We start from the raw sequence: 57,671 nt of genomic DNA on the forward strand, positions 1-57,671 counted from the left end.
GACAACGATAAATGATTAAATTGACTAAAGAAATAAACGAGCAGCAACATTATTGGGAAGTCTGGAATGATGGAAAGACTATCACTGAACACTGGGGAGTAGTTGGTGATGCTGGTGAAAGTAAAGAAATTAAAGTTTCTCTCTTTCAACGTACGGATAAGGTAATGGGCAGCTTAGCTGATGAAAAAATGAATGAAGGATATATTTTATTAAATGAGGACCAACTTCCGGAGATCATCATTCAGCATACTAACGAAAAATTGGATATGGAAGAAGCTTTTGAGAAGCGAAATCTTGTTGAAGAGCTGATGAACGAATGTCTTGGTTGGACCGGAAATGGCTTTGTCGATGGCGGAGAAATTGAAGTAGAATCTTTTTTAACTAACGTTTTCTGCCCAGTAGTTAATGTAGAAGCAGCTTTTAAAACCATTTTAAAAGAATTGAAAGAAAACGATTTAATGGAAGGTGTAACAATCGCTTACTGCCAGCCAGAACTAGATGAAGATGAACAGGATGAGGATTATGATAACCCATATATTGTCCTTTACCCTGAGGGCGGGGAAATCGAATTTTAGACATTGCCAAACGGACAATAACGTTATTACACGAACCCGAGGAATTTGAAGATGAATAAATTAAAAAACCATCTCAGCAGATGGTTTTTTTCTTATCAATAATCGTCTATTCAACTTTAATATTACCAACAAACTCTATATCTCCCTAATCAGAGTCAAAGTCTATTTCTAGTACATAATTACCCTTTTATTTAGGAAAAAAGAAAGTCTTATCAGCTTCATTTAACAAAAGTCATGATGACCCTTTTTAGGCGTTTAAATGTGGATATCTTCTTTTAAGATTGAGTACATCAATAAGTCATCAAATTTCCCGCATGTATATTCGTAATGCCTTAACAAACCTTCTTTTTGGAAACCTGACCTCTCTACTAATTTCTGTGAGGGAAGATTAGCGGGTTCAATTAAAGCCTCGATGCGTTCAAGTTCCAAATACTTAAACCCAAACTTCACGACCGCTTCCAATGCCTCACGGGCGATACCTTGTCCCCAATACTCTTTGCTCAACTCGAAGCCTACTTCTGTACGGTAATGCTTCGGGACTCTGTTCAGGAAACCGCAGCTGCCAATCACTTGATTATCATCTTTCAGAGTAATTCCCCACCTAATCCCTGTACCATTTTTCACAATAGATTCGTACCAGGCAATTTCATCACACGCATCTTCAATAGATTGGAATGGTTCTAACCCCATATGCTTTACAACTTCTGGGTCAGACAAATAGGCAAGCATGTCTTTTGCATCTGCTTTAGTTGCTTCTCTTAAAATCAATCGCTCCGTCTCAATTAGAGGAAATTTGTTGTTCATTTGTGATGTCTCCTTTTTAACTTTCTTGTCAGTCTTTTATGTAATTCCCATAGTGCTGTACGATTGCTGTCCCACTTTAGTTCGTTCATTGGTTCTTCATAACTCACCCATTTATATGCAGCATGTTCCCTCGACAGCAGTATCTCTTTTTCAAAAACTTCTATGCCAAAAGAAAATTCTTTAATAACCAAAACATCCTCGCCCCAAAAAAATTCTCCTACGACATGGTCAACGGGGATAGCGTTTATCGAATCTAATGGCATGATCATGCAGGATTCAATGAGTCCAGCCTCTTCAAACACTTCTCGTCTTGCAGCTTCGATCGGCTTTTCATCATCTTCTCCACCGCCTGCAATCCATTGCCAATAATGCAGGTCTGCTCGTTTAAGGACCGCATATTCAATGTTACTTCCAGTAATTCTATAGGGCAGAACCAGAACTTGGAACGGTGCACGCATAAGTTTGCCTCCATGTGCTTTTTTTGTAACAGTTTAACGCAGTAAACACGGTAAAACTCGGCTATTATAATAATAACTTATTTTTAGCCGGGGGCTTTAATTTGAAAATCGATCTAGTACAAGAAGCAAAAGAATTTATCACTTCCTGTTACCAGGAATTAAATAAAACACAAGATGAAATCAATGAACGAATCCATGCAATCACGAAACAGATCCAAACATCAGGAAGCTATGAGCACACTCCGTTTGAAATTGACCATGGCGCAAAAATGGCCTGGCGGAACAACAACCGCTGTATCGGAAGACTCTTCTGGGATCAACTGCACACATATGACAGAAGGCACCTGAAAACGGAAGATGAGATCTTTGAAGCGATCTTAGAGCACATGGAATATGCGACTAATGGCGGTCGCATTCGTCCTGCGATCACCATTTTCGCACCTCATAGAGAGCATCAGGAAATCCGCATCTGGAACCATCAGTTGATCCGGTATGCCGGATATCAACTAGAAGATGGAGTGATTGGTGATCCCGCTTCAATACCATTTACAGATCAATGCATTGAGCTTGGCTGGGAACCTAAGTATGGAAAGTTTGATATCCTGCCGATTATGATCCAGATCAACAACCAGCCTCCAAAAATCTTTGACATGCCTGAAGAGGCGGCTCTAGAAGTTAACATCCGCCACCCTGAATATGAGTGGTTTGATGATTTGCAGCTCAAATGGCATGGTGTACCTTTTATATCGGACATGGCGCTTGAAATTGGAGGTATCCGTTACATGGCAGCCCCTTTTAACGGCTGGTATATGGGGACAGAGATCGGGGCACGTAATTTAGCGGATGAAGGCCGGTATAACATGCTGCCGCAGATTGCGTCACACATGGGGCTTGATACAAAAAGCTCCATTTCATTATGGAAAGACAAATCAATCGTTGAGCTTAATATCGCCGTTTTGCATTCGTTTAGAGAAGATGGCGTAAGCATTGTTGACCATCATACGGCCGCACAGCAATTTAAGAAGTTTGAAGAAAAAGAGGCAGAGAGCGGCAGAGCCGTAACAGGCAACTGGGCATGGCTTATTCCTCCCATGTCACCTGCCACGACACATATTTTTCATAAGCCTTATAAAAACGAGATTGTAAAACCGAATTATTTTTATCAGTCTAAACTTATTTAACAAACGTCTAGGTATTTTTATCCCTGACGTTTTTTATTTTTTTTCGAAAAAATACGCAGGTATATCCACATCCGTCTTTTGAACCTTCTTTTGTTAAAGAAAGCATAGTGATTTAGCCTTGGATAATATATTCAAAACAACAAGGGAGGTTTAGAGAATGGCAACTAACAAAAAGCAAAGAATCACGGGTTCTCGGAGTTTTCGCACACCGAAAATGTTTCCTATTATCCTGATGCTTTTCATACTCTTGATTTCTGCAATCAGTTTATTTCTATCCAATGCGGTTTTTAACGATCACTTCGTCTTATCTCAATGTTTTTTCTGGCTCTCTATGTCGCTATTATTTTTTTTCATAGCGTTTGTCTCCTTTTATGCCAGGATGGATAAGTGGATTGAAAAGATATTAATACCGATCGTCATCATAGGATCATTAGCATTTTCCGCAGCATTTGCGCTCACGACCATCCAGCTTTTTTTAGATAAACCCGTCTTTGATTCAAGTCATTTTGAAGAACTTGAGGGATTACCCTCCTCCATATCATTTGATGGATCAAAGAATGGATCTGACTACGTTTCTGCTATTACGATTAACGGAACAAAAATTAAGGTTTCTCACTTGAACATTACGGAGAAAGAATTTACTAAAACACTAAAAAGTAAACATTTGAAACTGAAATATCTCCCGAACAGCAAGTTCGCAATCAGTTTGGTGGTTGAAGAAAAGATTGAAAAACAATAATACACAGCTTCCAAAGCTGCACTTTTTTATATTCTTTAAGAACTCTAATCTCGGGTACTGATGTTCTGGAATAGAAAGATTATAGAAATGTGTAAAAATCAGCAATAAAACCAACATAAGAACGCTAAACCAAACGACCTCTCTCATCTCTGCTGTCTCCTTTTGTTTATGTTGGCATGCTTATTGTTTAAGAATTTTAAAAGGATTAATGGGATTTAAGATCGTCAGACATAATGGAATTGATAAGGGGTAGATATATGATTTCTTGTGATAATGATCACGAGTCGGTTGGAATTCCATTTTGTGATTTCCTTACTTTTTGTTGGGTATTTGTTGGATCATTGAACGACGCAGAGGATAATTCAAACACATCGTTTTGAGGTGGCGATGATACGTTTATCATATAGTAGTTTGGAAAAAGAGATGTGCCAAAAAATATATACAAAGAGTACATAAGTCCTTAAATGATCCAAATCTTAAAGGTTTTTCAAGTGAAAAATAAATGGTAGCGCTATCAAAATACTGCGTTTAGAAATAATTAAATTTGACAAGTATTTATTTTACTATATAAAATGTTCTTCATGTGGACAACTAGAATACAACAACATGAAGAAGGTGATTCATTATGAAGAATGTAAAAATTAGTTTAGCTTGGCAAATCCTGATTGGACTTGCATTCGGGATCCTGATCGGTGCTTTGTTTTATGGAAATGAAACAGTCCAAGGATACTTGCAGCCTGTTGGAGATATTTTTATCCGCTTGATTAAAATGATTGTTATACCTATTGTAATTTCAAGTCTTATCGTTGGTGTAGCAAGTGTTGGTGATATCAAGCAATTAGGACGCCTCGGCGGAAAAACCATTTTGTATTTTGAAATCATAACTACATTAGCGATCGTGATCGGTCTATTTATCGCAAACATCTTCCAGCCTGGAGCAGGCGTGGATATGAAATCATTGTCAAAAGGTGATATTTCAAGTTATATGGAAACGACCGAATCTGTGGAAAGCCATGGATTCGCCGACACGTTCTTAAATATCGTTCCGACGAATCTCTTTGAATCATTAGTTCAGGGAGATATGCTTGCAATCATTTTCTTCTCTGTATTATTCGGTTTAGGCATTGCAGCTATCGGTGAACGAGGCAAGCCTGTATTAGCGTTCTTTCAAGGCACGGCTGATGCGATGTTTTATATCACGAATCAGATCATGAAGCTGGCTCCATTTGGCGTATTCGCTCTAATTGGTGTAACAGTTTCAAAGTTCGGTGTAGAATCTTTAATTCCATTAAGCAAGCTTGTGCTGGTTGTTTATGGAGCGATGTTCTTCTTTGTTATTGCTGTATTAGGCGGAGTTGCAGCGATGGTTAAAGTAAACATCTTTACGTTAATCAAAATTTTAAAAGATGAACTGATCTTGGCTTATTCAACAGCAAGTTCAGAAACCGTATTACCAAAATTGATGGAGAAAATGGAGAAATTCGGCTGTCCAAAAGCCATCACTTCATTTGTTATTCCAACTGGTTATTCGTTTAACCTGGATGGTTCTACTCTTTACCAAGCAATTGCAGCATTATTCATTGCTCAAATGTACGGCATTGAACTTTCGATTGCTGAACAAATTTCCCTATTGCTTGTATTGATGGTAACTTCTAAAGGAATTGCAGGAGTTCCAGGGGTATCGTTCGTTGTACTTTTAGCAACTCTAGGTTCTGTTGGAATTCCGCTTGAAGGCTTAGCTTTCATAGCGGGTATTGACCGAATCCTAGACATGGCACGTACAGCAGTAAACGTAGTAGGTAACTCTCTCGCTGCTGTTGTGATGTCAAAATGGGAAGGCAAATTTAATCCTATAAAAGCTCAGGAGTACCAAAGAGAAGTAAGCTAAATGATAAACCATGTCAGCAATGAATGCTGACACGGTTTTTTTTGATGTTTTCGTAAACTACTTTGTTAGAAGTGGTTGGTTGATTTCCGCTCCAGGATGCTCGCTTTCCGCGTAACTCAAAAACGATCAGATTTTCCATTTTAAAAAGAATAATCCCTCTCAACTTTACAAATTCTTACTGAATAGTTTTTGTACCATTCCGTTTTGCCTTTTTCTTGCGCGATTTTGTGGGCTGAATTCTCTTTCCAGTTCTTTATGGCATCCATTGAATCCCAATAAGAAATGGTGATTCCAAGCTCTGAATCACGGGCACTCTCTATTCCTAAGAACCCTTTCTCTTGAGAAGCTAAATCAACCATTCTATTAGCCATTTTTTCGTAGCCTTTATCAATATCTGTTCGTTGTGAAGTGAAAATGACTGCGTAATAAGGCGGCTCATGTGTTTTCGCAAATTTACTCAATTCCATTTCCTCCAAACACTGCTTAGCTTTTAAACCAATTTAATTTGAATACCTCTTATGAATAATGGCAAGAATATGGCTACAAAGGAGAGATGAAGTATGAAAACGAACGATTATAAAGCGGCTAACCTTTCGGAATATCTGGTTGATGAAATCCAATCGCTAGAAGAAAAGATCAGTCAGCAAGCTAACAAAAAAGTTGTGGTTATCGCTTATGAACAAGGCTCTGAGAATAACCTGTAAAAGAGAAATAGACCCCTATTTTCTCTTTTTTATTTGCTGTAAAGGTCATTCGTATGTATGATTCTTAGTTTCAGGATCCCCAAGTATTTATTTTTTTCTAAGAGGTTATTAATTCGATTCACTTCCTCCCTTCTCCTTTAACGTTTTATATGTTTGTTGGGTAATTATGTTAAATTTAGAGTAGGGGCGTTTGTATGGACTCAAGAATACATAGCGGCTTGGAACTATTGGAAGAATTCACTGACAGATCATCAGTGAAATCATGCGGAGGAACTCGATGAATTATCAAGACGATGAGTTAATTATTCGGTCAATAACCGATGATGACTTACCAAAACTATGGGAATTGATCTATAAAGAAGAATCGCCGGAATGGAAAAAGTGGGATGCTCCTTACTTTGAACATAAGCACGTTCCTTACGAAGAATTCTTAAGCAATAAAAAGAAATACGTCGATCAAGACAGCCGCTGGGCAATTGAAGTAAATGGCATGGTTATCGGTATCGTAAGCTATTATTGGGAACACAAGCCATCTAACTGGCTTGAGATGGGAATTGGCATCTATGATCCGAAATTTTGGAGTGGGGGATATGGCACAAGAGCCCTTCGTCTTTGGATCAGTCATTTATTTCACACCATGCCATTGGTTCGTGTCGGTTATACCACCTGGTCAGGAAATGAACGAATGATTAAAGCCGGCGAAAAACTGGGGATGACAATGGAAGCAAGACTCAGAAAGTGCCGTTATTACAACGGGGAATACTATGACTCTATTCGAATGGGGCTGCTGCGGGAAGAGTGGGAATCCACGGTCGGCAAACCACAAAAAAAGATCACTCTATCGTGATCTTTTTTCTATATTCTTCTTCAGATTATTCTGTAACCGGGAGAACAGAGCCCTTGTACTCTTTCTCGATAAAATCAGTAATTTCTTTTGAATGAAGCACCTCAAGAAGTGTTTTAATCGCTTTCTTATCTTTGTCACCTTCACGAACGGTAATAATGTTAGCAAACGGTGATTCAGGACCCTCTAAAGCAATTGAATCTTCTTTTGGATTCAAATCTGCATCAATCGCATAGTTTGTGTTGATGACGATCGCATCCCCTTCATCGTGCTCATATGCTTTCGTTAAAAGACCAGGGTCGATATCTGCTACAAACTCTATGTTTTTTGGGTTTTCCACAATGTCGCTTAATTGCGCTTCGTATCCTTTACCTTCTTTAAGTTTGATAAGTCCTTCTGCTTCAAAAATAGATAGGATACGGCCATGCTCTGCTACTGAATTGCTCAGAATTACTTTTGCACCATCCGGTAAGTCTTTTAATGATTTATGTCTCTTGGAATAGACGCCCATTGGCTCCAGGTGAACGGCTCCAGCGTTTTCAAATTTATATTTCGGGTTATCTTTCAGCTGCTGCGTCAAATATGGAATATGCTGAAAGTAGTTAGCGTCGATTTCTTTTTCATATAAGGATTTATTTGGCAAGATGTAATCTTGGAACTTTATAATCTCTAAATCAATGCCTTTTTCCTTCAATAGTGGCTTCGCTTCTTCTAAAATCTCAGCATGCGGTACGTTTGATGCTCCGACTGTCAGTTTTTCTGTTTTTCCTTCCCCGCTTGTGGAGGAGCAAGCTGCCAACACAAATACAGCCAAACTCGTTAAAAGTACTTGAATAAATTTTCTCATGATCTTAATCCCCTATCCCTTATTTTCTTTGTCTAATACGTTGAATCTTTTTGAAAAGTGCGTCCTCCTATACACGTTTTTTGACAGAAACTCCACAAGAGGCAGAATAAAAATAACCCTCTGTCCACAAAGAGACAGAGGGTTTAAGATAAATCCGTTATCCTCTCATCTCTCAGCTTTCACTGTTAGATTTAGCACCGTTTTCATACTGGCAATTCAGCATGAATGGTTGCCGGGCTTCATAGGGCTAATTCCCTCCACCTGCTCTTAATAAGAGTATTCCTATCAAATTAATTTGTATTATTACAGGATTCACTTTTAATGTCAATCATTTTTTTATACACTTTTATCTCAAAGGGCGCTGTTCCTCTAGAGGTGCAAAAAAACCGTGTTCATAAGAGAACACGGTTAGCCATTTCAGATCCGTTCATCCTCTCATCTTTCAGCTTTCGCTGTTAGATTTAGCACCGTTCCGGAATAAATGATTACACCGATGGTTGCCGGGCTTCATTGGGCTAATTCCCTCCACCTGCTCTTCATAAGAGTGTTATTAAATTAAGGATAATGATAGACGAACTGTCATAATGATGTCAACCAAATATTCCGGACAATTCACTAGATTATTTTTTGTTAGTGTTTTTTTTATTTTCAAAATAATCAGTTGACAATTGATTTTTTGCTATGCTAAGATTATCAACAATTTCAATCGAATAATTTATTTACCTTATCAAGAGTCGGGGTAGGAATCTGGTCCAATGATCCCGCGGCAACCACTTATTGTAAATCAATAAAAAGGTGCCCATTCCAGCAGGCTGACAAGTCTGAAAGATAAGGAAGAGATATGTATGTTAAACCTCTTTCTTATTTTTTGGGAAAGAGGTTTTTTTAATTGTATAAAAAGGAGACGAGTTAGATGAGTGCAGTGATTTTAGATGGGGTGCGTACTCCCTTTGGTAAATGGAAAGGTTCATTATCCCCTTTTAACGGGACTGATTTAGGAACGATCGCATTAAAAGAGTTACAATCAAGAACTCCAGAGGCCAAAGAGGCAGATGGCGTGATTTTAGCGCAAGTGATCCAGGCTGGCCAGGGTCAGAACCCAGCTAGGAAAGTTGCCTCGAACGCAGGTGTTTCACTCAGTACACCCGCGATTACGTTAAACAACGTATGTCTCGCTGGAATCTCAACCGTTATTGACGCAGTTCGGCGGATTCACTTTAACGAAGGAGAGCTTTTTATTACCGGGGGCTTTGATTCGATGACAAACGCTCCACACCTTGCTCCCATCCGGCAAGAACTTTCATTTGGAGCGGTTGAATTTTACGATTCCTTAAATGATGGGCTACGGTGCTCAATTAATGAACAATCTATGGGTCTATTAAGTGACAACAAAAATACCGACCTTGGTATAACACGTGAACAGCAGGACGCATATGCTGTCCTTTCCCAGACCAGAGCGGAAGATGCCAGAAAGAAAGGCAGACTTCAAACCGAGATTATACCGGTCGATACCGGTAAATTTACTCTTGAGGAAGATGAAGGAATCCGCCCTAATTCTTCAGTAGACAAACTAGCAAAACTGCGTCCTGCTTTTCAAATAGACGGCACGCTTACAGCAGGAAACGCTTCACAGATGTCTGATGGTGCCAGTCTTGGGATCATAGCTTCAGAGGAGAAAGCACAAGAACTTAGAAAGACTCCACTTGCAAGGATTCTTGGCTGGAGCGAAATCGCAGGACCTGATACGAGTCTGCACCTAAAACCGGCACAAGCCATTAAAGATGTTCTTGCGAAAAACAGCTTAAGCATTGATGATATTGACTTATTTGAGATCAACGAAGCGTTCGCAAGTGTTGTTATCGCGAGCTGCAATGAACTGGGTATCAATTTTGACAAAGTGAACGTTAACGGTGGAGCGATCGCGATCGGTCATCCGCTTGGAGGAACCGGATTCCGGCTAATTTTAACGTTAGCTCACGAACTGAAACGCCGTGGCGGCGGTAAAGGAATCGCTACACTCTGCGGTGGCGGTGGGCAAGGCACAGCTATATTAATTGAAGTTCCTGAGAGGTGGTAATTGAAGATGAGCGCTGACATTACTGTGAAAACAAAACCACAACATTCATTTGAATGGTTCCCTACTGAAGAGCAGATCCAGAACGCAAACATGACTCATTTTATTGAAAAACATCAATTAAAAGATTCGGATGAGTTATATGAACGTTCCCTTCAAGATCCGACGTGGTTCTATGAGGCGATTCTTTCTGAGTTTGATTTTCGCTGGAACACTCCTTATGACCAATTGTTCGACAGCTCGAAAGGAGATGCCTGGACATCCTGGTTTAACCAGGCACGAACCAACATTGTTGAGAACACGATTGATAAGCATATTGCGGAAGGAAATGGTAGCAAAGAAGCTTTCGTGATCGAAGAAGAGAACGGTCATACAACTTCCATCACCTACTCCGAGCTCAATCAAAAAGTAAATGAACTTGCGGCTGGTCTGATTAAATTAGGCATTCAAAAAGGTGACCGGGTTGCCATCTACCTTCCGTTGATCAAAGAGGTTCCTATAGCCTTTTATGCCTGCGCAAAAATCGGAGCTATCGTTATCCCTATTTTTTCAGGCTATGGAGAAGAAGCGGTGGCTGTCCGGCTTCAAGATCCAATAGCAAAAGCGATTATCACCGCGGATGGATTTAACAGACGCGGTAAAGTGATTGATCTGCTCTCTGTTGCCGAGCGTGCTGTTTCAAAGTCTCCTTCTGTAGAGCATGTCATTGTTATTAATCAAATTCATTCAGCTCCCCCGGTTCGGTCGGGACAGTACAAGAATTTTAAAGACGTTATCCAGCCAGGTCAATCGGCAGAGACGGTTCTCGTTGAAGCGAATGACCCTTTGTTGATCATCTACACGTCAGGTACAACCGGAAAACCAAAAGGAACACTGCATTCACATACGAGCTATGCGCTAAAAAGTGCGATTGATATGTACTTCTGCTTTGATGTAAAAAAGAACGACCGGTTATTCTGGGTGACGGACTTCGGCTGGATGATGGGACCATGGATCTTACTCGGCTCCGGCATCCACGGAATCACACTCGTATTGTACGAAGGCAGTCCTGATTATCCAGAAACTAACCGCCTGTTGTCTCTCATTGAAAAACACCGGGTTTCCGTTTTCGGACTGGCCCCTACGGTTATTCGTTCCTTGATGACGCGTGATCTTCAGGTTTTTAAAAAGAATGACCTCTCCTCTCTTCGTATTCTTGGTTCGACTGGAGAAGCCTGGAATCCTGAAGCCTGGCAGTGGTACTTGGAACATATCGGCGAGAATCGATGTCCGATCATCAATTACTCTGGGGGCACCGAGATCTCAGGCGGTATCCTCGGCTGCTACCCCACGAAACCTCTTAAGCCTTGTGGTTTTCATGGACCAATACCTGGAATAAATGCTGCCATTCTGAATGAACAAGGCGATGACACAGATGGATCTATCGGAGAACTTGCTCTTCAACAGCCGTTTTTGGGAATGACCTATTCGTTTTGGGAAGATGATGAAAGATATCTTAAATCGTATTGGAGCAAATGGGACGGTGTATGGGCACATGGAGACCTTGCAGAAACGGATGAAGACGGGATCTGGTACATCCTTGGACGTGCAGATGATACGTTAAAAATTGCCGGAAAACGCCTTGGCCCGAGCGAGATTGAAATCGCACTCTCCAGTCACAAAAAGGTAATCGAGAGTGCTGCCATCGGTGTCCCGCACACGATTAAAGGAGAAGCAGCCGTTGTGTTTGCGGTTTTACACGATGAAGTAAGTGAAGCTGAACTCGGAGAACACCTTAGCCTCAAACTTGGAAAAGCACTAAAACCAGACAAAATCATCAGAATTTCTGCTCTGCCTAAAACACAAAGCGGAAAGATTGCCCGCCGATTGCTGAAGAACCGGTATTTAGGAAAGCCGCTTGGCGATATTTCTACTCTTCAGAATCCCGAGAGCCTTGAAGAAGTTACACCAATTATCAACTAAAGGAGACGATGTCGATTATGATCACTACGTACTTTTTATTAATCGCAGTATGCTGGATCATCGGATTAACGATTGTTTATAAATATTATCCAAAAGGAGGCGGCGAGTAATGCTAGCGAACATACCAGACTATGTAATATGGGTAGTTGTCTTTCTCTTTATCGCTTATTTCTTCTTAGTGACCTGGATCGGAAAGAAAGGCTATGCCTTTAGTCAGACATTAAAAGGGTTCACAACAGCAAAAGGCAGTGTCAGCCCAATTATCGTCGGCGCCAGTTTCGCAGCTACCTATGCGAGCGTGAATCTGTTCATCGGCGTTCCCGGCCTTGCTTATCAATACGGCACTTCCGTCTTATGGTACACCCTCGGCTGTTTTGGTGTTTCATGGATTGCACTCGTGATGCTCGCTAAGAAGTTTTATAGCTACTCGAAGAAATACGGTCATGTGCTGACGCTCCCTGAATGGCTGGGCAAACGATATAACAGTAAAACCTTGCAAGTGCTTGTTGCTCTCTTAATTCTTTTCAATATTTATTATATTGTTGGCCAGAATGTCGGCTTGGCTACTATTTTTGAAACCCTTGTCGGCATGCCTTATGTATGGGGAATCGCAATTGCTGTATTCATTACAATTCTATACATCGGACTTGGCGGCGCGTATGCCCAGCTGGTTAGTGATGGAATCCAGGGAATATTCATGGCCGTCACTAGTATTCTCGTATTTTTCTCTATCTTTTGGGTAGTCGGTGATTTTGGCACATTAACTTCCAAACTTGCAAGTATAGACCCAAATCTCGTAAAAGCGGTTAATACTGCAGAAGGAAGCCCATACAACAGCAAGCTTGCTATTGCAGCAGTTCAATTTCTGTTATTCGGCTTTGTCCTGATGCCTCATTTATTAAATAAAATTTTATCGCTAGATTCCGAGAAAGACCTTCGACCGTTCGTACTGTCATCAGGACTTGTGCTCTTTATCATTTCAACGCTGATGGTACTTGGAGGGTTGGCAGCTCGCGTCTCTTTCCCGAACCTGCAGAATGCAGACCAGGCCATCCCTATTTATTTATTCGAAGCGTTTCATCCAGTTCTCGCTGCCTTTTTAATCTTCGGTATTATCTCAGCGATTTTATCAAGTACAGACAGTCTGTATCTCGGGATTACGTCCAGTATCGGAAATGACATCTATAAAGTCGTTGCACCTTATTTCTATAAAGACCTGTCCGATCATGAACTGGAACAAAGAACATTGAAAGTATCCAAGTATTCACTCGTTTTCGTCGGACTGATCACCCTGTATGTGTCATTGAACAGACCGGATTCATTATCCTTGTTAATTCAATTCAGCTACTCCGCCATCATAAGTGGTGTAATGGCTCCTATTTTACTGGCTTACTTTTGGAAGCATGCTCACAAGTATGGCGCGATCGCATCCTTGATCACCGGAACAGCACTTTATTGCTTCTTTACCAATACTGGAGTCATTGAAAATATCTATCTATCCATGCTTGCAAGTACGGTTGCTAGTTTTGCAGTCATGATTCTACTAAGTTTTGCGGCCCTATCTTACGCTGACAGCACTAGACGACAATCTGTTGAGAGTTAAAAGGAGTAATATTTCATGTCCTTTCAATCTATCCTGCAAAATGCAGAGGAACTATCGCAGCAATTTTCACAAAGAACGTCCAGATTTGAAGATGAACAGCACTTTCCTTTTAAAAACTTTGAGGAATTAAAAGAAAAGGAATTTCATGCTTTAACGATTCCTAAACAGTATGGCGGCCATGGACTAAATTTACATGAGTTTCTTTCCATACAAGAAGTGATCGCGAAAGGAGACAGCGCAACAGCTCTATGTCTTGGCTGGCATTTAGGCAGTCTGCTGGAAATTGCTGAGACTGGCGCTTGGAACGAAGATATGTTTCAAAAACTATGTGAGTCTATAGTTGGCGGAAAATGTTTGATCAACCGGGCCGCTACGGAACCCGCTACAGGCTCTCCTACCCGTGGAGGCATGCCTCAAACAACAGCCGTTCGTCACGGTGAAACATGGGTGTTGAATGGCAGAAAATCATTTACATCTATGGCCGTCGCACTGGATTATTCCCTTGTTACAGCCCGGATTGGGGATTCAGATAAAAAAGGCGTATTTTTAGTGGATCATTCCTTAGAGGGGATATCAATTGAAGAAACCTGGAACATGATCTCCATGCAAGGAACGAGAAGTGATGACTTATACTTAAACAACGTAAGCATCCCTTCTCACTTTCTGGTTGAAGAAGAAGGCGATCAAACGAATTATGCCTTTCCGAAAGCCTGGCTGCTTCACATACCCGCTTGTTATCTGGGGATCGCAGGTGCGGCACGGGAGTATGCCATTGATTTTGCAAAAACGTATTCACCAAACAGCCTGCCAGGACCTATAAAAATCGTTCCCGAAGTTCAAAGAAAAGTCGGAGAAATGGAGCTCGAATACTACAAATGCAAGCAAATGTTATATGCAGTGGCTGATAAATGGGTCTCCTTTCCTGACGAGAGACATAGCATGGGTGCAGAACTGGCCGCTGTTAAGCACATTGTCACAAACGGAGCGAACAAAATAGTTGATATCGCAATGAGAATTGTTGGTGCAAAAAGCTTGTCTCAAGATAATCCATTACAGCGTTACTTCCGAGACGTAAGAGCAGGACTCCACAACCCGCCAATGGATGATTCGGTTATAAGCCTGTTGGCCAAGAGCGTGTTGGACGAAAAGTGAGCAGCTGCTATCATGGATTGGTGAGAGTGTTTGTCGAGCTCTGTCGAAAATCGTTTTTATTTTAATTAACGTGGGATTCTTGCCCCTTAACGTGGGATTATTTCAATTAAGCCAAGAAAAAAGTGAATTAACGTGGGATTAATTTTAAATGTCTGTTTCAAATGGACGTAAATTCAGTATGTGCTTGCCAAAAACACAAATAACGAACTCTTTTTTCCAAAAAGAGAATCCTATTTAAAAACCCATACAAAAACGCCTGATACACGTCGCATCAGGCGCTTTTTTCTATTTATATCCTATGTAAGGATTAGATTAGATCTCTTAACTTGTCGCTTTAAGAGGACACTTCTGTATTGAGCTGCTCGATGGAGTTTGCCTACTAATGATGCGCGGGTATTTTCGATGGGTAGATCCATACCGTTAGAAAAAATGACGCTGGCACGTTTATGCCCAATCGTATCTATTCTTCGGATGTGCGGCTGTGCAAGCCAGATGCAGGTATCATTTCGTGGTGATTGGATAGGAAAGAAATATAAATCAAGTTTGGAATCAATCATGATTGGTGCGAAACACATCTTTCCCATATTGATTCGTGCCGCTTCTTTTTTACCATCATAAGACCCGCCGTAGTACAGGCAGTTGTCCTTGATGATTCGAAAAGGCTTCTTTTCGACCAGGATTAATGCTTCACGTTCAAAGATTTCTGACCAAACAGCACCTTTCTCATTAATAAATGGAACGATTGCCATCGTGTCTTCGTTAATCTCGTAATCCTTCACCTTTTCATAATTCATTTTAAAAGTCATCAACATCCTCCTAGTTTACAGTTTTTATTTGATTGTTTAATATTTACGAACTCCAAACATCCTCCTATTAAGATTTTATAGTACGAAATACCCCCGCATTTGTACTATATAGTAAGATTTTACCATTTGATTTTATTGAAGTCTACACTTTTCGTCATAATTTTTAAAATATTTTGAAATGAATAAAAAAAGCCAACGATGAATAAGCTCATCAATGGCTCCATTAGGTTAGGTTTATTATGCGTTATGTAGAAGTTCCCTTTAATCAATACTCAAATGATCAGGAACTAAGATTACCCTTTCGATACTATGTATAATGTAAATATTATACGTTTGATAAGATAACTTCTGCCTTAGATCATAAGGTATAGTGAGTTTACCTTTTGAAGTAATCTTTTGGATATATTCTCTTGTAAGGTTCTTATCAATGGTAAGGATACCGTCCACGAGATCAATCCCTACCTCTGCCCCATTTGAAAGTTGAAACTCTTCTCTCCAGCTAATTGGGATATAAATATAACCTTTATTATTGTTATAAAGTTTGTCTGATATTTTATACATATTTCACCTGCTCTTCAAGAATAGAGAAATTCATATTATCTTATTAACTTAAAGAGTCATAGTGAAACCAGAAAATTATCATAAAATATTTACAATCGACGGCTTTTAATAAAAGGCTCTTTTCTAAAAGATGCTTCTGGGGGATTTTTGTGATATGCCTCCAGGGGCATGTTGATTGGAGTGTAAGATGCGAGACTCCTGCGGGATCAGCGTGCCGACTACCTGAGTAATTCTTCTCGCAAGGCATGTGACGAGGAAGCTTGCTTCGGCACTTCATATATCTTTCGCCGGGGCTCACCTTACCCCTCGCGGAAAGCGAGCATCCTGAAACGGAGATCAACTACTTTCAAAAAACAACAATGAATACGAAAACATCCTAATAAAAAAAGTTCCATGTATGAGTATCGTTTTAATACGCCTCAAGTCTTACACACATTTACACCTTCAGAAACTGTCTGAAGTTCGTTTCGTTGACTAAAATATTCTATAACGACTACGAACGGAGAACGAGATTATGACAGACACCTTCAACCGAAAACAATTAACACTGGAACTTTTTGTGCATTTTACACTAACCGCTCTTACGCTTGTTACACTTTTCATGCTCCTGTCAACGATTCAGCCTGTCTTCAAACTGATTGGGATCGCCTTCGCACTTATCATAGTCGGGTTCGATGTATTTTTCTTAGTGAAGAGAAACATTGAATCCTTAAAGATCACACGCCTCTTAGTCATCTATTTCTTTGCTGTCATCTTAATCGTCTTTGCGGTCTTTTACCTGACAAAGCTGCTAGTATTAACGGATATGTACGGTTTTGAAAATCTGCTAAAACAATATGAGTCTACTGCCAAATTCATTTATATGGCGATCTGCTTCGTCCAGCCGATTATCCTTCCCATTCCAGAAGTGGTGACCATCGCAGGTGCAAGTGCTGCATTCGGCCCTGTCACAGCCATCCTTTTAGGATTCCTTGGAACACTTGCAGGTATCGTTGTTATGTACCTCATCGCAAGGTTCGGCGGCCAGCCTATCCTTGCAAAGTTTGTAAAGGAAACGCATCTGATCAAATACCAAACCTATGTACAAAAAAACGAGACATTCTTTTTAGTTATCATGTTCATCACCCCAGTTCTCCCGGATGAGATCATCTGTATAGGAGCAGGTCTTGGAACAGTGTCATTCAGAAGGTTCTTAATTCTTGCCGCCCTATCCAAGCTTTTCACAGCTTCAATCTTCGCTTACTCAGTAGAACTTGCTAAGTTATTTTCCTTATCAACGACACAGCTTATCGTTTGTTCATCGATTGCTGCTGTCGTTGTTTTCTTACTTACCACAGTGATTAAAAGGAAGAAAGCTGAACAAAAAGAAAAAGCCTGAGAAGATAAACAGACTTTTTCCGTGTTAAAGGTGGCCTGTCCCAAAGAATTTTCTTTTTGAAACAGGCATTAAAATTATTTCTAAACCTTTCTCTTCTTTTCTTTTATCTCTTCTCTAAACGACTTCAACAACGATACCGTCATGAGCAGAAGAACGAAGGATAGCGGAAACGCGCTGACAATAATAGCCGTCTGCATGGCATTCAATCCACCAGAAAGCATCAATACGATCGCTGACGCGGAAAGGACAAGTCCCCAGATGATTTTTACAGAGTTTGGCGGGTTTAAACTTCCGTTCGTCGTTTGCATACCCAATACGAATGTTGCCGAGTCTGCTGAAGTAATAAAGAAAGTAGAGATCAGGAACAACGTCAGAACGATCAGGACCATCGCGAACGGCATTTGTTGATACACAAAGAACAGCGCTGTTTCTAACGATTGCTCAGATACTTTCAAGTTCTCGAATATTTCCATATAGATCCCTGTTCCGCCGAACACCGCAAACCAAATTACACACACGAGTGTCGGAATGACTAAGACGGCGATGACGAACTCCCTTACCGTCCTTCCTTTGGAGACACGAGCGATGAAGGTTCCAACAAAAGGCGCCCATGCGATCCACCATGCCCAATAAAAGATCGTCCAGTCCTGCACCCAAGTCGCATTTTCTTTATTAAAAGGAGCGAGACGCAGCCCTAAGCTCGGCAAATACTGAATATAGCTGCCAAACGTCGAAACCATCAAATCCAGCAAGAATACAGTCGGACCCAGAACCAAGAACAGAAAGAACACAACGAGAGCTAAAATCAGGTTCGCGTTGCTCAAATATTTAATTCCCTTACGGATTCCGGTTCCAGCTGAAATGAGATATAGAAGCGTCACAATGCCAATGATGACAAGCTGTATGGTGAAATTATTCGGTATCCCAAACACATAGCTCATTCCAGCATTGATCTGTGCAGCCCCGAGACCAAGGGAGGCAGCCACTCCAAAAATGGTTGCAAACACCGCGACAATATCGATAACAGTACCGATCGGACCTTTTACTTTTTCACCGATCAATGGATAGAGCGTGACACTCATCAATCCCGGCAGACCTTTTCTAAACTTGTAGTACGCCAATATCAATGCGATTGTCGCGTAGATCGCCCAAGCATGAAAACCCCAATGCAAATATGTATAACGCAGCGCTGTTTTCGCAGCCTGAACAGTGCCTCCTTCCCCGACTGGCGGCGTAGTAAAATGGGAGATAGGTTCTGATACTCCAAAGAATAGCAATCCGATTCCCATCCCGGCACTGAATAACATGGCAAACCACGTCGGACGGCTGAACTCCGGCTTATCCTCATCTTTCCCAAGCTTAATATTGCCGTACCGGCTAAAGACCAAAAAGAGAGCGAAAATCAGAAAGAACGTCGCAACCAATTGGTAATACCAGCCAAAATTATTTAAGAAAAATCCCTTCCAGACCGTCATAACACGCTCTGAGTATTTCGGGGAAATCACGCCCCACAACACAAAGATCAGTGAAATGACGAGGGAGAACCAAAACACCTTTGTTACCTGCTTCACATTCAATCACACTTTCCTCTAATATTTACCTCTTACTCATTATGTACAAAAGTAAAGAGAAACATAAAAAGACAGATTAACATACTTCGGGTTAACATGGGGACTAAGTTAGTGGATACAACAAATAAAGCTGACTCATACATTGATCTAAGTCAGCTTGTTCCTTTGATTGTGCTATTACATGCTTCTATAATAAATTTCAGATAAGCCAGAGCATCTCTTCTTCTTTTGAAAACTGACTTATAATAAGAAGTTTTATCTCCCTTTCTGATCCTTAAGGCTTCTTGAAGTATTTGATGATACTGGTGAGGAACAGTCCGCAAAGCATATTCCCCTGCCCCAACTTTTGAAATGATATCTTCTTCTTTAATCGAATAATAGAGACGGGTGACGCCAAGAACTCCCCACTCAATTAAACTGCCGCTCACAAAGAGTCCTGGATATTGAAGAGATGTGATCGTTTCACACCTTTTTGTCCAATTCGCCCAATAGGAATTGATGTTTTCTACCAGATTCGTTTTTAGCTCGTTCCAATCAACCGGTATGTTATAGGTTTCAATCGGTAGTCCTTTTAGGACAATCCCATACGATTTAAGCTGAAAAGCATCAATCCAGTTTCGATGAAAAGCTCGAAACAACTGCAGTTTTCCCTCGTTAAAATAGGGACATGATTGAAGGCCTGCGTTTCGTCCGTCCAGATCCTCCCTTCTGATATACATGCCATCGAGACTTGGCTTCGGATATTTTTTCTTCATTTCTTTATGAACTTGCTTCAAGACTTCAACATCAGCATCTGTCAGCTTTCGGTTTACGACCGCATAGAAATCGATGTCACTCATTCCTTCTTGATAGGCACCTAATGAAACAGAACCAAACAAGTAGAACGATTCCAATAAGTCTGGCAGTCTTTCCTCTATCAATTTAAGATAAACATCCACTACTTCATCCACTTTTTCGGGTATACGATTTGTTTCAATGGTTGAGACTGATTCTGTCATGACCTATAACCTCATTTCGTTTACCATGTTCTCCATGTCATTTTAGCATATTTATCCAATTAGTGATTGCTGATTGACATACAACCAAAAGGTGTTATATCCTAAACATGAAACCAAATGGTTATATATTATCTGAGGAGATGAACAAATGGCAACATTACAAGATATCAAACAAACCGTTGTTTTTAACGCACCAATTCAAAAGGTATGGGATTCTGTTTCCACAGCAGAAGGGATGTCATCCTGGTTCATGCCGAACGACTTTAAGGCGGTTGAAGGACACGAGTTTCACATCCAGTCCCCTTTTGGACCGTCACCGTGCAAAGTGCTCGTGATCGATGAACCTCATAAGCTTTCTTTTGCATGGGATACGGATGGCTGGGTCATTACCTTTTTATTAAAAGAACAAGGTGATCAGACTGAATTCACACTTATTCATGGCGGATGGAAAGACGCAGATGCGGTTGTTGGAAAAGCAGGAGAAAAGAGTTCCATTATCCGCGATCGCATGAACGGTGGCTGGGTTGGTATTGTTCATGAGAGATTGAAAAAGGTAGTTGAGGGCTAAGTGGCAGCATCTGCTGAAAAACATGATGTCTTTAAAGCAATAGCGGACCCGACACGGCGTGAGGTTCTCCGGCTGCTCGCAGAAAGTGAACGGCCGATCTCGGAGATCACCTCCCATTTTTCGATGAGCCGGACTGCAGTTACAAAGCATCTGCAGATCTTAACAGAAGCAGAGCTGATCTCTGGCCGCAAGGAAGGCCGCGAAAAGATCTACCAGCTTCATCCTGAACCTCTGACAGAAGTGAAGCAATGGCTCTCATATTACGAAAAGTTCTGGGAGAACAAGCTCTCCATGTTGAGGTATATGGTTGAGAATAATGAAGATGGCGGAAAAATTTAATATGCTCCCATATCTAAGAAAGCTGATTATCCTAAAGCAGGACAATCAGCTTTTATTTTAGTTTCCCAATCATACACTTCTGTTTCTTAATGCTTCTCTATCAATATTTTGCGGTGGCTGCTCCAACCATCTTTTTTTAATCATCAATTTCGTACCATCATGCCCATACTCAAGGATTTCAGCAACCAGCCTCGTATAATGTCCTCCTAAATCGTTTCGGAGGCTCGTACCGACGGATGTTCCATAGCCAGCAACGCTAATGGCGGTTAAACTGTTAATCTGAAACATCATTAACTTATCTGAAAAAGGAGGTTCGATCGATTGTGAGATTGCAGAATCCCATGAGCTTGGCAAAGGCACTCCATCCTTAATCAGAATATCTCTGAACACCGTTTCATGCTTTGCAGCGATCTCTGTCCCTCTCTCCATATATTTTCTGACTTCAGACGACTTAGCCGTTTGTGAAAAACCACTTATGAAGGTTCTTCCGATAGAATTTGTTTCCGTATTTTTAGAAATATGGGCGAGTTCAATGACCGTTAAAGGGCGATGTCTGCCAATTAATCCCGATAAAAAGGATTCATCCTGAAGATATTCCGCCTTTTCCATGGGTGTAATTGTTGGGGAGCGAACAAAAGCACCCTTTTTTAGAAGCAGATCACAAGCATCATTGTATAGTTTCATAAATCTCGCGGAAATTTCCGAAAAGAGTTTTCTAACATCGTCCCTTGCCAATACTTCCAGTAAGGCAGCTGCTGCTGCAGTTCCGGCAGCCGCCATGTATTTGATATACCGGAGTGCAAACAGATCTGAATACAATCGGGCTGCTTTTATGTTCACGTCCTCTTGTGTGAACCCGATCGGAACGGCATGATTTTCTTTTTCAAAGATTCCCTTCACTTCGTTCACAACAAATTGACAGTTCGTTAAAGCAGATTGGATGATTTCTTTACTATCGACATCTTCGTTTACCGCATCAAAATGTTGAACGATACAATGAGCCATGGAATTCTGCATATATGCACTCCATAATGCAGCTACTTCAGATGATACAAGCTTTGGGTTATGTTCCATTTAGACAATAGTCTCCTTATATTTTTTCTTAGTATGTACATAAATCTTAGATAAAATGAATGATTACATAATTCATACAAGGAAAAGAGGTTGCTAAACTCAGGGGTTATGTTCAAATGCCTGAAGATCTATGAATAAAATAATCAAAATGTCCTATTTTCCCAAATTCCCTTTAACTTTGATGATGATTTCTTTATACTGAAACCAAATTGAATACTAAGTAACTAGGGGAGTCCAACGAGTTGGGCTGAGAAAGAAACACGATGAAGTTTCTTGACTCTTGGGACCTGATCTGGTTCATACCAGCGTGGGGAAGTTAAGAATTCATGCAGCAAAGATACTGCTTCTGCGTACATATTTAGCCGGGTCCATCCATATACGGGACACCGGCTTTTTTATGTGTTTTTCAGCTTATCCACGTGTTGTGTTCTGTATCTTGTCCTTCCTATCATATCAAAGGGGAGATCAGTGTAATGTCAACTCTGTCATCAAATGAGCAAAGCGTTTCCATCATGTCAAATTTTCCAGGAAGCAAAAAAGTATATGCAACGGGTTCCAGGCCGGATATCAGAGTTCCGATGCGTAAGATCGAACTAAGCCCAACTACCGGTTCATTTGGGGAAGAAGAAAATCATCCGGTTCATGTGTATGATACGAGCGGGCCTTATACAGACCCGGATTATGTTGTTGATATCACAAAAGGCATTCCTGCTCTTAGGAGTTCGTGGATTTGGGAACGGAGCGATGTTGAGGAATATGAAGGCCGTGAGATTCAAGCTCTGGATAATGGTTTTACCGATGAAAATGACCCCCGTGTTCATCACCACGTATTTCCGGGTTTAAAACGAAAACCATTGCGTTCCAAAAACGGAAAGAATGTCACACAGCTTCATTATGCGAAAAAAGGAATCATCACACCCGAAATGGAATTTATCGCGATCAGAGAAAATATGAAACCTGAATTCGTCCGTGATGAAGTCGCAAAGGGGCGTGCGATCATCCCGTCAAACATCAACCATCCAGAATCAGAACCGATGATTATCGGCCGAAACTTTCACGTTAAGATCAATGCGAATATCGGTAATTCTGCGGTTTCATCCTCGATTGAGGAAGAAGTTGAAAAAATGACATGGGCAACTCGCTGGGGTGCTGATACGATCATGGATCTATCGACGGGAAAAAACATTCATACAACACGGGAGTGGATCATCCGCAACTCGTCTGTCCCCGTCGGCACTGTACCGATCTATCAGGCACTTGAAAAAGTAAAGGGAGTCGCTGAAGATCTTACTTGGGAGATTTACCGCGATACCTTAATCGAACAAGCAGAGCAAGGTGTTGATTATTTCACCATTCACGCGGGTGTTTTGCTTCGTTATGTACCATTAACAGCAAAACGTTTAACAGGCATCGTATCCCGAGGCGGGTCGATCATGGCACAATGGTGTTTGCATCACCATAAAGAAAACTTCTTGTATACGCACTTCGAAGAAATCTGTGAGATCATGAAAACATACGATATCGCCTTTTCTTTAGGGGATGGACTGCGTCCGGGGTCTATTCGTGACGCCAATGATGAAGCGCAGTTTGCGGAATTGGAAACCCTTGGAGAACTGACCAAGATCGCTTGGAAGCATGATGTACAGGTGATGGTTGAAGGACCTGGCCATGTTCCTATGCACCTGATCAGGGAGAACATGGACAGACAGCAGATCGCGTGTCAGGATGCTCCTTTTTATACACTCGGCCCGCTCACTACCGACATTGCCCCGGGTTATGATCACATTACGTCAGCGATCGGCGCTGCAATGATCGGATGGTACGGAACAGCGATGCTATGCTATGTAACTCCGAAAGAACATTTAGGCCTGCCGAACAAGGATGATGTTCGTGAAGGGGTGATTACCTATAAGATTGCCGCACATGCTGCCGATCTGGCAAAAGGACATCCGGGAGCACAAAAAAGAGACGATGCCCTATCAAAAGCTCGATTCGAATTCCGCTGGATGGATCAGTTCCATTTATCGTTAGACCCTGAACGCGCCATAGAATATCATGATGAAACGCTCCCTGCCGAAGGTGCGAAAACAGCGCATTTCTGTTCCATGTGCGGCCCTAAATTCTGCAGCATGAGGATCTCTCAAGACATACGAAATTTTGCAAAAGAAAACAACCTGGATACAGAAGAAGCTATTGAAACCGGTATGAAGAAGAAGGCTGAAGAATTTAAGCGATCCGGTGGCCGTATCTATCAATAAATATAGTTAAAAGAAATAGCGTAAGGGGTACCTCCTTCTTACGCTTTTCTTCATTCACAACAAAAAGAGGTATTCCATCATTTTGATGGAATGCTTCTCTTTTTCTTTATAATCTAACGGTTTATTTTGGTTGAAGCCATATTATTTTCCGTATCGTCCAAATAAGGTTTTCCCTGCCCCTTCACAAGAAGATCCTTTAAACTTGAAAGATAAGAGAACACCATCCATTCTCACAAACTTGGTAACATTCAAGTTCTTTCGAAAGCCCCTGATGGGTAAAGTGCAGCACCGACTCATTTTCTGAAACGTGCTCGATTTCAAAACGAATCAATGTTCCTTCCCAATCTCTTAGATTCGAAAATCCACTTTTTTCAGGATGCATGGAATCTATTACTTTCCATTCGACCAGCTTAGTAGGGACTAATGATTGAATCTCTGCTTTTACATAAAAACCAGCCTTTGGAAAACGAAACTCTGCCATGCTTCCTGTATCATGTCCAACATCTGCGAACTCTGTCCACCATTTTCTTACGCCTCTTTCTGTGGAAATCGCTTCATACACATTTTTTGCGGAAACAGGCAGCTTTAATGGTAGTGAAAATCCTTTGACAATCAAATCCTCCTCTTCCCTTTTTATTTTACGTTCAACATCTATTTGGTGCTTACTGTAGATTTAACGGCATGATTCATCGTTTTGATAACTCCAATATGTTCACTTTCATGGGATGAAGCAAAAGAGATCAGTTCACCGATTGTTTCTAACTGTAAAGGACCAATCGGTAATGGATTTGCAATCTTTTCAACAAGACGTCCTTCAAATGTTTCACGGACACGCTTCACTTGCTCAGAAAGCAAGGACTTTTCCTTGCGCCAATCCGCTAGGTCCATGGAACGAAAGTGGGACAGAAAAACTTAACGACCTTTTTCAGACGGGAAAGATGTTCTTCCAGACTTTAACCTTCAATGTGAGTGTTTGAGTCATTTTCTGAACGGCTATCTAACGGAAACAACGAGCGAATGTCGGCATCCCATTCTGTACAAAGGACTTCTTCTTTGAAAACCAAACTTCACAACCCAGCTATCCCATTCCCCCAATTTTCTGATAAAGATTGACCAAACGTGATAGAAGTACATATTTTATCATGAGGAACTTGAGGAGATTTTTCAGTAGTCATATGTCTATTCTGGCGATTCTTCTCAATTTGTTTGGATATCTGACAAATAGATGAGGAGGTGTTTTTATTGGATAAGAAACACCAATGGGATCTTAATGGATTAAATACTGGTGATTTCCATGTCAGCGGTGGTACACCGCAATATCCGCAGGATCAAAATACAAATGATTCCGCTCGACTGTGCGTTGGTTTCTGCGGCGGTCTCGGTTTCGGTTTCTTCTGTATAGGTTTTTGCGGAGGCTGCGGTGGCTGCGGTGGCTGTGGCGGCTGCGGCGGCTGTGGTGGCCGTTGTGCTCGTTGCGGAGGCTGCGGTGGTCATAACTGCGGCGGTCGTTGCGGAGGTTGTGGAGGTCGTTGTGGCGGCGGACATGGCCGCTGAGTTAGTAGCTAATCGCAATAAAATCCCCTTGAAATTTTTAAAAAAGGCTTGCCCTGTATGTATTCCTGCAGGGCTTTTTTCGTTGGATAGACATAATTGACACAAGGAATCCATAGAAATAAATGATGCAAAAGATGTTGAGTTTCTGAAAAGGAGGGGTACCATGCAAGCATTACATCCTTCTATGTGTTTGAAGGTGAATAGAGATACATTTGTTTTTCCAGAATCGAATAAAGGTGTCTATCTTCGGAACAACGTAACCTCTATAAGGATGGAAGGAAGCACGATAGACCAATGGCTTGAAAAATTAATTCCCATATTCGACGGAAACCATACCCTTGCATATATAACGGATGGTTTACCCGGTTCTTACAAAGACCAAGTGTATAAAATCGCACAGGTTCTATATGAAAACGGCTTTGTCCGTGATGTCAGCGGGGATCTCCCCCATCAGCTTCCAGACCGCATTCTGACTAAATACGCTTCCCAAATCGAATATGTAAATCATGTTAGTGATTCCGGCGGGTACCGTTTTCAAGTCTATCGTCAGTCGAATGTGGCTGTTATAGGATCAGGGCCTATTCTCCTCTCTCTCGTTCAATCGTTGATTCAATCAGGGCACCCTAAATTTAGCATCATCCAAACTGATTCATGCCAAAGTGAAATGCCCCGTTTGAATGAGATGATAGAAGAAGCCAGCCAATCAGAACCTGATACGGAGATCACCATCTTACATCCAGAGAATCAGGTATGGCGGAAAATGCTAGAATCCTTTGATTTCATACTATATGGATCAAGGGACAGTGATTTAACTCAACTTCGTACCATTCAAGGGATTTGCAGAGAACAAAGGAAGCATTTTCTTCCCATTACGATTATAAAAGAATTAGCTTTTGCCGGACCGTTCGTTTCAGCTGAATCAGAATACTGCTGGGAGTCTGCCTACCGCAGGCTGCACCAGCGTCCGAATGAAGAAAGCAGTGGTTCTCATGCATCCTCACCAACAACTGGTGCACTATTAGCAAATGTGGCCGTTTTTGAGCTTTTTAAAGAAATCACCGGCGTACAGAAGGAAAAAAAAGAAAGACCCTTTTACCAGCTTAACATGGAAACGCTCGAAGGAAACTGGATCACCTTTATCCCACACCCTCTTGTAACTGGTCGTATTCATACAGAAGCGATTAAAGACCCGCTTGCATTTCTAGAGAAAGCTAATAACCAGAAGAAGGACTTGTATTCCTTGTTTTATAAGATAACTTCAAAAGAATCAGGTGTTTTTCATCTTTGGGAAGAAGAAGACTTGCTGCAGCTTCCATTGTCACAATGTAAAGTACAGGTGGCCGATCCTCGATCAGACGGCCCTGCCCAACTTCATCCCGAGATTGTCTGTTCAGGCCTCACGCATGAAGAAGCCCGTCTAGAGGCAGGTCTCGTTGGAATTGAAACATATGTGAGGAATTATTTTCTTCAATCCGAACATCCTTCATTATGGGGTGTAGGAACGGGGGCAACCGTCTTAGAAGGGCTATGCAGGGCACTGCAAAATGGACTGCATGAAGGATTTGTGAAACAAACACATAACGGGGTTGTCTTAACATCTAAAATAGACTTAAGTCTCGTAAAAGAACATCGTTCCCCATTTTTTTTGCAGGCTTTATCAACTTTGAGGCCTGAAACTGAACTCTATTCAGGTCAAGAATTATTCGGTCTTCCTGTCGTTTGGGTTGGTTCGAACGGTAAATGGTATGGAAGTGTTGGGTTAAATATGAAGATCGCTTTAAGCAGAGCATTACAGACTGCTTTGATGGATTCGCAAAATAAAGGAACCTCACGTAACCCCTATGGCGTTGTGGTTTCCTCCACTGTTTTACAGAAGAATGCACTACATGATGTTCAAAGTCCTTCTTTTGAAGAGCATACACTTCAAGAAACATTCTCTTCGGCAATACACACATTAAAAAAGAATAAAATGCAGGCACAGTTCTTTACTCTCCATGTGGAGTCAGTTTTTGAAGAGAATACGGCTGGCATATTTGGGATTACGGTAAGCGAGGAGGAACTTACATGAGCCACTCTATCGCCATTATCGGAAAAGGAATGTTAGCTGACTATGTTAACAAACAATTGACTGGATTCTATCAAATTACTCGTTGGCACTCTATAGAGGATGCCGTTCCAAATCAAGAGAATCTAGCGTTAGTGCTACATGATTCCTGGGTCCCATTTGAACATCGAGAAGCAGATGAGGTCTTTCGTTCCAGTGGCATTCCTTGGCTTCGGGGATTCGTATCATTTGGTGAAGCAAACATTGGCCCGCTTGTTCTTCCTGACAAACAGGGTTGTTCGCAGTGTGCGGATCTGCGCCGTTTTATGACGGGGCCAGACCGGAAAGAACAATTCCAAATCAAAGAATATAAGACGAATCAACGTGATATCCAACAAGACCCATGGGCTACCAATCTAGGAATATCGCAAGCTTCCTATCTCATTACAGAAGAAGTTCATCGATTTTTTAAAGGAGAAGAAGCCCGCACGTATGAGCATGTACTGCTTCTTCATCTAGACACCTTCAGGCTTTCTTATCATTTCTTTCTGCCTGATCCATACTGCCATATGTGTGGTGATCTTCCGGAGGATACAGCTGATGCCGCTAAAATAGTACTGAAACCAAGTCCAAAGATCACAATCGATAGCTATCGCTGCCGCTCGTTAGACGATCTGGAGAAAGTTTTAAGCAGGGATTACTTAGATAGCAGGACCGGTCTTCTTAATTACAAAAGATATGACTTCATCTCCCCTTTTGCTGATACGATCGTCAATCTTCCTTTGCTGACAGGAAATGAGTTAAATGCCGGGCGCACTCATTCTTATGCTCAAAGCGAACTTTCAGGCATTTTAGAAGGACTGGAGAGACATTGCGGTTATGGACCAAGGGGTAAACAAACGGTTGTGTATGAACCTTATTCTAAGGTGGAAAAGCATGCGCTTAACCCTCAATCCATAGGACTTCACACTGAGAAACAATATGAAATGCCCGGCTTTCCTTTCACGCCATTGGATAATCGTTCGATTCATTGGGTTTGGGGTTATTCTTTAACACAGAACCGGCCGATCTTAGTTCCAGAGATGTTTGCTTATTACAGCTTAGGGTGCGGAGAAGGGTTTGTTTATGAAACGTCAAACGGCTGCGCAGTGGGCGGAAGCTTAGAGGAGGCTATTCTTTACGGTATTTTTGAAATTGTGGAGCGGGATTCGTTTCTTATGACGTGGTATGGCCAGCTTCCTATTCCTCGTCTTGATAATAAATCCATAGACGACCAAGAGCTGCAACTCATGATCCAGCGCATAAACGCAGTGACCGGATTTGAGGTGCATTTATTTAATGCGACTACCGAGAATGGCATTCCCAGCATTTGGGCCATGGCCAAAAACACGAAGGAAAAAGGCTTGAATCTCTTATGTGCATCAGGAGCCCACATCGATCCAATAAGAGCTGTAAAAGGAGCTGTCCAGGAACTCTCAGGCATGCTTCTCACCATGGACGATACATTTGAAAAGAACAGGGAGAAATATGAACAGATGTATAAACATTCGCATCTCGTTCAGCAAATGGAAGACCATTCGATGCTGTACGGTTTAAAAGAAGCTGAGAAACGCTTGTACTTCCTGCTCGATCGGCGGCTCGTAAAGGACTTTCACCAGGAATTTCGTCCGGTTCGTAAATCAGCCGATCTTTTAGATGATCTAAAGGCAATCTTAGATGTTTTTCAACAGCTGAAGCTCGAGGTCATTGTAGTGGATCAAACAAGTCCTGAACTTAAACGAAATGGACTATATTGTGTAAAAGTAGTGATACCTGGGATGCTGCCCATGACATTTGGACACCACCTTACCCGGCTAGAAGGGCTGGACCGGGTGTTGAACGTACCAGCGAAACTAGGGATTGTGAAAAAGCCGCTGACATTCAGTGAGCTCAATCCGTATCCTCATCCATTTCCATAACGAGTGGTTTCCATAACCAGTGTAAAGGGGGAAAAGGAATGAACCTCGATGAGTTTTTGCATAAACTTCATTATGAAACAGACAAAGTAACCCCCCCTGACTGGGTGGTGAACTGGGACGACGCTCCCCTTCCTTATAAACTTTACCAAGGGTTGCCTGTCGTTGAACTATCCGCAGACATTCCATTTCATCTCGAACAAAAGGAAAGAAATTCAAAACCAAATCTAAAAGAGATCAGTCACTTTCTTTGGTATACCTTCGGGCTCACACAATTTAGCGATTCGATGCCTTTTGCCGGTCATACGGAAGCATGGACAACATGCCGGCGCTTTGTTCCATCCGGTGGTGCACTGTATCCAAACGAACTTTATCTATATTTAAAAATCGAGGATCTTCCGGAAGGCATCTATCATTATGACGCCGCACACCATCGTTTAGTTTGTTTGAGGGAAGGCAATTTTGATAGCTACTTAAAGAGGGCTCTAGGCAATCGCTGTGACATCTCCTCCTCATTTGGCACTGTCTTTATCTCGACGTTTTTTTGGAAGAATTTTTTCAAATACCATAACTTCTCTTACCGCCTGCAAGGGTTGGATTCCGGATTTGTGACCGGTCAACTGCTGGAAGTTGGAAAGCGACTCGGTTTTGAATCGGGAGTCTACTATCACTTTCTTGATCGCGCCATCCAACACCTTTTAGGTATTACTGATATAGAAGAAAGTGTGTATGCGGTTATTCCGCTTTCGGTCTACCGAGAGATGAACTGGTTTCAAAGTCATGATGCAGAGAAGTCTTCCACTGCTGAAAAATTATGCAGCGAATTGGAACCACTAAAACCTAAACATTACGTCCGTTCCAAGGAAATCAGGGAATATCCGATGCTGATCAAGATGAATGAAGCGTGCATGATGGACGCGATCTCATCCCATCTGCAAATGAAAGAAGAAAAGAAAGAAGAGTCAGGCAGCTCGTGTATCAGGCTGCCCCGTGTTCATCCGTTGTCTTATGATTTCTCTTCCGCCTGTCGAAGGCGATATTCACCTGGAATGGATTTTGTTCTAAAGCCCATAAATCAAGAAACGTTGTCCGCTCTTTTATTCGAAACGATCTCAACGAGTTCTTACCGAAATGACCTGGATCATGCTTTTCAGAAGCCGCCTTACCGAGTCTCAATTAATTGTTGTACGTATAACATAGAAGGCTTGCCAAATGGCGCTTATACTTATCATGGATCCACACATGCATTAAAACCTATTCAATCCGGAGATTTTCGCAGCGCTTTGCAAGATGGACTGTTATCTGATTTTGTCAACATGGCGCAAATTCCGCTTTCCTTCAACATCATTGGAGATAATGCGCATTACAAAAGTTCCTATGGATATCGAGGTCATCGTATCCAACACATGGAAGCTGGCATTCTGTCTTATCACTTGCTGCTGGCTGCTTCGGCATTGAATATGGGAGGCCATCCCATCCTGGGATTTGATGTACATTTGTATGATGAATTCTATAAACTGAACGAAAAAGGAAAAACCAGTTTGCTCCAAATCCCGATCGGACACTTCCGGCCACATCCCAGATTACAAGGAAGTCTGCATAACTGAAGAGGGATTATCAAGTAAAAAAAGAGATTTGGTTCATAGAGCATTCACTTTGGTTCAAAGTCAGTGGTTTGGTTCATAGAGTCTTTATTTTGGTTCATAGCAATACTAGTTTGGTTCATAGCCAAGCAACTTTAGTTCATAGACCCCATCAGAATCTCTCTACAGGATCCAAATGGAATAGGGACTGGCACCAAAAGGAGTCAGTCCCTTCTTCTTTATCTCGGCAGCAAAAAGAATTCCCTGCTATCACAATAATTCCCGGCAAACCGGCCAAGCGTCTGCAACTTTTCGAGATCCACCATCTATTAGCTCTTTTGGATCAAACTGCATGTTCACTGAGCCTCGCTTTTCTCTTTTTATTAAACTGCACCACAAGGCAGTAACGATCAAAGGCTGTCTGTTTTTTATAAATCGATGTGGGGAATGATTAGGAATCGGCCGCTACTGTTCGTAAGGTATGCCAATCTGAGCTTTCGTGAGAGAAAGGTCAGCTCCAATCAATACACCAAGCGGGACAAGTCCTCGTCCTACAAAAGCAACCATTATTTGAACAATCAAGAGCCAGATTAGCATCCGCGTTTGTGGCTCAAGACGACTACGTTTAACGCTCAAACTTAAATTTGCCATTTCTGCTTCAACTCTTTTTTTAATCTATCGTACTATGCATAATTTTAATTTATCAATATCGCTTGGTATTCTCTCAGGTGTTCCATATTTCTTGAATTTTCACAAGCTGCGGACCATTTTCAGTACGTAACAAAACAGGACTTTTCCCTTTGGAATATTCATCTAGCGATATCGCACCTTTTGGTGTTTCAAGTTGTACATCTACCCCGACCTTAACCTTACAGAGTTGAGTTCTCAAATCCACGGCAAGTTCCATTGGTAACAAGCTTGGTGTCCTTACGACAAGGTCTAAATCACTGGTCGGTTTAGCTGTATAGACATTACTCGCCAGCTCAAAACCAACACTTCCTGTTGGCCCCCAACGAACAGAAAACCGGGATAGTGTTTTACTTACATGAGGAAGTGATTGTAGTGCATCAATACAATGAAAACGCTGATTCTGTTTCCATGATGTTTTCTCTACGAGCTGTTCTGGAGTAATCGTTTCTAAAATTTTGTCATAGGGGATAAAAGCTGCAAACCGTTCGGATCGCGATTCTCCCCTTATTCCGATCGGTACTAATTTCTTCATTAATGGAGCCCGGCGAACAACGACAAAGGGTGCTCTACTAAGAGATTCCTTCACCCAATCTGGTAGAGGAGAATCACATATCAAATCCTCTTCACCCTTCAGCTTGAGTAAATCATGTGGATGGAATTCCATTGTTGCTCCAACAATTTACGGGTTTTGATAGAAGCTGTACGGCCACCATTTATCGCCTCTTTTGTCAGTAAACGATTGCTTAAGTCATGAGGACGAGAGCGTGTGTCAACAATTGCGTCCGTTAGTTTATCTTTTATCGTCTGAATATCTTGTTCTCCTGGTGTATCTGCATCGATTCCATCAATAAGTTCATAAAGAGCACCAAGTGAAGAATAGGAGGTAACATCATAAGCCATCGCTGGAACTCTCCGAGTGGCTTCTTCTAAATCCCGAATACTGCGACGTGTAATACGAGCAGCAGACTGCTTTGACATCGCGTGAACATTTACACCATCATCGTTAAGAGCTAAAATGCGGTTTGATTGATACCCATGGGCTAAGAAGGCACCAGAAATGGCGTTACCAACGATCAATGAAATTACTGGATGTCCTGCTAACCGTGCCGTTGAATAAGAATCCACGGCTGCTGCTAAAGCAAAATGAATCCCGAGTAGCTCTTCTCGATATCCGTAAGCTTGGCTTGGGACATCTACGATTGCCACAATGGCCCGGGGGTCACCATTTTTATCTTTTTCTACTGCATCACGAACACATTTCGCGATCGCCCATCCTTCATCAAGTCCAACCTCTCCATGCCGGGCACGAGGAAAACGATTATAGGGGTTCGGAACAACAGAGATATAACGAACACGTTCTTTTCCTAAAATAGAATCCCCATAAAGAACGGATGGAATATTACCTTTAGGCTCTTCAATACCAGATAAAGCTTTAAACCAAGCCCTTCCCCGGCTATTTGGCATATCTAATTCGGGAAATGAATGGACATCTACCTCTTTTGGAATATCTGCATTTCTTACTTGTTTCCATAACTCCCGAATCGTTTGTGGATCGATTGGTTTTGAAGGATCAATTTGACTCAGGAAATGACGATAAAAGTCAACTTGCTCGGTTTTGTTGATTTCTTTTCCTTTATCAAAAAAAGCTTGTTGAACCGCTTTTCTAATCTCGGTCACATCGTCATCTACAAGTTCATCTACAAATCCAGTAGAAAAACGTTGTGTCCCGCCAATCGTCCCCCAGATAAGCGGGCGGTCACTTGAATCAAACTCTTCTATCCCTGCCTCTTGCTCGATTACTTCTGGCCCATTTAGCCCAAACCTTGCTCCCTTCGTCATGATCAAATGACTAAACAATCCCGCTGTAATTGACATTCCTCCGAAGCAGCCTACATTGCCCGGAATCACTCCAACAACAGGGACATGTTGACGAAGGGCTATTACAGCTGCCCCAATCTCTGAAATGGAAAGGAGTCCGTAGTTGGCTTCTTGAAGTCGAACGCCCCCCGTATCAAATAGCATGACTGGAAGTGTTTTTATACCTTTTTTATTATCACGGAGAGCCAGTTCTAAGCTTCCGGCGATCTTGGCTCCCGATACTTCACCAATTCCTCCGCCTTGGAAAGATCCTTCTATTGAAATCACAACAGCCTCTTCTCCATCAATCTGCCCACGGCCAATGACAACACCATCATCACTTTGCGGAACAATACCCTGTGGAGGAAGATGAGGAGATTCAAGGCCATCAAACGGTCCCAGTAATTCCCGAAAGGATCCTTCATCTAATACTGCCTTTACCCTATCCCTGGCATTTAATTCGATCAAGCTATTTTTGGTGATTGGGGACATCTTGACTCACCTCCAGTGCCTGTGCCAGTCTCAAGTTAACCACTCCTGGGGTCGCTCCAAAATCATTGATGGTCACTTTGGCTGCGATATCATTCACCAAGAAGAATCGATCTAATACAGCTTTCCAAGCATCCCCAAATCCCTCACTGCCCGTTCGAATCGTTATTTGCGCTTGTCCATTACTAGATGGTTCAAGCAATACTTCCAAATCGCCAGACCCTACAACTCCAACATGTGATCGTTGATGAATGGTTCTTGTGGCATTATATTCAAAAGTTAATGTTTCCAACGAAAACACCTCCATTATTTAGAAAGCACCTGTAAACGATCTAAAAACAAAGTCCCAGCCAATAAATCTGCACTGCCACCAGGTGAAGCGTTATAGGAGAGAAGCATTCGATCCAAATCTACAAGAGCTCTTCCTCCTTCTAGAGAAGATGAACCTCCAACATCTAATACAGTCTTAGCTCCCGCTTTTGCAACAGACAGAGCATCCGTTCCTCCCCGGTGCAAAATGCATGTATCATCAAGATGAGCGATTATCGAGAGAAGGGCATCTAATCTAGCAGTTGTTTCAGATAACCCCTTTTTACGAGCTCTCCATAATACAGGAAGTGCAATATGGACGATATGAGGAAATCCTTGTTGCGCCTCTCCCGTTGCACCTGAAATACCGTACTTCTTTTTCACCTTTAATCCATTCGTTATGAATTCAGATGTACATCGATCTTTGTATTTGGCTATTTCACCCGCTGTTTGAGCAATCTTCTGAGGGGATACATGTGGTCCATGAATCGCCGCACTTGCTGTTAATAATCCTAAAGCCCAAATGGCTCCTTTATGTGTGTTTACCCCGTTTGTCGTTTGAAACATGATTTGTTCACCACGCCGACCGATTTCAGCCAATTTCACCCGCAAATCCTGACTGGGGAATTGCCCTATACTTGCTTCAGCCATTTCAGCAAAAGTAGATTGCAGAGCATATGCAGACTTTAGCATTAAATCTATGGACATGTCGGTATGAGCCCCTTTACTCTCCTTATCTACTAAACCGGGTTTAGGGGTAAGCATCGCTTCATCTATGAGTGCCGTTACAGCAAAATAAGCGAGACGGTCACAGAAAAGAGTCTCGTTTTTCCCTTTCTTTTGAACAATCGCCATCAATAGCAACTCCTGAATTTATCAGGGGGGTTATATAAACCACCTGACCACTCCACGAGGTCCTCAACACTTTTGGCGGCTAAAAGGGTTCTTTTTGCATCCGTTCGCCTGATACCTAAGTCTTCCGGCAAGGCTACGAGCCCATCCTGACGCAACTTTTCAGTACGTTTTGTGTCATGTTTCATTCCGATCGGTGTTACACCCGCTATCGCGGCAAGTGCATGACGGCGTTCTTCTAAACTTTGGGCTTTATATAAATAAGCAATTCCTTCCTCTGTGACAACATGAGTAACATCATCGCCGTAAATCATAACAGGTGTTGTAGATAAATTAGCGGTGCGTGCCACACTAATCGCATCGAGGGACTCCACAAATACAGGAACGTTTCCTGCCTGGTGTGTTTCTACCATTTGTACGACCAATTTTCTCCCCCGGGCAAGCTGATCATCACCTGTGACTAAATCTAGCCAAGCAGGCGTAGAATGACGTCTTCCTCTTGGGTCATGTCCCATGTTCGGAGCCCCACCGAATCCAGATAACCGTCCTGAGGTAACAGTAGAAGAGTTTCCATATTGGTCGATCTGTAAGGAGGATCCGATAAACATATCCGTTGCATACTGACCTGCAACCTGACTCAAAGTACGATTTGATCTCAAACTGCCATCACGTCCCGTAAAAAAAACGTCAGGACGAGCTGCCACATACTGCTCCATTCCGACTTCCCCGCCAAAACAGTGAATGCTTTCCACCCAACCACTTTCTATAGCGGGGATTAAAGTAGGATGGGGATTGAGTACCCAGTTTTTGCAGATCTTCCCTTTTAAACCAAGCTGCTCTCCATACGTAGGCAAAAGGAGCTCAATAGCAGCTGTATTAAAGCCGATCCCATGATTCAAAGACTGAACATTATGCTTTTCATAGATACCTCGTATGGCCATCATACCCATGAGGATCTGAAGTTCTGTAATATGCTTCGGATCCCTTGTAAAAAGCGCTTCTAGCTGATATGGCTTTTGTGCTTCAACAATAAAATCAACCCAAGTACCCGGAATATCAACACGCGGCAATTCCTCCACAAGTTCGTTTACTTGAACGATTACAATGCCATCTTTAAAGGCAGCTGCCTCAATAATAGTCGGTGTCTCTTCTGTATTTGGCCCTGTGTACAGGTTTCCGTTTATGTCTGCTTTATCCGCCGCTACGAGTACCACGTTTGGAATAAGGTCAACAAAAAGGCGTCCATATAACTCCAAATACGTATGGATTTCCCCCATTTTTAACATTCCATCTTCTATCATTTGTGCCACACGCAGGCTTTGAGGACCTGCGTATGAGAAATCTATTTTTTCTGCCACTCCTCTTTCAAAGATATCCAGATGCTCCGGTCGAGAAATACTAGACATGATCATATGTAGTTGATTCACTTTTCCCGGGTCAACTTCCGCAAGTGAAGCTGATAGGAACGAAGCTTGCTTTTGGTTATTCCCTTCTAAAACGACCCTGTCACCTGGAGAAATTAATAGCTCGAGAGCTTCTACTATTCGATCTGTCGGGATTACCCTGTTCTTCGCTATGTGTTCTACTTTTGAAATTTTTATCGCTTTTTCATCCTGACGTTTTGTCCAAGAACGTACAGTTTCCTGATTTGTATCAAACATAAAGTACCTCTCCCCTCTCCTACTTATAGATAGTTCAAACTGATCTTGCCTTTTCTCGTTGGATTAAAATAGAAGCTGTTTGTAAGCCAAACTCTGAAACAGAAAGTGAACGTGCATCAGTAAATGCACTTCTCGCTAGCTCTGTCAGCACACTCCCGGGCGACATTTCTACATAAAGACGCGCCCCTAATTCAAACAACACAGAAGTGGCATCATACCAACGGACTGGATTCGAAATACTAAGGGCGAGATCTTCCCGAATAGCATTAGCCTTCCTTAATGCCCGAGCTGTACGATTTCCTGCATACGGAATACGAGGCTCATGGAACGAAATATCCTCTAAAGCTTTCCCTAGCGCTTCAGAGACAAATTGAAGGAGTGGACAGTGAGACGGAACACTTACATTTAGGAATTGTGCTTTTCTTGCACCTTTACGGCGGGCCAGCTCAAAGACATCCCCGATTGCCGAAAGCTTGCCTGCGATTGTGATCTGGTCAGGAGCGTTTACATTGGCTAGGAAAACAGGATGGGTAGAAGTAGAGATCTCTTCAATGATCGGTAGTAGGGTGCGCTCATTTAAACCTAGCACAACACCCATACCATACCCGTGAGGATAAGCGCTTTCCATCAACTCTCCCCGCTTTTTTACCAACAGGAGCGCATCCTTAAAGTCTAGTACTCCCGCAATAACCGCAGCACTGAACGATCCAACGGAATGTCCAGCAACCATATCAGGTGTTGCTCCTTCAGACATTAAAGCGCGAGCAGTCGCCACTTCCGCAGTGAGCAGCGCAACCTGTACAGCAACAGTAGATTGAAGGGCTTCCTCTGTATCCCATAACAAAACGTCTTGATTAAGAACCTCATTGGCTTCCAGCAGAGTCTTTAATATGGACGTATGCTGTGGTAAATCGTGGAGCATTCCGGCTTTTTGGGAACCTTGACCAGGGAATAAAAAGGCCGATTTCACCCCATTACCTCCTTTCCTTTAAGGTGATTTTATGAAAGTAGGTTAGTATTTTTGTAGAAATATAAAATCCCCTAACTAAATCCCTTTATTTAACCATTGTTGAATACTCTCTATGACGTCTTGATTATGTTTCTTTAATACTCTAGAAGCATCTAAAACGTTTCCTTGTTTTAATAGTTTTACGATGATTTCATGTTCGGCAACTGATTTTTTTATATTCCCCTCTCCCGAAAAAGATAGATTCTGTATTCGTTGAAGCGGATGTTTCAATCGAGAATAAACGTTATGGATTACCTCACTTTTACTCATTTCGATCAGACACATATGAAAGGAGTGGTTCAATTGTGTATAGACACCGATCTCCTTCTGTTCTTGCATCTCTGCTAATAGAGACTCCATTTTATTAATAATCTCTGAATCTACTCCGCATTCTGCTATTCGTTTCATTGAAAGTGATTCCAACATGATGCGAATTTCGAGCAGATCATGAATTTCGCTCGTTGTATACCCTTTTACAACAGCACCTTTTCTTGGGATTTTTTCAACCAGGCCCTCCATTGTCAGCAAATAAATAGCTTCTCTTACCGGGGCTTTACTAATTCCAAATTCCTCAGCATACGAAAGTTCGATCAGTTTTTCTCCTGGTTTTAATTCCCCGGTTACGATCTGCTCTATTATATGTTCTGCAATATGATTGGAAAGCGCATTTTTCTTAAGATCTATAGTACTCATAGGGTAACCTCCATTGAAGAATTACTAATTGGTCGACTGTCGTTTTTGATTATACAACATAAAATAATACTATTCAATATTTTCGGAATATTATAAAAACTGATTGCAATTCTAAAACATTGCGATTAATATAATGATAGAAATATAGTCGACTGTTGAATCTTTTGTTTTGTAAGCGCATTCATTTTAAAAGAAAGAGGGTGTATATAGGGTTCGATCCGTTTTCTGTATATAATCATTTTTCTGTCGGGGGACAAGTCTCAACAATTCTTCCTTCATCATGTCCTTCCCCCTAACTTTAAAACATTATTTAAGAATAGGAGGAAGTTAATATGAGTTTAGAACTTATTAGTATTATTGTACTTTTATTAATGTTTGTGATTGGGGCTTTCTTGCCAATTAACCTTGGCATATTGGGTTTTGTCGCGGCTTTTGTGGTCGGTTCTTTGGTCAGTGGGATGAGTGTTGATGATATCTTTAGCGGATTTCCAGGGGACCTCTTTGTTCTCCTTGCAGGTGTCACCTACCTTTTTTCTATTGTTCAGAATAATGGGACTGTTGATTTGATCACAGGCTGGGGACTTCGCTTAGTTAAAGGAAATCTCGGTTTAATCCCTTGGGTTATGTTTTCACTTTGCACGCTTTTGACCGGTGTCGGTACGTTAGGTCCGGCTGCTATTGCAATCCTGGCTCCCATTTCGATGCGCTTTGCTTTTCAATACAACATTAACCCTCTTTTGATGGGTGTAATGGTTGTTATCGGGTCGACAGCCGGTTCCTTTTCTCCGCTAAATCCCTATGGAGTGATTGTGAATGGTGTCATGGAGTCTCGGAATCTTCCATTCTCTCCAGGAATGCTCTTCATAAATGCTTTTATTTATGGAGTAGTCGTGTCGATGCTTATATTTATCGCTCTTGGCGGTTTACGTATGTTTAAAAGAAAAACCAGTACTGAGGTACAAGTAGCAGCTGCCTTAGACATAAATGCCGAAAACAACATAGATAAACAAGAATACGGTTTGACATTCTATAAAGGAGTTACTCTTCTAGGGTTAGTTGCCCTTGTCGTGCTAGCTCTTGGCTTTAAAGTCAACATTGGATTTGCTGCGTTCATCATCGGATTGGTCCTGGCATTGATTGCTCCGAAACAACAATCTGCAGTCCTTGGAAAAATGCCATGGTCGGTAATCCTTCTTATTACTGGAATCGTGACATACGTTGGAGTACTGGAAGCAATTGGAACCATTGAATATGTTACAGAATTAATAGCCAGTGTAGGAGACCCAGTCATCGCGGCTCTTTCTGCGTCCTATGTCGGAGGATTTGTCTCGGCGTTCGCCTCAACTACAGGAATGCTTGCAGCACTAATTCCGCTTGCGGCTCCTATCCTGCAGGATCCGGCTATTTCATCAATCGGTGTTGTCTCTGCGATTGCTATTGCCTCCAGCATTGTTGACTTAAGTCCTTTCTCAACAAACGGGGCGTTGCTTCTCGCAAATGTTCAAGGCGTGAACGAACGAGTGTTTTTCAAACAACTATTACTTGTTACTGCCCTCGTCGTAGCTTTCGGACCAGGACTCGCTTGGCTTATATTTGTGGTGATCGGAGGGTGACCTTTAGTCGTTCCAAAAAAAGCTTAAAAAAAGACCTAGGTATGATAGCTGCCAAGGTCTTTTTGACTTTTTTCATTGCACCTTCTTCTTAATTAAGACGATAAAAGGACTAAAAAAGAATACTATTTTTTAAATAGCCTTCTAAAGGGGGTAGGTTTGATAAAACTATACCGCAGTAAAGTGATAAAGTAAATGATTGTATGAATATTTAATTAAATTATTTTACATTTAATCATATACGGTAGCGTTGTATAACGCCCTCAGTTGTACTCTGCTTCTAGCTCAAGTACAACAGGTACGACCTTTTTCAATGATTTTTTCAGAAGATACCGGAACGAGAACCGAACCGACGATGCAAATTGATATAGTTTAAGGTAAGTCCGACCACACCACTTTGGATCCCATAAATTTTATAATTCATAACAAAAAGAAGCATTCCATCACTTTGATGAAATACTTCCTCTTTTACTATTAACCTAACGATTCATTTCTGTCGAAGCCATATTATTTTCCCTATCGTCTAAATAAGGTTTTCCCTGCCCATTCACAAGAAGATCCTTTAAATTTGAAAGATAGGAGAACCATCCATTCTCACAAACTTGATAACATTCAAGTTCTTTCGTAAGTCCCAATGGGTAAAGTGCAGCACTGATTCATTTTCTGAAACGTGTTCGATTTCAAAGCGAATCAATGTTCCTTCCCAATCTCGCAAGTTCGAAAATCCACTTTTTTTTGGTGCATGGAGTTTATCACTTTCCATTCGACGAGCTTAGAAGGGACTAACGATTGGATCTCTGCTTTCACATAACTTTTGATACATTTTGCACCAAACATGGACCCTTTTGAAACATTCGCGGTCACTTTTAAATGTTCGACAATTTGATTGTATTTTTCCTCAGCAGAGAATGGTTCCCCTCCTATTTACTTTTGGCCTAAATAGACTTTCAAGCTTTCTTCTAAAGAACTTGTCCAGCCAAAGTTATGGTTGTTAGCAGCTTCTTCGCTTGGAAGATCTGTATGTGTAACGACCACTTCAGTGGAGTCTCCTTTATCCAGGAAATCGATTGTTACAGTAGTGGACGGGAACGCAGCATCTCCGTTTTCCCATTTCCATGTAAATACCAGCTTTTCATTTGGGACAATCTCTATGTATTGACCCGTTAAAACATGTGTCTCTCCATCTGGAGCATGCATGTTGAATTTATAGTTTCCGCCAGTTTCCACGTTCATCTCTTCGATCGTTGTTTTAAAGCCTTCTGGTCCCCACCATTGTGCCAGTTGTTCTGATTTCGTCCATGCGTTAAATACTCTTTCTCTTTTAACCGGATACGTGTGATTTAACTGAAGTGTAAAGTCTTGCGTACTATTCATCGTGATCATCGTTGTCTTCCTCCCTGTTTTCTAATAAATATTTTTCCAAGCTAGATAATTGGTTCTTCCAATACGAGCTTAATTCATTCAGCCATTCGGTCGCATAATCTATGCCTTTTGGTTGAAGATAATAGTACTTATATTTTCCCACCTTTCTAAAAGATACTAGCCCAGCATTCTCCATGATTTTCAAATGCTTCGTAAAGCCTGGCAAAGACATGTCATATGCAGCTGCCATCTTCTTGACGGTGTTCTCACCTTTTGACAGCTCTTTAATGATTGCTCTTCTCGTTGGATCCGCTAAAACCGAAAATACTTGATCAAGTTCATCTCTGTTATAGTTAACCATATGGTTTACTGTAAAATAAAAAAATATAAATGTCAACATGGATTCTTTGAGAATACTTTTTTAATCAAAAAATGACAGGACTTTAACCGTTTCAGTTGAACTTCTTAAAGAGAAAAAAACTGAAGGAGAGTGCAAATATGTTCCTGACGAAGAACGATTTCTTTGAGGTTTTGGAAGGAAACAGAAGATTGACGATTCGTGTGATAGAAGCTTTTCCAGAAGGTAAATTATTCAGTTATACCCCAGACGAGAAGCTTCGTCCTTTTGCTGAAATGGTGAAAGAAATTGTAAATATCGAATACGGCTATATGCAGGGAATCGCGCTAGACAAATGGGAATATAAAGATGTGTTTGAAGGGGTTGCAACAAAAGAAGATCTGATCAAAATAAGTAATGAGATCCGTGAAGAGACAAGAAAAATGTGGGAAGAAATGAATGAAGAAAGACTCAGCATCGTTGTGAAGGACCCTTTCTTCGGACCTGAGCAAAGTCATTTTGCAAGACTTCAATACGCCTTGGAAAATGAGATTCATCACAGAGGCCAGGGCTATACATATCTACGAATACTTGGGCTCGAACCACCTGAATTTTATGTGAGATAAACTTTTAACACAAACCAAACCTGAAAGGTTTGATTTTGCTTTTTTCCAATCATCCTAATGTATTTCTTATGACTACAATCTACAATCAGAAAAGAAAAAGCCTGAGAAGTATTAGTTCTCAGGCTTTCTGTGTATATAATTAGACACTCGGATTAGATTTATTTAGAGCCATTTCATTTAATAGCACAAGATAATAGGGAAATTAATTTAATTACAAGCGATACCATCGTGATTATAATCTAAACGATGATCTCCAAATCCTGCTGCTTTAGATGCTTTCATAAAAGCTGTGGCTTCAGTTGAACTACTAAAATCGCTACAATCTTTATCTTCTTTAAAGTTATAAACCGGTCTTGCAGGTTTAGGCTCTGGCTTAGGTTGTGGCTTATTTTTTTCTTCTGCTTCTTGTTCTGCCGCCAATCTATCACGCTCTTCTTGGGCTCTTTTTTGTTCCTCTTCGAACTTTTTAAGTGCCGCTTCTTCTTCTAACTCCCTTTGTTTTTGGTCTTCTGGAGTTTCTTCTACGATTGTTAAATGTGTATGCCAAGCGCAAGGTATTACTTTCCAGGCTAATAACAAGGCAAATAGTAGGATAAGGAATGTTCCTCTCTTATGCGTTTGATGTTTCTTCTTTCTTTTATAGCACCATATTGCGGTGCAGAGAATAAGGATGAGTAGAATGATATTCCACCAAGATCCGACAATACATTTCAAAGAGATTGCTAAAACATAAAGTAATACAAGAATGATTAACCACTTTTTCACTTTTTTATCTTCATTATCGTTTTTTTGCCCCATCTATATTGATCCCCCGTTTAATTTTTTAAACCCTTAATCATTTTAGATGTTATTTTTTATATGTAAATAGAAAAAATAAAAAATCGAGTAATACCATCTTGGTTTACTCGATTTCAAAATTATTTATGCTTTTACCGTTTGCTTCTTCTCTGGAAGCGTTGCTGGATCCATACTTTGGTCATTAGCCGTTAAATCGATGCCGTAATCCTTCGCGAACACCATGTGCGTTTCGGCTAGAACGTTCTCATGATTCAAATCCAGATTGAACACCCTCGCCCCACGGAGTCTGTTCTTCTCTGCACCAGGAAGTCCATATGTTCCAAACCCGGCACTTCCTCCGTAACCGAGCATGATCCCGTAATAGTTTCCGGCATATGTGTTGATATGATCATGTCCGCAGAAGACTCCTTTTACATCTCCTCTATGCTGCATGGCGGAAAACAATCCGCTGTTGATCGGGCCAGGACACTCATCTTCGTTTCTCTCACCCGTAATCTGATGCTTCTCCACTGCACGCGCATGATCTGCTTCCGTACGACTGTCGACGCTCGCATACCACATATAACGATGCTCCCATAACGGAATATGTATGAACATGAGGGAAGGTACTTTATAGCCAAATCTGTTTTCTATTCTTTGAGACATCTCGTTATACCAGCTTACTTGGTCAAAACGAAGCCAGTCCCATGTCGGATAACCTTGAAAGTCTTGTCCGGCGATTGTTTTTGGTGCATAACGTCCACTGTCTAGCAGCCAAAGGTTGAAAGCAGCTTTCTTCGCATCGGCATCCCAGATCAAGAGATTCATGTTGCCCGTTCCTGTTATATGTTTGGCACCCTTTTGGTTTAAGTTGTGTTCGTATGATCTGTAAAACTCTAGCATCTGACTTTCATCGATTCCGCTCTTTTGCGTAGAATCCTCATCGTGGTTTCCAAACGTAACCGCCCACCTGATTCCCCGCTTTTCCATCGGCTGGGCAATATTGTTCATCGCCTGTTTCATCTCAAGAGGCGTGTCACATCCGCCTGTAATATTGTCACCGTTCAATACAACAAAATCAGGTTTCTCTGCATCGAGCACTTTTTCCATGAGTTCTAACGTACGGCGGTCAATGCGTTCGTCGTCTTGGGTATCATTGAACTGAACGACCTTGAACTTACCGTTTGAATGGAAGCGAAGAACCTTTTCTTCCTGATTATCAGCATGTGCTGATTTGTTGAATAGTGAAGTCGTGTCCCCAAGAGAGCTAAGTGTTAATGCAAGCGTACTCGCTCCCCCAATTTTAATAAAATCACGTCGATTTACTTGTTTTGAACTCATTCCAAACCCCTCCGATTGTCATGTACTGGTATACCACTGACAGCATATCAATCCTATTTGGAGAAAGTGTTTGGTTGGTGTAAAGGTTGTTCAAATGATTAATAGATCAATTTTTACAAAAAGAAGCCCCCATAAAACGAATTGAATTCTTAATTGTTCCGTAATTCCCGAAGCAACTGGAAAATCTGACCTCTATGATGGGCTTCGTGTTCGATCAAATGATATACCACCCACTCAGGTGTGACATCATAATGTTCGAGCACCCTCGGTTTACGCCAATTCGCTATGTCCATGGAACGAAAGTGGGAAAGAAAGACTTCACGAACCTTATCTAGGCGATAAAAATGGTCATCTAAGCTTTGTCCCTTAATTTCAGTTAGTAAGCCATTTTCAGAACTGACTTTTAAAGGGAACAATGACCGTATGTCTGGATCCCATTCTGAACAGAGGACTTCTTCATATAACCAATCTGCCTCGATCAATGCAATGTGATATAGAAGAGATCCGATGGTTTGCCTTTCATCCATCTTTTTATCGAGCACATCTTGGCTGATTCCCATTAATTCTTTTTTTAGTGTACGGCGAACATCTTCTAAGCACCAAAGCCATCGCCCAATTTCTTCTTCATACCCTGGTATGGTTGATACCACTAAAGTTCTTCTATTCAACAAAAACCCTCCTCCTATCTAAAATACTTACATACTACTAAAAGTGGATAGTTCCTTCTGTTACATCTATAAAGAACAAAATCGCTAACGCGACTTTATGACGTCCCAAGTGAAGCTATTCACTTGGGATTTTTTCTCGCTTGAATCATAGTGCCTCCACAACTTGGACACTGGACTTCCACTTCTTCCCCTTTCTTTTTGTCTAGCCCAAATTCAGCCACGACAAAATCAGGAACATCATCTTCTTCATGACAATCCTTGCACGTAAATGTGATTGTTTTTATTTCCTCATTTAAACCAAACGGATCTTCCTCTTCGAGCGATTTAAAAAAATCCTTATTCAACTCATCCTGCTCTTTTTTGGTTGTCATTGTTATTCGACCTCCATCCTTTTATGCATTCCATACCTTCCATGTAATGATACAAGTATCCGTATCGAGAATGCCAGATTTCAATCAAGTCCATTCGCTGTTGACAATGAGGACATTTAAACGGATCCACATCAAACGCTTCAATCATTCTTTGTCGATAACTCTTCTTTCTTTGTTTCCGCTCAAGTACCCATTGGATTTGTTTCGTTCTCATAAACGAGCGCAGGCTTAATACAGCCTTGGCTTTTTTGTAAGCTCTTCGGCTGTACAAACCAAAACGACCAACCATTCGAAAATGCTTGGGGGAAATGTGCTGAAGAAGATCAAAGAGAAAGCGAAAGACAGATACTTTTTTATCCACCCTTTTCCCTGTTTGATGGTCTTCATACCAAAAACGAACAAGATTTCCATCGTATTCTTCAATACGATATTCAGCGACAGCTGGTCTAGCCAAATACCTTCCGATGTATTTGGCAGCTCCTTTCGCATCTTTCATCTTTTGTTCGGCATTGACGTAAAACCCTTTCGGGTAACGCCGGTAGAGTTCATTGATGAGCTGAATAACTGCTGGATGATCAGGAAACCATTGTTTGGCCATATCCAGTAATAATTTCTGCCATGATTTTCGTAAAAAATCATACGGAATAAAGTCACTCGGTACCCACTCATTTTTATTATCAATAGCTCCTTCTGTTACTAAGGCGTGGATATGCGGATTAAATTTCAAATCCCTTCCGAATGTATGTATAACAGTAATCACGCCTACTTGAAGCCCTCTTTTTTTACTTTTTCGATGATAATAAAACTGAAAGACTTCAGCTGCTTTCTTGGCTAGTTCATTCAGCTTTTTCCGATCCTGAAAAAATATGTTTCTTAACTCCTTGGGTACGGTAAATACCATATGCCGATGCGGTACATTAAAAATCATTTCCTGTTGTTTATCTGACCAGTCATCCGTATACTTTTTACCGCATTTATGACAGAAGCGACTTTTGCATGTAAAGCAGACAAAGACAGGATCTGGTTTTCCTTCGCAGCCTAAACATTCTTATCGCGAATAACCCAAATCACGTGTACCACATCGAATAGCTTTCCACACCGTTTCTTTAATATCTTTCCGATACGCTTCTGGGAATCTTGTGTCATGAAGATTCCAAAAGCCATCAAAGTGGTCTTTCAAAATTTGTTTAATGACACCGTTTTTGTATCTGTTTTTACTCATATCCGTTCTCCAAAAAATGATACGAACATTTTAACGAACAACTATCCACAAGTCTAGTGATTTTATAATTTCCTAAACAATAAGAAAAAGCTTAAGGATCATTCTCCTTAAGCTTCTTTACTTACCTCGGCAGCGAAAAGAATTCTCTGCTTTCGCTATAGTTCCCTGCTAACCTGCCGAGCGGCTGCAGCTTCTCAAGGTCCACTTTATAATTGCCAAGGTAATAATCGTCATTGATATGATAACGAATCATTCTTCCGATCACCAAATGATCGCTGCCGAGCTGAATGATCTGCTCTAGCTGACATTCCATCTGAATCGGCGCTTCTTTTACTCGCTTCGGTTTTACAATGGTGCTGTCCAATGTTGTCAGTCCCGCTGCTTTAAACTCATCGAAATTACTCGGAAGGTTTTCAGATGTCTTTTGCATCTCATTCCCCAAGGATGACGGGACCACATTGATGACGAACTCTTTTTGATTCCGTATGTTTACGAGTGTGTCTTTTTCCGTTCCTTCTCTCTCACCCACTCCAGGTCCTATCGATATACAAAGCATAGGAGGGTTTCTGGAGGCTACGTTAAAAAAGCTAAACGGCGCCAAGTTGACCACTCCCTCTGTTGAAATAGTCGATACCCAGGCAATCGGTCTTGGCACGACTGAGCCTATCAATAGTTTATATACATCCTTTTCTGCCAGCTCTTTCGGATCAAATTGCACGTTCACTCACCCTCGCTTTTCTCTTTTTATTTACGTTTAACAGAACTAATAGAATTGCAAAAACGATACATAACAGCACTGTGATAAAAAACCAGCCTGATGTGTAGCTGCCGTTCAGGTCCACCATAAAGCCGAAGAAAGGCGGTGCCGCTATGACGCCAAGTGAACCGATCGTAATGCTTAATCCACTCGAAATCCCAGCTTGCTCAGGCGGAACCAGCTCACTCGCCAGGTTCATCCAGATCCCGTTGAACCCTGAAACGGCAAACCCAAAGACCGCAATGATCGGAACCAGAAATCCAAACGGCGTATGTTCAGGCAACAACGCCAACGTACTGCTGGATAGAGCAGAAATGATGACGATCACGATAACAATGACCACTCTTTCTCCATTAAAAACGCGGTCACTGATCACGCCCCAAGCTACCCTTCCGAACGACCCGCATGCTTCAGAAATGACAAGGAGCAAGCCTGACAAAAACAGCGATATCCCCATCTTTTCATAAGCGAAAAGTACGAGATATGTGTTCAAGCACATTTGCGCTCCGTTCAGCCCGAGCGCACTTAAACTAACGAGCAACAATGGCCGATTCCGAATCATACTCCACATCGACTTATAAAAAACAGAAAGCCGCTGATCGTTACTTTGTGGTGCGGTGCTTGAATCCCGGTATTGAAAAAAGGATAAAACGCCAGTCAGAATTAAGAGCATGGCTGCACCGATAACTGCCGTCCGCCAGCCATAGGATGCTCCGACGGGAAGTAAGATCACGGCCGATAATGCAGATCCGAGTGTGACGCCCATCTGTTTAATGCCCATCGCAGTTCCGCGCTGTGTTTGTGTGAACCAATAGATGATTCCTCTGTTCGATACCGGGTGCATGGCTCCGTATCCAACCCCGCCGATGACCACGAATATAAGCATCGACCAGAAATGTGTAAAAAAGGTCGAGAAAATAAATCCGCATCCTAAACACATGGAAAGAACGAGCAGAAGCTTCCTGGATCCGAGCCGGTCCACTAAGAAACCGGCAGGAATGGAAGCCAATGCCTGTCCTAAAAAGAGACCCGCTGGGAGCATGCCGATTTGAGCTTTTGTCAGTGACAAATCTGCTCCAATCAATACACCAAGCGGGACAAGTCCTCGCCCTACAAAGGCAACCAATATTTGAACAATCAAGAGCCAGATCAGCATCTGCCAATGCGGCTCAAGACGAATACGCTTAACGCTCAAACTCAAATTTGCCATGTCTGCTTCAACTCTTTTTTTAATCTATTGTACTACGCTTCCAGCTCCAGCACTGCAAGTTCGTCCTTCTTCAATGATTTTTCAGCAGAGACCGTAACTAGCATCGAACCAACGATACAAACGACAAAGTTTATCGTAAGCCCGATTACTCCGCCATGGATGCCGAACACTGTCTTATAGCCTGTTAACGTCAACAACCCTGCTACTATAGCACCTATAAGCATTCCCCAGAACACAGGTTTTGCGGCTAGACGTTTCCAGTAAAGACCGAGAACAAAAGCAGGGAATACTTGCACGAGGAGCTCAAACTTTAACACAAAAATCTGATAAAGTGTGCCTGGAGGATTCCATGCGATCATTAAAAGGAAGAAGATCGCGATGATTCCGCCGATTTTTCCTACCATGACTTTCTTGTGTTCAGTAGCTCCTGGATTTACAAACTTACCGTATACATCGTTCGATAACATCGATGAAAAACTCAGCAGCACGGAGTCTGCCGTAGAGATAATCGCCGCAACGATTCCACCGAAGAAGATGATCATCATCCAATAATAAAACCCGTTGATCGCAGCGATTTTATTTGCCATCAATCCTACTAATTGCTCAGACCCCGCTGTATCCAATCCTGGGAAAAGCATGATTCCGATGATCCCGACAACAAACACAAGACCCGTTGTGATCGGCGGCATCCACGCCATGCGAGCGAAAGACTTCTTTAACGTTCTTTCACTTTCAGCAGAATAGATACGCTGCACCGCATGGGGGTAAATGGAAGCCCCTAACCCCACAAGCACGAGCATACTGAACCAGTTGACAGACACTTCCATCGGCGGTACACCGAGTTTTGCAGGTTCATTATCTGCGATGTAACGTGTTACTTCAGCAAAGTTGCCTCCAACCAAGTACAGCGCACCAGCCAAGAATACGAAGATCCCGATCATGAGCACGATACCCTGCATGACATCCGTGAACGCTACAGCCTTCATGCCTCCCATCCACTCATAGGCAAGCATAACGAGTACGAATACAACAACGGCAATCTCATAAGGAATCGTTCCGCCTGTCATACCCGCTACAGCTTGTCCGATCGCGACCAGCTGCTCCAAAAGATAGTTTCCTAGACCCCATAACATCAGAAAGATACTTAATAATGTCACAGCCTTTGACTTAAAACGAAACTCTAGCCAATCTGTTGGCGTTACAAAGTTCCGGCGCTTAGACACCACATAAAGTCTTGGCGCGAATAACAGATAGATTCCGATAATGATCGTCATGAACGAGATCGACTGCAGCCATGAGAAGCCTGTACGGTAGCCTGTCGGCGCATAACCGACAATGGTATTCCCACTGTACTGTGTCGCGTAAAGGGTGAAGAACAAAGCGATGAAACCGAGATTTCTTCCTGCCAAATAGTAGCCTGATAGACTATGATGAAGATTCGTATCACCTTTACCAGAATAATACCCAATTACGAGCATAACAATCGCAAACACACTTAAGATAATAATGCCGTCCATGCCGGCGAAGGTTAAATTATCCATGCTTCACATCCTCCTTTCTCTTAGCGTTTTCCTCTTCCTCCTCAACGATGTTCCATTGAGAGATACAGAGCCAGCTTAGATAAGCTCCCATGATGAGTGTGAAAAAGGTAGAAATAAATGCCCAGAGTGGAAATCCAAAGACAAAAGGTTCAACCGCTCCCTTCGGAAAATACCAGGGGACGATTAACACAGCGTTGATAAACAACAGAATCCAGATCCATTTTTTGCGGATGGGTTCTTTTACTGACTTGGTTTTCATATCATATCCTCCTTAAAAGAAATAAGTTCTATGGAGCTGATAATCTATGATGCAGTACAGCCTTAGATGGAAGCCTTTTCATTTCTGTCAATGCGATAGTAAATGCGGTGCTGTTCTTCAAAAGTCTTGATCTTATCCTTAAATTCCAGTGTTGAACCGATCTCATCGAGACCCTTTTGGAGCAGCCGCTTCCGATATGGAGTAACCTCGAAATACGCTTCAAAACCATGTGAATCTATCACTCTCTGATTCTCTAGATCGACGGATAACTGATAACCTATTTTCTCATTCGTCCGCTGAAACAACAGATTCACATCTTCTTCAGATAAAACAATGGGCAGAGTGCCGTTCTTAAAGCAGTTGTTATAAAAGATATCTGCGAATGAAGGGGCGATAATCACCCGAAAGCCGTAATCGGATAGAGCCCATGGTGCATGTTCACGGGACGAGCCGCATCCAAAGTTCTTTCGCGCGAGCAGAACAGACGCTCCTTGATAACGGTCCTCGTTCAGAATAAAATCGTGTCTTTCTTTTCCATCTTTAAACCGCCAGTCATAGAACAAGAACTGTCCGTAGCCTGTTCGCTCTGTTCGTTTTAGAAACTGCTTCGGAATAATGGCATCCGTATCGACGTTATCCACATCGAACGGTACAGCCGTTCCGGTAAATGAAGTAAAAGGTTCCACTATGAGCCCACCTCCTCATGTTCTTTCGTGACCCAATTCCTTACATCCACAAAATGTCCTTTGATCGCTGCAGCTGCTGCCATCTCTGGGCTCACCAAATGTGTGCGTGCACCTTTTCCTTGTCTGCCTTCAAAATTTCGGTTTGACGTTGAGGCGCATCGCTCTCCTTCAAGCACGATATCTTCGTTCATTCCAAGGCACATGCTGCATCCTGATTCCCGCCAATCAAAACCGGCTTTAATAAAAACTTGATCCAGACCTTCTTCCTCAGCCTGACGTTTTACCGTCTGTGAACCTGGCACGACAAGGGCATGAACAGATTCTGCCACTCTGTAACCGCTTACGATTTTAGCCGCTTTTCGAAGGTCTTCGATCCGGCTGTTCGTACACGAGCCGATGAATACTTTATCCAGTTTTATTGAGTCAAACGGCGTTCCTGCTCAAGTCCCATATACTGAAGGGCTTTTTCTGCTGATTTTCTTTGGCTGATCGGCAGATCTTCCGGTGATGGCACAACATCTGTAATTCCAGCTCCTTGACCAGGATTCGTCCCCCATGTCACTTGTGGTACGACTTCATTTGCATCAAATTCTACCGTTTGGTCAAAGACTGCATCATCGTCTGTATACAGCAATCGCCATTCAGCAAGAGCCTCTTCCCATTGTTCTCCTTTAGGCGCGTACTCTTTATCCTTTAAATAGTTAAAAGTAACCTCATCAGGCTGGATCAACCCGGCGCGTCCGCCCATCTCGATCGACATGTTGCAGACCGTCATTCTCTCTTCCATCGTTAAGTTTCGGATAACTTCTCCCCTGTACTCGATCACATGGCCAGTCGCAAAATCGTGTCCGAGCTTTCCGATTAGAGAAAGAATCAAATCTTTTGCCGATGTTCCCTTTGGCGGTTCACCTGTGATGTTGATTGCGAGCGTCTTCGCCTTATCCTGTTTTAATGTTTGTGTCGCTAAAACGTGTTCCACTTCACTCGTTCCGATTCCGAAAGCGAGTGCCCCAAACGCACCATGTGTTGACGTGTGGCTGTCTCCACATACGATCGTCTGACCGGGCTGTGTGATGCCAAGTTCAGGTGCGATCACATGGACGATCCCCTGGTTCTCGCTGTGAAGGTCAAACAGCTGGATCCCAAACTCCCGGCAGTTTTCTTCTAATGTCTTCACCTGTTTCTGAGCTACTTCATCCCGAAACGGAAGTGAACGGTCCGTTGTTGGAATGCTGTGATCCATCGTTGCCAGAGTTCGGTCAGGTCTGCTCACAACTCGATTGTTTATCCGTAACCCTTCAAAAGCCTGCGGTGACGTCACTTCATGAATGAGGTGAAGATCGATATACAGAATGGATGGCTGATCTTCTCCTTGGTAGACCACATGCTTGTCGTATACTTTATCGTAAAGTGTCTTCCCCACGTTCTTCTCACCTCCGATTTAGATAACGCTCGTTTCTTTTAACCTCTCTACTTCCTCTTCACTGTATCCAAGCCAATTTCTATACACTTCATCGTTATGCTTACCCATCACTTCAGGACCAACGTGATTCACTTTCCCTGGAGTACGGCTAAGTTTCGGTACAATACCGGGCATCGGAAATTCACCTAACTCTGGATGCTCCACGTTCACGATCATCTCGCGTTCTTGATAATGAGGATCTTCTAGGATCTCTTTTGCCGTATAGATGAGTCCAGACGGAACCCCTTTTTCATCTAAGATCTCTAGCGCGTCTTTCGCGTCCAGCGACTTCGTCCAATCCTCGATCAGCATATCGAGTACCTTCATGTTCTCTCCTCTTGCGTGATGAGTGGAGAATCTCGGGTCATCAGCGAGATACGGCTGCCCCATCGCTTCACATAACCGCCGGAACACACCGTCTGCATTAGCTCCAATAACGATATACGTCTTGTCCTTCGTAAAATAGATGTTGGACGGTGCGACACCAGGAAGAATGTTCCCCATACGTTCCCGGATATAGCCGGCAAACAGATAATCTGGAATCAGACTTTCCATGACCGAGAAGACGGATTCATAGAGAGCTGTGTCTACTACCTGCCCGACACCTGACCGTTCTCTTTCATGCAGTGCCACTAAACAGCCAATGGTAGAAAATAGTGCTGCGAGTGTATCTCCGATTGAAACACCGATTCGTGATGGCGGGCGGTCTGGAAAACCCGTAACATTTCGTAAGCCTCCCATTGCTTCCCCAACACTTCCGAAGCCAGCCCGATGTTTGTAAGGTCCCGTCTGTCCGTATCCGGATGTCCGGACCATGATCAGCTTCGGATTGATCTCAGATAACTCTTCATAGGAAAGGTTCCACTTCTCCATCGTTCCCGGACGAAAGTTCTCGATGATCACATCTGCTTCTTTCACCATCTCTTTTAAGATGTTCTGCCCTTCTTCGAGTCTCAGATTCAGCGTGATTGACTTTTTATTTCGGGACTGAATAGGCCACCATAGTCCCACACCATCTTTTGACTGTCCCCAGTTCCTCATCGGATCCGATTTACCCGGAGGCTCTACCTTGATCACTTCAGCACCAAAGTCCGCTAAAAGTCTTCCTGAAAAAGGTCCGGCCAAAAGAGTCCCAAGCTCGATCACACGAATGTTATCTAAAGGAAGTTGATCGGACATGCTATCCCTCCGTTTGTCTTATTTTTAGAAGAATCATAATATTCTTAATCTTTATACCAAATTAACGCTTTGTATACAAAAGGTCAATGCCTAATTTTAATTTTATTTTAAAAATTTAATAGAACCGTTGATTTATCTGACTTTACATTATTAGTTTTCAGAAAATTATTGCAACTTAAATTTAGTTTGTATACAATAAATATAAGGAGTGGTTGAAATGGATGCCTATAAATATATAAAAGAAGCCATTATACACGGAAAATACGAGCCTGGGATGAGGCTTGGAGAGGAATCTCTCGCGAAGGAACTAAAGCTGAGCCGGACACCGATAAGGGAGGCAATCAAGCAGCTGGAATCAGAAGGTCTTGTCACCCCATTAAAACGCGGTGTAAGTGTCCGTCATTTTACACGGGAAGACATTCAGCAAATCTATGACCTTCGTACTCTATTAGAAGGGTATGCAGCGAGTCAGGCTGCTCTTCACCGTACAGACGAGGATATCAAAATGATGAAAGAAGCAAATGACCGATATGAAGAAGCGATCAACCGCTATAAGGAAGCGGACTTAAACTCTATTAAAGAGATCGTGAACTTTAACCAGCAGTTTCACGAAGCGATCATCTCAGCCTGTAAGAACCCGCATATCTATTTTCATCTATCAAAGGTAGTCGTCGTGCCGCTCGTTTTCCGCTCGTTCTATTGGTACGATGCTTTCGAACTGAAGCGATCACTCGAAGTTCACAAAACGATACTATCGGCGATCCAGAACCAGGATTCCGAACGCGCACGTGTTGCGATGACAGAACACATCTATCAAGGTCGTGATCAAGTACTTGCCCATTTAGAAGAAATCAAGAAAATCCATGTGTTGAAGGAGGATACTCATGATTGAAATCTGTGAAGTCGGACCACGAGACGGACTGCAGAACGAACCAAAGCTCGTCTCCACGGAAACGAAGGTTGAACTCATCAACAAGCTCATCGACTCTGGAATACGAATCATTGAAGCCGTATCATTCGTGAACAAAAAAGTTGTTCCACAGATGGCAGATGCTGAAGAAGTAATGCGTCTCGTTCCCAAACGAGATGATGTCCGGTATGCGGGGCTAGTCTTAAGCCGCTCGGGGCTTGAACGCGCGCTACATACAGACATTGACTTCCTTCATGTCGTCACAACAACAAGTGATTCTTTTAATTTACGCAACGCAAAAAGAACGGTGGATCAGGCGGTTGAGGAACTTACGAAAGTCATTGAGGAAGGAGCAAATTCAAAGGGAGTAGCTGGTGTACTAGGAACAGCATTTGGTTGTCCATTTGAAGGTGAAGTACCATTGTCTAAAGTATTGAATGTAGCGGAGTCGTTTTTAAAAGCAGGGTGTACGGAGATCAGGCTTGCAGACACGACCGGAATGGCCAATCCCCTGCAGGTGCAGAACGTTGTTTCAGCTTTTCAAAAACAATTCGGTAAAGACCTGACACTCGGACTTCACTTCCACAACACACGGGGACTTGGTTTGGCCAATATCCTTGCCGGCTACCAAGCTGGAGTCACACGTTTTGATTCATCAATCGGCGGATTAGGCGGTTGTCCTTTTGCCCCAAAAGCAGTGGGCAACGTATGTACAGAAGATATGGTCAACATGTTTATAGGAATGAATGTGGAAAGCGGGACAGATCTTGAAAGGCTTGTTGAAGCAGCAAGATGGTTAGAGCGAAGTATGGAACGACCACTGGATGGGATGTTGATGAAAGCTGGCATTGCATAAAAATAACAAAAGCCTGTGACGTTAATATTCTTCTCAGGCTTTTTCTTCTATTCATGTTCTCGCTAATGAACTTTCAAGACCTTCATAATTCTATTATTTATTACACAAGCAATATGATATAAAAGAGATCCGATCGTTTACCTTTCATCCACCTTTTTATCGAGCACATTTTGACTGATTCCCATTAATTCTGTATTAACTGTACGTCGAACGTCTTTAAAAACCAAAGCTTCGCCCAATTTCTTCTTCATACCCAGGTAAGGTTGATACCTCTAAAGTTCTTCTATTCAACAAAATCCTCCTCCTGTCTAAAATACTTACATACTACTAAAAGTGGATAGTTCCTTCTGTTAAATCTATAAATAAGAAAAAGCTTAAGGATACTTCTCCCTAAGCTTTGGTTCTTATCTAGGTAATGAAAAAAATTCCTTGCTCTCACTATAATTCCCTGCGAACCTTCCGAGGGGCTGGAGCTTCTCGAGGTCTACTTTATCCCAAGGTAATAATCATCATTAATATGATAACGAACCATTCTTCCTATCACCAAATGATCGCTGCCAAGCTGAATGATCTGCTCTAACTGACACTCCAACTGAATTGGCGCTTCTTTTATTCGTAACCATTTCAATTAGATATATGCTTACAAAAAATAGTTGATTAATGAAAAAAGGAATTTGCTTTATCTAGTTCAGTCGTTTATTTTCAAGTTAATATAATAAAAAATTCAAAATCATAAAAGTCTAACCTCATGACACTAAAAAAAAGCTTAAGAAGTTGTCTTCTTAAGCTTTTTCACATAGAAAGTTTTATTAAAATCATGCAGCTTTTTATTATTAAACCCTCACTCCACATGTGTGGAGTGTATGTGACAACACATGGGAAGCTGTTGAGATAGTAGGTTTTTTATTTTAAGAAAAGTTCAATTTAATATGTAACAAGTATAAAGTATTAGATCCGTTGTTAAAGTTGGTTTCATTGTTATTTTTTATTGGAGAATTATAATCATAAAATTGTTTTTTTATTTTTTTTAAATAATCATCCATCTGTAATTCTTTATCTATTTTATATCCAATATTACAGTTAATTATTAGTTCAACAAAATGACCCCATCTAAAAGCATTTAAATGATTTGCAATATTATTATAAGGAGTCTTAATACTTGGATGATTATTTGAATACCATAAATTATAATTCGTCACATCAGAAACATTTGGCCTCCAAAAAACGCAGTGTTCTAATGCGTTTTTTCTCCACTTTCTATTGATAAACGTTGGTAGAGCATAAAAAATTTCCGATCGTTTTTGTATAGCTTCAAACTGACCTTTTGGTTGTCTAAGATCCCACCTTAACCTATTAAAACTAGGTATTTTATCTTTTAGTTTAGCTTGTTTAAATTGAAGACCTAATAGTTTACCAT

Annotated in this window: 55 protein-coding genes, 2 pseudogenes and 4 riboswitches (1 of these 61 only partly in view); of the genes and pseudogenes, 21 read left to right on the forward strand and 36 right to left on the reverse strand. The window is 41.8% G+C overall.

What is annotated here, in order from left to right; all coding sequences use genetic code 11:
* Positions 1-11 precede the first annotated feature (11 nt).
* The gene (locus tag M3196_RS13435; protein WP_251322830.1) at positions 12-575 is read left to right on the forward strand and encodes a hypothetical protein; all 564 of its coding nucleotides are present in this window, start codon (positions 12-14) and stop codon (positions 573-575) included.
* A gap of 255 nt (positions 576-830) precedes the next feature.
* Here the strand turns inward: M3196_RS13435 and M3196_RS13440 are convergent, their stop codons facing one another.
* Entirely contained in the window at positions 831-1,379 is a 549-nt protein-coding gene (locus tag M3196_RS13440; protein ID WP_251322831.1) for a GNAT family N-acetyltransferase, read from the reverse strand.
* On the reverse strand, positions 1,376-1,837 hold the full coding sequence (locus M3196_RS13445) for an NUDIX hydrolase (protein ID WP_251322832.1): 462 nt from the start codon (positions 1,835-1,837) through the stop codon (positions 1,376-1,378). The genes M3196_RS13440 and M3196_RS13445 overlap by 4 nt, the downstream gene beginning before the upstream one ends.
* Before the next feature lie 101 nt (positions 1,838-1,938).
* On the opposite strand from M3196_RS13445, the gene M3196_RS13450 reads away from it, so the two are divergent.
* The 3 genes from M3196_RS13450 to gltP all read left to right on the forward strand — a co-directional run bounded on the left by M3196_RS13450 (position 1,939) and on the right by gltP (position 5,645).
* Positions 1,939-3,018, forward strand: coding sequence for a nitric oxide synthase oxygenase (locus M3196_RS13450; protein ID WP_251322833.1), 1,080 nt, complete (start codon positions 1,939-1,941; stop codon positions 3,016-3,018).
* Positions 3,019-3,175: 157 nt separating this feature from the next.
* Positions 3,176-3,757 carry a hypothetical protein gene (locus M3196_RS13455; RefSeq protein WP_251322834.1) on the forward strand — a complete coding sequence of 194 codons (582 nt, stop codon included), beginning with the start codon at positions 3,176-3,178 and terminating at the stop codon, positions 3,755-3,757.
* 625 nt (positions 3,758-4,382) lie between these two features.
* A complete protein-coding gene (gene gltP, locus M3196_RS13460; RefSeq protein WP_251322835.1) occupies positions 4,383-5,645 on the forward strand; it encodes a glutamate/aspartate:proton symporter GltP in 1,263 nt (420 codons plus the stop codon).
* Positions 5,646-5,785: 140 nt separating this feature from the next.
* Here gltP and M3196_RS13465 read toward each other — a convergent pair whose 3' ends face one another.
* Entirely contained in the window at positions 5,786-6,112 is a 327-nt protein-coding gene (locus tag M3196_RS13465; RefSeq protein WP_425311002.1) for an antibiotic biosynthesis monooxygenase family protein, read from the reverse strand.
* Positions 6,113-6,205: 93 nt separating this feature from the next.
* Between M3196_RS13465 and M3196_RS13470 the strand changes: the two genes are divergently transcribed.
* Both M3196_RS13470 and M3196_RS13475 read left to right on the forward strand, forming a co-directional pair.
* Positions 6,206-6,349 carry a hypothetical protein gene (locus M3196_RS13470; protein ID WP_251322837.1) on the forward strand — a complete coding sequence of 48 codons (144 nt, stop codon included), beginning with the start codon at positions 6,206-6,208 and terminating at the stop codon, positions 6,347-6,349.
* A 277-nt stretch (positions 6,350-6,626) separates the two neighbouring features.
* Positions 6,627-7,196, forward strand: a complete 570-nt coding sequence (locus M3196_RS13475) for a GNAT family N-acetyltransferase (protein WP_251322838.1) — start codon at positions 6,627-6,629, stop codon at positions 7,194-7,196.
* Positions 7,197-7,221: 25 nt separating this feature from the next.
* Here the strand turns inward: M3196_RS13475 and M3196_RS13480 are convergent, their stop codons facing one another.
* Positions 7,222-8,040: a MetQ/NlpA family ABC transporter substrate-binding protein gene (locus M3196_RS13480; protein ID WP_251322839.1), complete on the reverse strand. Its 819-nt coding sequence runs from the start codon at positions 8,038-8,040 to the stop codon at positions 7,222-7,224.
* Positions 8,041-8,202: 162 nt separating this feature from the next.
* A riboswitch (SAM riboswitch) is annotated at positions 8,203-8,317 on the reverse strand.
* A 155-nt stretch (positions 8,318-8,472) separates the two neighbouring features.
* A riboswitch (SAM riboswitch) is annotated at positions 8,473-8,585 on the reverse strand.
* Positions 8,586-8,761: 176 nt separating this feature from the next.
* A riboswitch (SAM riboswitch) is annotated at positions 8,762-8,875 on the forward strand.
* Between the two features lie 78 nt (positions 8,876-8,953).
* Here M3196_RS13480 and M3196_RS13485 point away from each other — a divergent pair.
* The 4 genes from M3196_RS13485 (at position 8,954) to M3196_RS13500 (ending at position 14,831) form a co-directional block, all read left to right on the forward strand.
* The gene (locus tag M3196_RS13485) at positions 8,954-10,117 is read left to right on the forward strand and encodes a thiolase family protein (RefSeq protein WP_251322840.1); all 1,164 of its coding nucleotides are present in this window, start codon (positions 8,954-8,956) and stop codon (positions 10,115-10,117) included.
* A 6-nt stretch (positions 10,118-10,123) separates the two neighbouring features.
* Positions 10,124-12,076 carry an AMP-binding protein gene (locus tag M3196_RS13490; protein ID WP_251322841.1) on the forward strand — a complete coding sequence of 651 codons (1,953 nt, stop codon included), beginning with the start codon at positions 10,124-10,126 and terminating at the stop codon, positions 12,074-12,076.
* A gap of 109 nt (positions 12,077-12,185) precedes the next feature.
* Positions 12,186-13,679 carry a sodium:solute symporter family protein gene (locus tag M3196_RS13495; protein WP_251322842.1) on the forward strand — a complete coding sequence of 498 codons (1,494 nt, stop codon included), beginning with the start codon at positions 12,186-12,188 and terminating at the stop codon, positions 13,677-13,679.
* Between the two features lie 15 nt (positions 13,680-13,694).
* Positions 13,695-14,831 carry an acyl-CoA dehydrogenase family protein gene (locus tag M3196_RS13500; RefSeq protein ID WP_251322843.1) on the forward strand — a complete coding sequence of 379 codons (1,137 nt, stop codon included), beginning with the start codon at positions 13,695-13,697 and terminating at the stop codon, positions 14,829-14,831.
* Between the two features lie 296 nt (positions 14,832-15,127).
* On the opposite strand, the gene M3196_RS13505 is transcribed toward M3196_RS13500, so the two are convergent.
* Complete coding sequence (locus tag M3196_RS13505) at positions 15,128-15,637, reverse strand: competence protein ComK (protein ID WP_251322844.1); 510 nt, start codon at positions 15,635-15,637, stop codon at positions 15,128-15,130.
* A gap of 261 nt (positions 15,638-15,898) precedes the next feature.
* Positions 15,899-16,198 (reverse strand): hypothetical protein, encoded by a 300-nt coding sequence (locus tag M3196_RS13510; protein WP_251322845.1) that lies wholly within the window; start codon positions 16,196-16,198, stop codon positions 15,899-15,901.
* Positions 16,199-16,712: 514 nt separating this feature from the next.
* Here M3196_RS13510 and M3196_RS13515 point away from each other — a divergent pair.
* Positions 16,713-17,576: a TVP38/TMEM64 family protein gene (locus tag M3196_RS13515; RefSeq protein ID WP_251322846.1), complete on the forward strand. Its 864-nt coding sequence runs from the start codon at positions 16,713-16,715 to the stop codon at positions 17,574-17,576.
* 80 nt (positions 17,577-17,656) lie between these two features.
* Here the strand turns inward: M3196_RS13515 and M3196_RS13520 are convergent, their stop codons facing one another.
* Positions 17,657-19,147, reverse strand: coding sequence for a glycine betaine uptake BCCT transporter (locus M3196_RS13520; RefSeq protein ID WP_251322901.1), 1,491 nt, complete (start codon positions 19,145-19,147; stop codon positions 17,657-17,659).
* 152 nt (positions 19,148-19,299) lie between these two features.
* Positions 19,300-20,145 (reverse strand): aminoglycoside adenylyltransferase domain-containing protein, encoded by an 846-nt coding sequence (locus M3196_RS13525; RefSeq protein ID WP_251322847.1) that lies wholly within the window; start codon positions 20,143-20,145, stop codon positions 19,300-19,302.
* Between the two features lie 148 nt (positions 20,146-20,293).
* Here M3196_RS13525 and M3196_RS13530 point away from each other — a divergent pair, with 148 nt between their 5' ends.
* Together M3196_RS13530 and M3196_RS13535 are read left to right on the forward strand one after the other, a co-directional pair.
* Positions 20,294-20,713, forward strand: a complete 420-nt coding sequence (locus M3196_RS13530; RefSeq protein WP_251322848.1) for an SRPBCC family protein — start codon at positions 20,294-20,296, stop codon at positions 20,711-20,713.
* Positions 20,714-21,052, forward strand: coding sequence for an ArsR/SmtB family transcription factor (locus M3196_RS13535; RefSeq protein ID WP_251322849.1), 339 nt, complete (start codon positions 20,714-20,716; stop codon positions 21,050-21,052).
* Positions 21,053-21,121: 69 nt separating this feature from the next.
* Here M3196_RS13535 and M3196_RS13540 read toward each other — a convergent pair whose 3' ends face one another.
* Entirely contained in the window at positions 21,122-22,126 is a 1,005-nt protein-coding gene (locus M3196_RS13540) for a DUF3231 family protein (RefSeq protein WP_251322850.1), read from the reverse strand.
* 216 nt (positions 22,127-22,342) lie between these two features.
* Positions 22,343-22,457, forward strand: a riboswitch (TPP riboswitch).
* Between the two features lie 142 nt (positions 22,458-22,599).
* Between M3196_RS13540 and thiC the strand changes: the two genes are divergently transcribed.
* A complete protein-coding gene (gene thiC, locus M3196_RS13545) occupies positions 22,600-24,384 on the forward strand; it encodes a phosphomethylpyrimidine synthase ThiC (RefSeq protein ID WP_251322851.1) in 1,785 nt (594 codons plus the stop codon).
* A 196-nt stretch (positions 24,385-24,580) separates the two neighbouring features.
* On the opposite strand, the gene M3196_RS13550 is transcribed toward thiC, so the two are convergent.
* From M3196_RS13550 to M3196_RS13560, 3 genes are all read right to left on the reverse strand, one after another.
* Positions 24,581-25,000, reverse strand: coding sequence for an SRPBCC family protein (locus M3196_RS13550; protein WP_251322852.1), 420 nt, complete (start codon positions 24,998-25,000; stop codon positions 24,581-24,583).
* Between the two features lie 35 nt (positions 25,001-25,035).
* Complete coding sequence (locus tag M3196_RS13555) at positions 25,036-25,239, reverse strand: hypothetical protein (protein WP_251322853.1); 204 nt, start codon at positions 25,237-25,239, stop codon at positions 25,036-25,038.
* 420 nt (positions 25,240-25,659) lie between these two features.
* Positions 25,660-26,103, reverse strand: coding sequence for a hypothetical protein (locus tag M3196_RS13560; protein WP_251322854.1), 444 nt, complete (start codon positions 26,101-26,103; stop codon positions 25,660-25,662).
* Here M3196_RS13560 and M3196_RS13565 point away from each other — a divergent pair.
* From M3196_RS13565 to M3196_RS13575, 3 genes are read left to right on the forward strand one after another with little or no spacing between them, the layout of a single operon-like run.
* Positions 26,102-28,006 (forward strand): putative thiazole-containing bacteriocin maturation protein, encoded by a 1,905-nt coding sequence (locus M3196_RS13565; protein ID WP_251322855.1) that lies wholly within the window; start codon positions 26,102-26,104, stop codon positions 28,004-28,006. The genes M3196_RS13560 and M3196_RS13565 overlap by 2 nt on opposite strands.
* Entirely contained in the window at positions 28,003-29,940 is a 1,938-nt protein-coding gene (locus tag M3196_RS13570) for a TOMM precursor leader peptide-binding protein (RefSeq protein WP_251322856.1), read from the forward strand. The genes M3196_RS13565 and M3196_RS13570 overlap by 4 nt, the downstream gene beginning before the upstream one ends.
* A 38-nt stretch (positions 29,941-29,978) precedes the next feature.
* Positions 29,979-31,544: a SagB family peptide dehydrogenase gene (locus tag M3196_RS13575; RefSeq protein ID WP_251322857.1), complete on the forward strand. Its 1,566-nt coding sequence runs from the start codon at positions 29,979-29,981 to the stop codon at positions 31,542-31,544.
* Between the two features lie 441 nt (positions 31,545-31,985).
* Here M3196_RS13575 and M3196_RS13580 read toward each other — a convergent pair whose 3' ends face one another.
* The 8 genes from M3196_RS13580 to M3196_RS13615 all read right to left on the reverse strand — a co-directional run bounded on the left by M3196_RS13580 (position 31,986) and on the right by M3196_RS13615 (position 39,080).
* A complete protein-coding gene (locus tag M3196_RS13580; RefSeq protein ID WP_251322858.1) occupies positions 31,986-32,171 on the reverse strand; it encodes a hypothetical protein in 186 nt (61 codons plus the stop codon).
* Positions 32,172-32,244: 73 nt separating this feature from the next.
* Positions 32,245-32,874, reverse strand: a complete 630-nt coding sequence (locus M3196_RS13585; RefSeq protein ID WP_251322859.1) for a malonate decarboxylase holo-ACP synthase — start codon at positions 32,872-32,874, stop codon at positions 32,245-32,247.
* The gene (gene mdcD, locus M3196_RS13590; protein WP_251322860.1) at positions 32,841-34,559 is read right to left on the reverse strand and encodes a biotin-independent malonate decarboxylase subunit beta; all 1,719 of its coding nucleotides are present in this window, start codon (positions 34,557-34,559) and stop codon (positions 32,841-32,843) included. Before mdcD ends, M3196_RS13585 begins: the two co-directional genes overlap by 34 nt.
* On the reverse strand, positions 34,537-34,848 hold the full coding sequence (locus M3196_RS13595; RefSeq protein ID WP_251322902.1) for a malonate decarboxylase subunit delta: 312 nt from the start codon (positions 34,846-34,848) through the stop codon (positions 34,537-34,539). Before M3196_RS13595 ends, mdcD begins: the two co-directional genes overlap by 23 nt.
* A 14-nt stretch (positions 34,849-34,862) precedes the next feature.
* Positions 34,863-35,720: a triphosphoribosyl-dephospho-CoA synthase gene (locus M3196_RS13600; protein WP_251322861.1), complete on the reverse strand. Its 858-nt coding sequence runs from the start codon at positions 35,718-35,720 to the stop codon at positions 34,863-34,865.
* Positions 35,720-37,378 carry a malonate decarboxylase subunit alpha gene (gene mdcA / locus M3196_RS13605; protein WP_251322862.1) on the reverse strand — a complete coding sequence of 553 codons (1,659 nt, stop codon included), beginning with the start codon at positions 37,376-37,378 and terminating at the stop codon, positions 35,720-35,722. The genes M3196_RS13600 and mdcA overlap by 1 nt, the downstream gene beginning before the upstream one ends.
* A 34-nt stretch (positions 37,379-37,412) precedes the next feature.
* Positions 37,413-38,348: a malonate decarboxylase subunit epsilon gene (gene mdcH, locus M3196_RS13610; RefSeq protein WP_251322863.1), complete on the reverse strand. Its 936-nt coding sequence runs from the start codon at positions 38,346-38,348 to the stop codon at positions 37,413-37,415.
* Positions 38,349-38,423: 75 nt separating this feature from the next.
* Positions 38,424-39,080, reverse strand: coding sequence for a GntR family transcriptional regulator (locus tag M3196_RS13615; protein ID WP_251322864.1), 657 nt, complete (start codon positions 39,078-39,080; stop codon positions 38,424-38,426).
* Positions 39,081-39,412: 332 nt separating this feature from the next.
* On the opposite strand from M3196_RS13615, the gene M3196_RS13620 reads away from it, so the two are divergent.
* Positions 39,413-40,693, forward strand: a complete 1,281-nt coding sequence (locus tag M3196_RS13620) for an SLC13 family permease (protein WP_251322865.1) — start codon at positions 39,413-39,415, stop codon at positions 40,691-40,693.
* Positions 40,694-41,614: 921 nt separating this feature from the next.
* Here the strand turns inward: M3196_RS13620 and M3196_RS13625 are convergent.
* Both M3196_RS13625 and M3196_RS13630 read right to left on the reverse strand, forming a co-directional pair.
* Positions 41,615-42,073, reverse strand: coding sequence for an SRPBCC family protein (locus M3196_RS13625; RefSeq protein ID WP_251322866.1), 459 nt, complete (start codon positions 42,071-42,073; stop codon positions 41,615-41,617).
* Positions 42,057-42,413 carry an ArsR/SmtB family transcription factor gene (locus tag M3196_RS13630; RefSeq protein ID WP_251322867.1) on the reverse strand — a complete coding sequence of 119 codons (357 nt, stop codon included), beginning with the start codon at positions 42,411-42,413 and terminating at the stop codon, positions 42,057-42,059. The genes M3196_RS13625 and M3196_RS13630 overlap by 17 nt, the downstream gene beginning before the upstream one ends.
* Before the next feature lie 137 nt (positions 42,414-42,550).
* On the opposite strand from M3196_RS13630, the gene M3196_RS13635 reads away from it, so the two are divergent.
* The gene (locus M3196_RS13635) at positions 42,551-43,015 is read left to right on the forward strand and encodes a DinB family protein (protein WP_251322868.1); all 465 of its coding nucleotides are present in this window, start codon (positions 42,551-42,553) and stop codon (positions 43,013-43,015) included.
* A 207-nt stretch (positions 43,016-43,222) separates the two neighbouring features.
* Here the strand turns inward: M3196_RS13635 and M3196_RS13640 are convergent, their stop codons facing one another.
* The 12 genes and pseudogenes from M3196_RS13640 to M3196_RS13700 all read right to left on the reverse strand — a co-directional run bounded on the left by M3196_RS13640 (position 43,223) and on the right by M3196_RS13700 (position 54,488).
* Positions 43,223-43,813, reverse strand: coding sequence for an excalibur calcium-binding domain-containing protein (locus M3196_RS13640; protein ID WP_251322869.1), 591 nt, complete (start codon positions 43,811-43,813; stop codon positions 43,223-43,225).
* A gap of 123 nt (positions 43,814-43,936) precedes the next feature.
* Complete coding sequence (locus M3196_RS13645) at positions 43,937-45,133, reverse strand: metallophosphoesterase family protein (protein WP_251322870.1); 1,197 nt, start codon at positions 45,131-45,133, stop codon at positions 43,937-43,939.
* 149 nt (positions 45,134-45,282) lie between these two features.
* Positions 45,283-45,801, reverse strand: coding sequence for a DinB family protein (locus tag M3196_RS13650; protein ID WP_251322871.1), 519 nt, complete (start codon positions 45,799-45,801; stop codon positions 45,283-45,285).
* Between the two features lie 119 nt (positions 45,802-45,920).
* A complete protein-coding gene (locus M3196_RS13655) occupies positions 45,921-46,172 on the reverse strand; it encodes a hypothetical protein (RefSeq protein WP_251322872.1) in 252 nt (83 codons plus the stop codon).
* Positions 46,147-47,394, reverse strand: a pseudogene (locus M3196_RS13660) (IS91 family transposase). The gene M3196_RS13655 and the pseudogene M3196_RS13660 overlap by 26 nt, the downstream one beginning before the upstream one ends.
* Before the next feature lie 121 nt (positions 47,395-47,515).
* Positions 47,516-48,112 (reverse strand): flavin reductase family protein, encoded by a 597-nt coding sequence (locus tag M3196_RS13670; protein WP_251322875.1) that lies wholly within the window; start codon positions 48,110-48,112, stop codon positions 47,516-47,518.
* Positions 48,102-49,361, reverse strand: coding sequence for an MFS transporter (locus M3196_RS13675; RefSeq protein ID WP_251322876.1), 1,260 nt, complete (start codon positions 49,359-49,361; stop codon positions 48,102-48,104). Before M3196_RS13675 ends, M3196_RS13670 begins: the two co-directional genes overlap by 11 nt.
* 32 nt (positions 49,362-49,393) lie before the next feature.
* Positions 49,394-50,902, reverse strand: a complete 1,509-nt coding sequence (locus tag M3196_RS13680) for a sodium:solute symporter family protein (RefSeq protein ID WP_251322877.1) — start codon at positions 50,900-50,902, stop codon at positions 49,394-49,396.
* Positions 50,895-51,161: a hypothetical protein gene (locus M3196_RS13685; protein ID WP_251322878.1), complete on the reverse strand. Its 267-nt coding sequence runs from the start codon at positions 51,159-51,161 to the stop codon at positions 50,895-50,897. The genes M3196_RS13680 and M3196_RS13685 overlap by 8 nt, the downstream gene beginning before the upstream one ends.
* 62 nt (positions 51,162-51,223) lie before the next feature.
* Positions 51,224-51,847 (reverse strand): 3-isopropylmalate dehydratase small subunit, encoded by a 624-nt coding sequence (gene leuD / locus M3196_RS13690; protein ID WP_251322879.1) that lies wholly within the window; start codon positions 51,845-51,847, stop codon positions 51,224-51,226.
* Positions 51,847-53,270, reverse strand: a pseudogene (gene leuC / locus M3196_RS13695) (3-isopropylmalate dehydratase large subunit). Before leuC ends, leuD begins: the two are co-directional and overlap by 1 nt.
* 18 nt (positions 53,271-53,288) lie before the next feature.
* A complete protein-coding gene (locus tag M3196_RS13700) occupies positions 53,289-54,488 on the reverse strand; it encodes a CaiB/BaiF CoA transferase family protein (RefSeq protein ID WP_251322880.1) in 1,200 nt (399 codons plus the stop codon).
* A 217-nt stretch (positions 54,489-54,705) separates the two neighbouring features.
* Here M3196_RS13700 and M3196_RS13705 point away from each other — a divergent pair, with 217 nt between their 5' ends.
* Both M3196_RS13705 and M3196_RS13710 read left to right on the forward strand, forming a co-directional pair.
* A complete protein-coding gene (locus tag M3196_RS13705; protein WP_251322881.1) occupies positions 54,706-55,380 on the forward strand; it encodes a GntR family transcriptional regulator in 675 nt (224 codons plus the stop codon).
* Positions 55,373-56,254 carry a hydroxymethylglutaryl-CoA lyase gene (locus tag M3196_RS13710; protein ID WP_251322882.1) on the forward strand — a complete coding sequence of 294 codons (882 nt, stop codon included), beginning with the start codon at positions 55,373-55,375 and terminating at the stop codon, positions 56,252-56,254. The genes M3196_RS13705 and M3196_RS13710 overlap by 8 nt, the downstream gene beginning before the upstream one ends.
* 484 nt (positions 56,255-56,738) lie before the next feature.
* On the opposite strand, the gene M3196_RS13715 is transcribed toward M3196_RS13710, so the two are convergent.
* Positions 56,739-56,882, reverse strand: coding sequence for a flavin reductase (locus M3196_RS13715; RefSeq protein ID WP_251322883.1), 144 nt, complete (start codon positions 56,880-56,882; stop codon positions 56,739-56,741).
* 280 nt (positions 56,883-57,162) lie between these two features.
* Positions 57,163-57,671, reverse strand: the 3' portion of a protein-coding gene (locus M3196_RS13720) for a hypothetical protein (protein ID WP_251322884.1). 172 nt of this gene lie beyond the right edge of the window; only the last 509 of its 681 coding nucleotides appear in the window; the start codon falls outside the window, past its right edge; its stop codon occupies positions 57,163-57,165.

This window comes from Fictibacillus nanhaiensis, from assembly GCF_023715445.1.
Taxonomy (GTDB): Bacteria; Bacillota; Bacilli; order Bacillales; family Fictibacillaceae; genus Fictibacillus; species Fictibacillus nanhaiensis_D.

Excerpts from the sequence above, each read along its gene's own strand:
- M3196_RS13435 (WP_251322830.1), top strand. The coding sequence starts at position 12 with ATGATTAAATTGACTAAAGAAATAAACGAGCAGCAACATTATTGGGAA.
- M3196_RS13440 (WP_251322831.1), bottom strand. The coding sequence starts at position 1,379 with ATGAACAACAAATTTCCTCTAATTGAGACGGAGCGATTGATTTTAAGA.
- M3196_RS13445 (WP_251322832.1), bottom strand. The coding sequence starts at position 1,837 with ATGCGTGCACCGTTCCAAGTTCTGGTTCTGCCCTATAGAATTACTGGA.
- M3196_RS13455 (WP_251322834.1), top strand. The coding sequence starts at position 3,176 with ATGGCAACTAACAAAAAGCAAAGAATCACGGGTTCTCGGAGTTTTCGC.
- gltP (WP_251322835.1), top strand. The coding sequence starts at position 4,383 with ATGAAGAATGTAAAAATTAGTTTAGCTTGGCAAATCCTGATTGGACTT.
- M3196_RS13465 (WP_425311002.1), bottom strand. The coding sequence starts at position 6,112 with ATGGAATTGAGTAAATTTGCGAAAACACATGAGCCGCCTTATTACGCA.
- M3196_RS13470 (WP_251322837.1), top strand. The coding sequence starts at position 6,206 with ATGAAAACGAACGATTATAAAGCGGCTAACCTTTCGGAATATCTGGTT.
- M3196_RS13475 (WP_251322838.1), top strand. The coding sequence starts at position 6,627 with ATGAATTATCAAGACGATGAGTTAATTATTCGGTCAATAACCGATGAT.
- M3196_RS13480 (WP_251322839.1), bottom strand. The coding sequence starts at position 8,040 with ATGAGAAAATTTATTCAAGTACTTTTAACGAGTTTGGCTGTATTTGTG.
- M3196_RS13485 (WP_251322840.1), top strand. The coding sequence starts at position 8,954 with ATGAGTGCAGTGATTTTAGATGGGGTGCGTACTCCCTTTGGTAAATGG.
- M3196_RS13490 (WP_251322841.1), top strand. The coding sequence starts at position 10,124 with ATGAGCGCTGACATTACTGTGAAAACAAAACCACAACATTCATTTGAA.
- M3196_RS13495 (WP_251322842.1), top strand. The coding sequence starts at position 12,186 with ATGCTAGCGAACATACCAGACTATGTAATATGGGTAGTTGTCTTTCTC.
- M3196_RS13500 (WP_251322843.1), top strand. The coding sequence starts at position 13,695 with ATGTCCTTTCAATCTATCCTGCAAAATGCAGAGGAACTATCGCAGCAA.
- M3196_RS13505 (WP_251322844.1), bottom strand. The coding sequence starts at position 15,637 with ATGACTTTTAAAATGAATTATGAAAAGGTGAAGGATTACGAGATTAAC.
- M3196_RS13510 (WP_251322845.1), bottom strand. The coding sequence starts at position 16,198 with ATGTATAAAATATCAGACAAACTTTATAACAATAATAAAGGTTATATT.
- M3196_RS13515 (WP_251322846.1), top strand. The coding sequence starts at position 16,713 with ATGACAGACACCTTCAACCGAAAACAATTAACACTGGAACTTTTTGTG.
- M3196_RS13525 (WP_251322847.1), bottom strand. The coding sequence starts at position 20,145 with ATGACAGAATCAGTCTCAACCATTGAAACAAATCGTATACCCGAAAAA.
- M3196_RS13530 (WP_251322848.1), top strand. The coding sequence starts at position 20,294 with ATGGCAACATTACAAGATATCAAACAAACCGTTGTTTTTAACGCACCA.
- M3196_RS13540 (WP_251322850.1), bottom strand. The coding sequence starts at position 22,126 with ATGGAACATAACCCAAAGCTTGTATCATCTGAAGTAGCTGCATTATGG.
- thiC (WP_251322851.1), top strand. The coding sequence starts at position 22,600 with ATGTCAACTCTGTCATCAAATGAGCAAAGCGTTTCCATCATGTCAAAT.
- M3196_RS13565 (WP_251322855.1), top strand. The coding sequence starts at position 26,102 with ATGCAAGCATTACATCCTTCTATGTGTTTGAAGGTGAATAGAGATACA.
- M3196_RS13560 (WP_251322854.1), bottom strand. The coding sequence starts at position 26,103 with ATGGTACCCCTCCTTTTCAGAAACTCAACATCTTTTGCATCATTTATT.
- M3196_RS13570 (WP_251322856.1), top strand. The coding sequence starts at position 28,003 with ATGAGCCACTCTATCGCCATTATCGGAAAAGGAATGTTAGCTGACTAT.
- M3196_RS13575 (WP_251322857.1), top strand. The coding sequence starts at position 29,979 with ATGAACCTCGATGAGTTTTTGCATAAACTTCATTATGAAACAGACAAA.
- M3196_RS13580 (WP_251322858.1), bottom strand. The coding sequence starts at position 32,171 with ATGGCAAATTTAAGTTTGAGCGTTAAACGTAGTCGTCTTGAGCCACAA.
- M3196_RS13585 (WP_251322859.1), bottom strand. The coding sequence starts at position 32,874 with ATGGAATTCCATCCACATGATTTACTCAAGCTGAAGGGTGAAGAGGAT.
- mdcD (WP_251322860.1), bottom strand. The coding sequence starts at position 34,559 with ATGTCCCCAATCACCAAAAATAGCTTGATCGAATTAAATGCCAGGGAT.
- M3196_RS13600 (WP_251322861.1), bottom strand. The coding sequence starts at position 35,720 with ATGGCGATTGTTCAAAAGAAAGGGAAAAACGAGACTCTTTTCTGTGAC.
- mdcA (WP_251322862.1), bottom strand. The coding sequence starts at position 37,378 with ATGTTTGATACAAATCAGGAAACTGTACGTTCTTGGACAAAACGTCAG.
- M3196_RS13615 (WP_251322864.1), bottom strand. The coding sequence starts at position 39,080 with ATGAGTACTATAGATCTTAAGAAAAATGCGCTTTCCAATCATATTGCA.
- M3196_RS13620 (WP_251322865.1), top strand. The coding sequence starts at position 39,413 with ATGAGTTTAGAACTTATTAGTATTATTGTACTTTTATTAATGTTTGTG.
- M3196_RS13625 (WP_251322866.1), bottom strand. The coding sequence starts at position 42,073 with ATGATCACGATGAATAGTACGCAAGACTTTACACTTCAGTTAAATCAC.
- M3196_RS13630 (WP_251322867.1), bottom strand. The coding sequence starts at position 42,413 with ATGGTTAACTATAACAGAGATGAACTTGATCAAGTATTTTCGGTTTTA.
- M3196_RS13635 (WP_251322868.1), top strand. The coding sequence starts at position 42,551 with ATGTTCCTGACGAAGAACGATTTCTTTGAGGTTTTGGAAGGAAACAGA.
- M3196_RS13640 (WP_251322869.1), bottom strand. The coding sequence starts at position 43,813 with ATGGGGCAAAAAAACGATAATGAAGATAAAAAAGTGAAAAAGTGGTTA.
- M3196_RS13645 (WP_251322870.1), bottom strand. The coding sequence starts at position 45,133 with ATGAGTTCAAAACAAGTAAATCGACGTGATTTTATTAAAATTGGGGGA.
- M3196_RS13655 (WP_251322872.1), bottom strand. The coding sequence starts at position 46,172 with ATGACAACCAAAAAAGAGCAGGATGAGTTGAATAAGGATTTTTTTAAA.
- M3196_RS13675 (WP_251322876.1), bottom strand. The coding sequence starts at position 49,361 with ATGGCAAATTTGAGTTTGAGCGTTAAGCGTATTCGTCTTGAGCCGCAT.
- M3196_RS13680 (WP_251322877.1), bottom strand. The coding sequence starts at position 50,902 with ATGGATAATTTAACCTTCGCCGGCATGGACGGCATTATTATCTTAAGT.
- M3196_RS13685 (WP_251322878.1), bottom strand. The coding sequence starts at position 51,161 with ATGAAAACCAAGTCAGTAAAAGAACCCATCCGCAAAAAATGGATCTGG.
- M3196_RS13700 (WP_251322880.1), bottom strand. The coding sequence starts at position 54,488 with ATGTCCGATCAACTTCCTTTAGATAACATTCGTGTGATCGAGCTTGGG.
- M3196_RS13705 (WP_251322881.1), top strand. The coding sequence starts at position 54,706 with ATGGATGCCTATAAATATATAAAAGAAGCCATTATACACGGAAAATAC.
- M3196_RS13710 (WP_251322882.1), top strand. The coding sequence starts at position 55,373 with ATGATTGAAATCTGTGAAGTCGGACCACGAGACGGACTGCAGAACGAA.